Source organism: Marinococcus halophilus (assembly GCF_002265875.1).
Taxonomy (GTDB): Bacteria; Bacillota; Bacilli; order Bacillales; family Marinococcaceae; genus Marinococcus; species Marinococcus halophilus.
The window spans coordinates 1-56,462 of the sequence record NZ_NPFA01000013.1 but is presented as its reverse complement, the minus strand read 5'-3'; the positions used below and the strand labels follow the sequence as shown (position 1 = coordinate 56,462).

61 protein-coding genes, 1 tRNA gene, 2 pseudogenes and 1 riboswitch (1 of these 65 running past the window's edge) are annotated in these 56,462 nt (G+C 46.9%); of the genes and pseudogenes, 13 read left to right on the top strand and 51 right to left on the bottom strand.

Going from position 1 to position 56,462, the window contains the following annotated elements; translation table 11 throughout:
* On the bottom strand, window positions 1–763 hold the 5' portion of the coding sequence (locus CHL76_RS12935; protein WP_158219183.1) for a C40 family peptidase. Its footprint begins 2 nt before the window's first position; 763 of the gene's 765 nt are visible here — the first part of the coding sequence; its start codon is at window positions 761–763; the stop codon is cut by the window's left edge — 1 of its three bases falls inside, at window position 1.
* 83 nt (window positions 764–846) lie between these two features.
* Between CHL76_RS12935 and CHL76_RS12930 the strand changes: the two genes are divergently transcribed.
* Window positions 847–1,386, top strand: a complete 540-nt coding sequence (locus tag CHL76_RS12930; protein ID WP_233133422.1) for a dihydrofolate reductase family protein — start codon at window positions 847–849, stop codon at window positions 1,384–1,386.
* A gap of 167 nt (window positions 1,387–1,553) precedes the next feature.
* Here the strand turns inward: CHL76_RS12930 and CHL76_RS12925 are convergent, their stop codons facing one another.
* From CHL76_RS12925 to yugI, 9 genes are all read right to left on the bottom strand, one after another.
* The gene (locus tag CHL76_RS12925) at window positions 1,554–2,408 is read right to left on the bottom strand and encodes an aminoglycoside 6-adenylyltransferase (RefSeq protein WP_094908785.1); all 855 of its coding nucleotides are present in this window, start codon (window positions 2,406–2,408) and stop codon (window positions 1,554–1,556) included.
* Window positions 2,409–2,423: 15 nt separating this feature from the next.
* On the bottom strand, window positions 2,424–2,771 hold the full coding sequence (locus CHL76_RS12920) for an aspartate 1-decarboxylase (protein WP_371862276.1): 348 nt from the start codon (window positions 2,769–2,771) through the stop codon (window positions 2,424–2,426).
* Window positions 2,772–2,893: 122 nt separating this feature from the next.
* Complete coding sequence (locus CHL76_RS12915; protein ID WP_094908784.1) at window positions 2,894–3,307, bottom strand: DUF3942 family protein; 414 nt, start codon at window positions 3,305–3,307, stop codon at window positions 2,894–2,896.
* A gap of 45 nt (window positions 3,308–3,352) precedes the next feature.
* Window positions 3,353–3,970: a hypothetical protein gene (locus CHL76_RS12910; RefSeq protein ID WP_094908783.1), complete on the bottom strand. Its 618-nt coding sequence runs from the start codon at window positions 3,968–3,970 to the stop codon at window positions 3,353–3,355.
* Window positions 3,971–4,067: 97 nt separating this feature from the next.
* Window positions 4,068–4,304 (bottom strand): hypothetical protein, encoded by a 237-nt coding sequence (locus CHL76_RS12905; RefSeq protein ID WP_079475634.1) that lies wholly within the window; start codon window positions 4,302–4,304, stop codon window positions 4,068–4,070.
* Window positions 4,305–4,665: 361 nt separating this feature from the next.
* Window positions 4,666–5,460 carry an SGNH/GDSL hydrolase family protein gene (locus CHL76_RS12900; protein WP_158219182.1) on the bottom strand — a complete coding sequence of 265 codons (795 nt, stop codon included), beginning with the start codon at window positions 5,458–5,460 and terminating at the stop codon, window positions 4,666–4,668.
* 671 nt (window positions 5,461–6,131) lie between these two features.
* Window positions 6,132–6,207: transfer RNA gene (locus tag CHL76_RS12895), tRNA-Ala, on the bottom strand.
* 132 nt (window positions 6,208–6,339) lie between these two features.
* Window positions 6,340–7,698: a glucose-6-phosphate isomerase gene (locus CHL76_RS12890; protein ID WP_094908781.1), complete on the bottom strand. Its 1,359-nt coding sequence runs from the start codon at window positions 7,696–7,698 to the stop codon at window positions 6,340–6,342.
* Window positions 7,699–7,870: 172 nt separating this feature from the next.
* Entirely contained in the window at window positions 7,871–8,302 is a 432-nt protein-coding gene (gene yugI, locus CHL76_RS12885; protein WP_079475578.1) for a S1 domain-containing post-transcriptional regulator GSP13, read from the bottom strand.
* Window positions 8,303–8,452: 150 nt separating this feature from the next.
* Here yugI and CHL76_RS12880 point away from each other — a divergent pair, with 150 nt between their 5' ends.
* Complete coding sequence (locus CHL76_RS12880; protein ID WP_094908780.1) at window positions 8,453–9,805, top strand: sodium-dependent transporter; 1,353 nt, start codon at window positions 8,453–8,455, stop codon at window positions 9,803–9,805.
* Between the two features lie 24 nt (window positions 9,806–9,829).
* Here CHL76_RS12880 and CHL76_RS12875 read toward each other — a convergent pair whose 3' ends face one another.
* From CHL76_RS12875 to CHL76_RS12865, 3 genes are all read right to left on the bottom strand, one after another.
* Window positions 9,830–11,263 carry a DUF2254 domain-containing protein gene (locus CHL76_RS12875; protein ID WP_158219181.1) on the bottom strand — a complete coding sequence of 478 codons (1,434 nt, stop codon included), beginning with the start codon at window positions 11,261–11,263 and terminating at the stop codon, window positions 9,830–9,832.
* A 143-nt stretch (window positions 11,264–11,406) separates the two neighbouring features.
* Entirely contained in the window at window positions 11,407–12,585 is a 1,179-nt protein-coding gene (locus tag CHL76_RS12870) for an aminotransferase (protein WP_094908778.1), read from the bottom strand.
* Window positions 12,582–13,076, bottom strand: a complete 495-nt coding sequence (locus CHL76_RS12865; protein WP_143745416.1) for an Lrp/AsnC family transcriptional regulator — start codon at window positions 13,074–13,076, stop codon at window positions 12,582–12,584. The genes CHL76_RS12870 and CHL76_RS12865 overlap by 4 nt, the downstream gene beginning before the upstream one ends.
* A 227-nt stretch (window positions 13,077–13,303) precedes the next feature.
* On the opposite strand from CHL76_RS12865, the gene CHL76_RS12860 reads away from it, so the two are divergent.
* The gene (locus tag CHL76_RS12860) at window positions 13,304–13,927 is read left to right on the top strand and encodes a cysteine hydrolase family protein (protein WP_079475574.1); all 624 of its coding nucleotides are present in this window, start codon (window positions 13,304–13,306) and stop codon (window positions 13,925–13,927) included.
* 109 nt (window positions 13,928–14,036) lie between these two features.
* Here CHL76_RS12860 and CHL76_RS12855 read toward each other — a convergent pair whose 3' ends face one another.
* The 4 genes from CHL76_RS12855 to CHL76_RS12840 all read right to left on the bottom strand — a co-directional run bounded on the left by CHL76_RS12855 (window position 14,037) and on the right by CHL76_RS12840 (window position 17,645).
* Window positions 14,037–14,513 carry an S-ribosylhomocysteine lyase gene (locus CHL76_RS12855; protein ID WP_094908777.1) on the bottom strand — a complete coding sequence of 159 codons (477 nt, stop codon included), beginning with the start codon at window positions 14,511–14,513 and terminating at the stop codon, window positions 14,037–14,039.
* A 122-nt stretch (window positions 14,514–14,635) separates the two neighbouring features.
* Window positions 14,636–15,706, bottom strand: a complete 1,071-nt coding sequence (dctP, locus tag CHL76_RS12850; protein ID WP_079475572.1) for a TRAP transporter substrate-binding protein DctP — start codon at window positions 15,704–15,706, stop codon at window positions 14,636–14,638.
* A gap of 92 nt (window positions 15,707–15,798) precedes the next feature.
* Window positions 15,799–17,073, bottom strand: a complete 1,275-nt coding sequence (locus CHL76_RS12845; RefSeq protein WP_094908776.1) for a TRAP transporter large permease — start codon at window positions 17,071–17,073, stop codon at window positions 15,799–15,801.
* A 29-nt stretch (window positions 17,074–17,102) separates the two neighbouring features.
* A complete protein-coding gene (locus CHL76_RS12840; RefSeq protein WP_079475570.1) occupies window positions 17,103–17,645 on the bottom strand; it encodes a TRAP transporter small permease in 543 nt (180 codons plus the stop codon).
* Window positions 17,646–18,090: 445 nt separating this feature from the next.
* Here CHL76_RS12840 and CHL76_RS12835 point away from each other — a divergent pair, with 445 nt between their 5' ends.
* Window positions 18,091–18,570: a divergent PAP2 family protein gene (locus CHL76_RS12835; RefSeq protein ID WP_079475569.1), complete on the top strand. Its 480-nt coding sequence runs from the start codon at window positions 18,091–18,093 to the stop codon at window positions 18,568–18,570.
* Between the two features lie 86 nt (window positions 18,571–18,656).
* Here CHL76_RS12835 and CHL76_RS12830 read toward each other — a convergent pair whose 3' ends face one another.
* Window positions 18,657–19,874 carry an NAD(P)/FAD-dependent oxidoreductase gene (locus tag CHL76_RS12830; RefSeq protein ID WP_079475568.1) on the bottom strand — a complete coding sequence of 406 codons (1,218 nt, stop codon included), beginning with the start codon at window positions 19,872–19,874 and terminating at the stop codon, window positions 18,657–18,659.
* A 369-nt stretch (window positions 19,875–20,243) separates the two neighbouring features.
* Between CHL76_RS12830 and CHL76_RS12825 the strand changes: the two genes are divergently transcribed.
* Window positions 20,244–21,233 carry an NAD(P)/FAD-dependent oxidoreductase gene (locus tag CHL76_RS12825; RefSeq protein ID WP_079475567.1) on the top strand — a complete coding sequence of 330 codons (990 nt, stop codon included), beginning with the start codon at window positions 20,244–20,246 and terminating at the stop codon, window positions 21,231–21,233.
* Window positions 21,234–21,268: 35 nt separating this feature from the next.
* Here the strand turns inward: CHL76_RS12825 and CHL76_RS12820 are convergent, their stop codons facing one another.
* Together CHL76_RS12820 and CHL76_RS12815 are read right to left on the bottom strand one after the other, a co-directional pair.
* Window positions 21,269–21,739 carry a hypothetical protein gene (locus CHL76_RS12820; protein ID WP_079475566.1) on the bottom strand — a complete coding sequence of 157 codons (471 nt, stop codon included), beginning with the start codon at window positions 21,737–21,739 and terminating at the stop codon, window positions 21,269–21,271.
* A gap of 107 nt (window positions 21,740–21,846) precedes the next feature.
* Window positions 21,847–22,200 carry a HesB/IscA family protein gene (locus CHL76_RS12815; protein WP_094908775.1) on the bottom strand — a complete coding sequence of 118 codons (354 nt, stop codon included), beginning with the start codon at window positions 22,198–22,200 and terminating at the stop codon, window positions 21,847–21,849.
* 174 nt (window positions 22,201–22,374) lie between these two features.
* Between CHL76_RS12815 and CHL76_RS12810 the strand changes: the two genes are divergently transcribed.
* Window positions 22,375–24,000 carry an aryl-sulfate sulfotransferase gene (locus CHL76_RS12810; RefSeq protein ID WP_233133426.1) on the top strand — a complete coding sequence of 542 codons (1,626 nt, stop codon included), beginning with the start codon at window positions 22,375–22,377 and terminating at the stop codon, window positions 23,998–24,000.
* A 223-nt stretch (window positions 24,001–24,223) separates the two neighbouring features.
* Entirely contained in the window at window positions 24,224–25,321 is a 1,098-nt protein-coding gene (gene mqnE / locus CHL76_RS12805; RefSeq protein ID WP_094908773.1) for an aminofutalosine synthase MqnE, read from the top strand.
* 36 nt (window positions 25,322–25,357) lie between these two features.
* On the opposite strand, the gene dapF is transcribed toward mqnE, so the two are convergent.
* From dapF to CHL76_RS12790, 3 genes are all read right to left on the bottom strand, one after another.
* Entirely contained in the window at window positions 25,358–26,215 is an 858-nt protein-coding gene (gene dapF / locus CHL76_RS12800; RefSeq protein WP_094908772.1) for a diaminopimelate epimerase, read from the bottom strand.
* Entirely contained in the window at window positions 26,212–26,466 is a 255-nt protein-coding gene (locus CHL76_RS12795) for a hypothetical protein (RefSeq protein WP_079475561.1), read from the bottom strand. The genes dapF and CHL76_RS12795 overlap by 4 nt, the downstream gene beginning before the upstream one ends.
* A 66-nt stretch (window positions 26,467–26,532) precedes the next feature.
* Entirely contained in the window at window positions 26,533–26,769 is a 237-nt protein-coding gene (locus CHL76_RS12790) for a YuzB family protein (RefSeq protein ID WP_022794141.1), read from the bottom strand.
* A 253-nt stretch (window positions 26,770–27,022) separates the two neighbouring features.
* Here CHL76_RS12790 and CHL76_RS17475 point away from each other — a divergent pair.
* From CHL76_RS17475 to CHL76_RS12780, 3 genes and pseudogenes are all read left to right on the top strand, one after another.
* Window positions 27,023–27,190 (top strand): annotated as a pseudogene (locus CHL76_RS17475) (TetR/AcrR family transcriptional regulator); the annotation flags it as partial.
* Window positions 27,191–27,592: 402 nt separating this feature from the next.
* Window positions 27,593–28,672 (top strand): NAD(P)/FAD-dependent oxidoreductase, encoded by a 1,080-nt coding sequence (locus CHL76_RS12785; RefSeq protein WP_371862275.1) that lies wholly within the window; start codon window positions 27,593–27,595, stop codon window positions 28,670–28,672.
* 241 nt (window positions 28,673–28,913) lie between these two features.
* Window positions 28,914–30,371 (top strand): alkaline phosphatase, encoded by a 1,458-nt coding sequence (locus CHL76_RS12780; RefSeq protein WP_233133421.1) that lies wholly within the window; start codon window positions 28,914–28,916, stop codon window positions 30,369–30,371.
* Window positions 30,372–30,439: 68 nt separating this feature from the next.
* On the opposite strand, the gene CHL76_RS12775 is transcribed toward CHL76_RS12780, so the two are convergent.
* Window positions 30,440–30,763 (bottom strand): DUF1462 family protein, encoded by a 324-nt coding sequence (locus CHL76_RS12775; protein WP_094908771.1) that lies wholly within the window; start codon window positions 30,761–30,763, stop codon window positions 30,440–30,442.
* A 177-nt stretch (window positions 30,764–30,940) separates the two neighbouring features.
* On the opposite strand from CHL76_RS12775, the gene CHL76_RS12770 reads away from it, so the two are divergent.
* Window positions 30,941–31,183, top strand: a complete 243-nt coding sequence (locus CHL76_RS12770; RefSeq protein ID WP_022793950.1) for a NifU family protein — start codon at window positions 30,941–30,943, stop codon at window positions 31,181–31,183.
* 69 nt (window positions 31,184–31,252) lie between these two features.
* Here the strand turns inward: CHL76_RS12770 and thrB are convergent, their stop codons facing one another.
* From thrB to CHL76_RS12745, 5 genes are all read right to left on the bottom strand, one after another.
* Entirely contained in the window at window positions 31,253–32,182 is a 930-nt protein-coding gene (gene thrB, locus CHL76_RS12765; protein WP_233133419.1) for a homoserine kinase, read from the bottom strand.
* The gene (gene thrC / locus CHL76_RS12760) at window positions 32,175–33,242 is read right to left on the bottom strand and encodes a threonine synthase (protein WP_079475556.1); all 1,068 of its coding nucleotides are present in this window, start codon (window positions 33,240–33,242) and stop codon (window positions 32,175–32,177) included. The genes thrB and thrC overlap by 8 nt, the downstream gene beginning before the upstream one ends.
* Window positions 33,243–34,544 (bottom strand): homoserine dehydrogenase, encoded by a 1,302-nt coding sequence (locus tag CHL76_RS12755; protein ID WP_079475555.1) that lies wholly within the window; start codon window positions 34,542–34,544, stop codon window positions 33,243–33,245.
* Window positions 34,545–34,686: 142 nt separating this feature from the next.
* On the bottom strand, window positions 34,687–35,457 hold the full coding sequence (locus CHL76_RS12750; RefSeq protein WP_079475554.1) for a TIGR01457 family HAD-type hydrolase: 771 nt from the start codon (window positions 35,455–35,457) through the stop codon (window positions 34,687–34,689).
* A 15-nt stretch (window positions 35,458–35,472) separates the two neighbouring features.
* Entirely contained in the window at window positions 35,473–35,931 is a 459-nt protein-coding gene (locus CHL76_RS12745; RefSeq protein WP_079475553.1) for a DUF86 domain-containing protein, read from the bottom strand.
* A 151-nt stretch (window positions 35,932–36,082) separates the two neighbouring features.
* Between CHL76_RS12745 and glpX the strand changes: the two genes are divergently transcribed.
* Window positions 36,083–37,054 carry a class II fructose-bisphosphatase gene (gene glpX / locus CHL76_RS12740; RefSeq protein WP_094908770.1) on the top strand — a complete coding sequence of 324 codons (972 nt, stop codon included), beginning with the start codon at window positions 36,083–36,085 and terminating at the stop codon, window positions 37,052–37,054.
* Window positions 37,055–37,082: 28 nt separating this feature from the next.
* On the opposite strand, the gene CHL76_RS12735 is transcribed toward glpX, so the two are convergent.
* The 22 genes from CHL76_RS12735 to CHL76_RS12630 all read right to left on the bottom strand — a co-directional run bounded on the left by CHL76_RS12735 (window position 37,083) and on the right by CHL76_RS12630 (window position 55,884).
* Entirely contained in the window at window positions 37,083–37,403 is a 321-nt protein-coding gene (locus tag CHL76_RS12735; RefSeq protein WP_079475551.1) for a YutD family protein, read from the bottom strand.
* A gap of 89 nt (window positions 37,404–37,492) precedes the next feature.
* Window positions 37,493–38,416, bottom strand: coding sequence for a lipoyl synthase (gene lipA, locus CHL76_RS12730; protein WP_261763981.1), 924 nt, complete (start codon window positions 38,414–38,416; stop codon window positions 37,493–37,495).
* A 220-nt stretch (window positions 38,417–38,636) separates the two neighbouring features.
* Complete coding sequence (locus tag CHL76_RS12725; RefSeq protein ID WP_079475549.1) at window positions 38,637–38,741, bottom strand: methionine/alanine import family NSS transporter small subunit; 105 nt, start codon at window positions 38,739–38,741, stop codon at window positions 38,637–38,639.
* Between the two features lies 1 nt (window position 38,742).
* Window positions 38,743–40,254, bottom strand: coding sequence for a sodium-dependent transporter (locus CHL76_RS12720; protein ID WP_079475548.1), 1,512 nt, complete (start codon window positions 40,252–40,254; stop codon window positions 38,743–38,745).
* A 228-nt stretch (window positions 40,255–40,482) separates the two neighbouring features.
* Complete coding sequence (locus tag CHL76_RS12715) at window positions 40,483–40,974, bottom strand: dihydrofolate reductase (RefSeq protein ID WP_079475547.1); 492 nt, start codon at window positions 40,972–40,974, stop codon at window positions 40,483–40,485.
* On the bottom strand, window positions 40,971–41,765 hold the full coding sequence (locus CHL76_RS12710; RefSeq protein WP_079475546.1) for a thymidylate synthase: 795 nt from the start codon (window positions 41,763–41,765) through the stop codon (window positions 40,971–40,973). Before CHL76_RS12710 ends, CHL76_RS12715 begins: the two co-directional genes overlap by 4 nt.
* 96 nt (window positions 41,766–41,861) lie before the next feature.
* Window positions 41,862–43,265 carry a bifunctional metallophosphatase/5'-nucleotidase gene (locus CHL76_RS12705; protein ID WP_079475545.1) on the bottom strand — a complete coding sequence of 468 codons (1,404 nt, stop codon included), beginning with the start codon at window positions 43,263–43,265 and terminating at the stop codon, window positions 41,862–41,864.
* Between the two features lie 75 nt (window positions 43,266–43,340).
* Window positions 43,341–44,210: a DUF72 domain-containing protein gene (locus CHL76_RS12700; RefSeq protein WP_079476996.1), complete on the bottom strand. Its 870-nt coding sequence runs from the start codon at window positions 44,208–44,210 to the stop codon at window positions 43,341–43,343.
* A gap of 123 nt (window positions 44,211–44,333) precedes the next feature.
* Window positions 44,334–45,734: a Fe-S cluster assembly protein SufB gene (gene sufB / locus CHL76_RS12695; RefSeq protein WP_079475544.1), complete on the bottom strand. Its 1,401-nt coding sequence runs from the start codon at window positions 45,732–45,734 to the stop codon at window positions 44,334–44,336.
* Window positions 45,735–45,803: 69 nt separating this feature from the next.
* Window positions 45,804–46,250 (bottom strand): Fe-S cluster assembly sulfur transfer protein SufU, encoded by a 447-nt coding sequence (sufU, locus tag CHL76_RS12690; RefSeq protein WP_079475543.1) that lies wholly within the window; start codon window positions 46,248–46,250, stop codon window positions 45,804–45,806.
* Entirely contained in the window at window positions 46,237–47,460 is a 1,224-nt protein-coding gene (locus tag CHL76_RS12685) for a cysteine desulfurase (protein ID WP_079475542.1), read from the bottom strand. Before CHL76_RS12685 ends, sufU begins: the two co-directional genes overlap by 14 nt.
* Complete coding sequence (gene sufD / locus CHL76_RS12680) at window positions 47,460–48,770, bottom strand: Fe-S cluster assembly protein SufD (protein ID WP_079475541.1); 1,311 nt, start codon at window positions 48,768–48,770, stop codon at window positions 47,460–47,462. The genes CHL76_RS12685 and sufD overlap by 1 nt, the downstream gene beginning before the upstream one ends.
* A gap of 25 nt (window positions 48,771–48,795) precedes the next feature.
* The gene (sufC, locus tag CHL76_RS12675) at window positions 48,796–49,584 is read right to left on the bottom strand and encodes a Fe-S cluster assembly ATPase SufC (RefSeq protein ID WP_022793930.1); all 789 of its coding nucleotides are present in this window, start codon (window positions 49,582–49,584) and stop codon (window positions 48,796–48,798) included.
* A gap of 402 nt (window positions 49,585–49,986) precedes the next feature.
* A complete protein-coding gene (locus CHL76_RS12670; RefSeq protein WP_079475540.1) occupies window positions 49,987–50,820 on the bottom strand; it encodes a MetQ/NlpA family ABC transporter substrate-binding protein in 834 nt (277 codons plus the stop codon).
* 26 nt (window positions 50,821–50,846) lie between these two features.
* The gene (locus CHL76_RS12665) at window positions 50,847–51,515 is read right to left on the bottom strand and encodes a methionine ABC transporter permease (RefSeq protein WP_079475539.1); all 669 of its coding nucleotides are present in this window, start codon (window positions 51,513–51,515) and stop codon (window positions 50,847–50,849) included.
* Complete coding sequence (locus tag CHL76_RS12660) at window positions 51,508–52,527, bottom strand: methionine ABC transporter ATP-binding protein (protein ID WP_079475538.1); 1,020 nt, start codon at window positions 52,525–52,527, stop codon at window positions 51,508–51,510. The genes CHL76_RS12665 and CHL76_RS12660 overlap by 8 nt, the downstream gene beginning before the upstream one ends.
* 158 nt (window positions 52,528–52,685) lie before the next feature.
* Window positions 52,686–52,791: riboswitch (SAM riboswitch) on the bottom strand.
* 165 nt (window positions 52,792–52,956) lie between these two features.
* Window positions 52,957–53,340 (bottom strand): glycine cleavage system protein GcvH, encoded by a 384-nt coding sequence (gcvH, locus tag CHL76_RS12655; protein ID WP_079475537.1) that lies wholly within the window; start codon window positions 53,338–53,340, stop codon window positions 52,957–52,959.
* Between the two features lie 27 nt (window positions 53,341–53,367).
* On the bottom strand, window positions 53,368–53,730 hold the full coding sequence (locus tag CHL76_RS12650; RefSeq protein ID WP_094908769.1) for an arsenate reductase family protein: 363 nt from the start codon (window positions 53,728–53,730) through the stop codon (window positions 53,368–53,370).
* 76 nt (window positions 53,731–53,806) lie between these two features.
* Window positions 53,807–54,568, bottom strand: a complete 762-nt coding sequence (locus CHL76_RS12645) for an STAS domain-containing protein (protein ID WP_094908768.1) — start codon at window positions 54,566–54,568, stop codon at window positions 53,807–53,809.
* Window positions 54,549–55,208, bottom strand: coding sequence for a cobalamin B12-binding domain-containing protein (locus tag CHL76_RS12640; protein ID WP_094908767.1), 660 nt, complete (start codon window positions 55,206–55,208; stop codon window positions 54,549–54,551). Before CHL76_RS12640 ends, CHL76_RS12645 begins: the two co-directional genes overlap by 20 nt.
* 11 nt (window positions 55,209–55,219) lie before the next feature.
* On the bottom strand, window positions 55,220–55,582 hold the full coding sequence (locus CHL76_RS12635) for a hypothetical protein (RefSeq protein WP_079475533.1): 363 nt from the start codon (window positions 55,580–55,582) through the stop codon (window positions 55,220–55,222).
* Window positions 55,579–55,884: an antibiotic biosynthesis monooxygenase family protein gene (locus CHL76_RS12630; protein ID WP_094908766.1), complete on the bottom strand. Its 306-nt coding sequence runs from the start codon at window positions 55,882–55,884 to the stop codon at window positions 55,579–55,581. The genes CHL76_RS12635 and CHL76_RS12630 overlap by 4 nt, the downstream gene beginning before the upstream one ends.
* A 321-nt stretch (window positions 55,885–56,205) precedes the next feature.
* On the opposite strand from CHL76_RS12630, the pseudogene CHL76_RS12625 reads away from it, so the two are divergent.
* A pseudogene (locus tag CHL76_RS12625) lies at window positions 56,206–56,462 on the top strand (ectoine hydroxylase); the annotation flags it as partial.

The following is a 56,462-nucleotide window of genomic DNA, read 5'->3' as shown; positions in this document are numbered from 1 at the left end:
AACCGATAAATCGTTTTGTATTAACCACTGATTCCCTCCAGTAATCCGAAAAATCAGTATAACCTACACCATCAGATTCTGTGGCGTGAAACAGTGTGTCATTAGAAATATACATGCTTACATGGTTGATACTGCCGTCTCCAGTCGTGTCGAAGAAAATGAGGTCTCCCCGTTTCCAGTTTTCTTCAGCAACATTTCGGCCTTCCTGCGCCTGATCCTCCGACACCCTCGGAAGATCAATATTTTCTTCAGCATATATCCGCTGGGTAAAGGATGAGCAGTCGAAATACTCGGTCGTGCTTTCGGAGGCTCCCCATTTGTATGGTCTTCCTGTATACTCTTCTCCTTTTTCAATTACCCTGGCGATTCTTTCCTGTGCCGGGCTCCACAACTGGGCTGTATAGCGGCTTCCGGTGTCTTCCTCTTCGAACGAGAGTTCTTTAGCAGCTTCCTTTACCGGAATATAAGCCTCACCATTCCAGTCAAACCAGGCCGGGCTCTGCTCAAGCTCCCCTTCCCACGAAGCGTCATCTACCGATAAACGGACAGAAGAGCCTTTTTGTTGCAGCTGCGCTCCGTATAAAGCAGCCGCCGTTTCCGGACGAAGGTACAATTCTTCTTCCGATTTTCCTCCTTCGATGTACCAGCTTTTGTCATTGCCATCAACGTTCATTATTAAAACGTGCCTGTCAGCCCAGTAACCAGCACCCCCAGCCATAACAGCCGCGACAGCAATACTTCCCCACTTCCATGATTTTTTCATACTTTGCCTCCTTTCTATGCAATTGTTCCGATTATTCTTTCTTTTCATGCTAAAATGAACATATCAACGGAGGGAGGGGCATAATGAAGCCGGTAATCCTGTTTATAGCTGCAAGTCTTGACGGTTATATCGCTGATGAGAAAGGAAATATCGACTGGCTGACCAAGGCTGAAGGCAAAGGCGATAATGGCTACGATGAAATGTACCGCCGGGTGGATACCGTGATTATGGGAAGAAAAACCTATGAGCATGTGCTTCTTTTAATGGAATTCTTCCCTTACAGCGGCAAGGACTGCTACGTTTTTTCCACCAGCCGCACGGGAAGCGACAGGCATGTCTCCTTTGTTCAGGGCGACGTGGCAGAATGGATTCAGAACAAACAGCAGGAGTCTGGTAGTGGTATATGGATAGTCGGAGGCACTGACATTATCGCTCCTCTTCTTGAAGCAGAAATGATCGATGAATACATTATTACCTTCACCCCTGACCTTTTAGGGCATGGGACCCCTTTGTTTAAACCAAGGGCCGGGCAGCCAAAGCGGCTGTATCTTCACGAAGTGAAAGCCCTGGGGGAACTGGCCCAGCTCCATTACAAACGATCCGACGGCCTGGAAAGACACTAGTTTAGGTCTAAGTGCTTCTGTAGGTAAAAGCACTATTTTTTCTGAAAAGTGTGTACTTTTTTTACTCTTTAGGCAATAATAATCATATAGAGTAGCATTCGTCCAATTTGTTGCTCTTATCCCATATTTCATTTTGCTCCTGCTGATGGCAGGAGTCTTTTTTTATTTCACTGCACTCGTCCGGCCTCTTTAATGTATCGCTGCACTCCTGCTGCTTCCTGTTCATTCAGCGTAAACCCGCATTGGCCCGCCACAGAAGCAGATTCCCGTGCAAACATTGCCATCGCTGCCTGTAACGAAGCCCAGATGCTTTCGTAAGAACCAGCGGCATAAGTAGCTGCTAGTTCTCTGATGTTCTTCTCTTCGAGGTATATTTCCAGGTGTTTTGCCTCCTGCCCGAAGTTTACCGGGATCTTTTTTTCGAGTACGACCTTCCACTGCAGCATCTGTATCAGCATAAGGCGAACGATATGCAGATGAGCCTGGGCGTAGAGCATCTCTTTTCTCTGCCAGCCTTTGACTACATATACCGCCACCCACCAGAACTCATTACAGCACTGATGAAAGAAATTCTCTTCCGGCATACTTGTTTTGTAGCCCACGTCTGTAGGAGAAGGGAAATCAGAGGCAGGGTTATCTTTATCCAGCAGGCAGCGGGTCAAGCCATCCTGCTTCCAGTGCAAATACCTGCTGTCCGCAGGCTTTAAGGTTAGATCAATACGATTGCCGTCCCGAAAAAGCATTAAAAAAGCAAACGACTCTTCTCCCGACGGTTCTCCGTATAAATTCATTTCATCCGGCGTCTGTACAATCAACGGCTCACCAAATACCTTCAGCCAGGCCCGGTTCTGAATCATTTGGTCTATATTATCCACAAAATAAATAATATCAAAATCACTGAAAAGATCTGGACTGCTGGTGCCGGCAGCCGCCCGGGAGCCACTTAGGGCCACAGCCCGCACCCGTTCATCAGCCTCGGCAGTCTCCATTATTAATGCCATAACAGCTTCAGCTGTTCGCACTGGCAACTCCTCCTTTTATTCCAGTGTCGTCGAAGCAGGCTCAGAAGACAGCATCTGTTGAATACAGTTTTGCCTGTCATGCACAGCAACCGCCGGTGTGAATTCCTGGGCCATGTCATTTTCCACCGAAGCGTACGCAATAATTATTACTACATCACCTGGCTGAGCCCTCCTTGCCGCTGCACCGGTTAAACAAATCACTCCGCTTCCGCCTGCAATCGCATACGTTTCCAGAACTGCCCCGTCCGTATTATTGAATACCTGCACTTTCTCGTTCTCCCCTAGCTCCACTGCCTCCATCAGATTCTCGTCAAGTCTGCTTTTTTCACAAGTATACAAGTCTCGCTCTTCTCTATTTTGAATACGCCGCTATGTATTTACACATGTTTATTATCTGACGACATAGAGATTTATTCAACCACAGTGACTCCATTTCCATTAAAACTTTCCTAAACAACATAAAAAAATGCCCTTTTAACAGGGCATTAATAGATATTGCTTAGGTCTAGGGCATCTCCAAATGTCTGAATTAGATATCTCCGGATCAAATCGCGGCTGAAGGGGGTTTCGTCTGCCTCGCTCCGGGCTTCATCGTTTTTGGCAATAATATGGTCAATATGAGCTTTACTGCCATTCACTTTTTGAATAATAGTAATACGGTGAGAAGGGATATGCTTCAGTTCAAAAGTAAGCTTTCGTTTATTAATTTTAATATAATTTTCATGAAAACCCACTTCGATATGAAATTTACGATCATTTATATTTTTAAATTCCTCTTCAAGGTCCATAAAGTAATACATGATCTCCCTGGCCGTAGATTCAATCAACTGCTGCTCGGGCTGGGCGTCAATATTTAAATATTTACGGGTTTTGGTGGCAAATGTATTTTCAAAACTCATCGATTTCTCCCCTTTCCGTCACGTGCTGATATACGATGATTTCGCTCACATTCCAGGCCTGAAGACCTTTATTTTTGTCTGGACTCTTCCATTAACCGCTTCCGGAAACGCCTCGGATGCCCTCCGGATAAACCATCCAGCTGATTCCCGGACTTGATCTGGAGTAATTGCTTTTTTATCGAGTTTTTCGTCCAGCTTTTTTCGAAATTCGATTACTCCTTCTTTGTCTTCCCCAAAATACGCATGATTGACCTCCGGCACCCGGCGGTCGAACGTGTGGGGGTCGAACTGGCGGTCTCCTTCGTCTGTGCCAACATGGCAGAACGCTACCTGGGGATTTCCGCTTTCGTCAAACTGCATAACAGCAGCCGTCATATTTAAGCCCAGTTCTTTCTTTCTGTCCAGACTTTTGTCAAATATCAGCTGCATCTTTTCATTAATTGGCAGTTTTTTATGCGAGGCCAGAATATCTACGAGCCGGGAGCGGTGGTCGTCTGTTGCCACCCCGCTTACAGCAAGCAGCGCATTTCCAGCATTAAAAACCTTTTGTGCCTTTTCGTCTGCAGGCCCGCCCTCAAGGCTTGCCCCCTTCGAATCCGTGGCGATCATTACAAACGGGGCCCCTTTAGGGGGAACCGCGCTTAACAACAGTCCGGCGGTCATACTTTCACCTCTTCTATCAATCCTTTTACCTATTGGTAATTACCCTCTGAGCACACCCGCAAACGTCTCGACGGTGCTTTGTCAGTTTGTTCGCATTTCACAAGCCATTATCTGTGTTTTTGTTTTCTGAAAAATCGGCTTTAAATTTTTCATAGCAGAGCCTCCAAAATTCCTCCACACTCAGCATATCAGCGTTAAAATGAATATTCCTTTTTCCGGCCGAGGGAAATATCGATACGGCCACTAGTTTTGGTTCACACTGGTACAAATACGAAACCCGGCTCCAGCAGTTAAATGTTTGGCTGAAAACGAGGTCGCTGGCATTGTAGTCCATAAAAAAACTCCTTCCCGCCTCTTCTGCCTCTGCTTTCGTTTATTGAATACACCTTACCTTACCCAATAATCAACGGCGGCGATCTGCTTTCTCGTTTTCTTCCCAAAACAGTACTTTTTGCACACATCCTTCGGCCGCAAAATCCCAGGAATTTCTCTGAATCTGGACCTACATATTCCTAAATTCTCTCCAGAGCCCACGGCTGTTACTTTGTTTTTCATTTCTTTTTTTATGCAAGAATGCGGACGCCCCCCCTTTTAATCTACTAATTGCATTTGTAAACAATTTTAGGGGGAGGCACATAAAAAAACACGCTGCGACTGCAGCGCGCTATATATTTAGATAAGCTTACGGGAAAGCCCTACTGTGCTTGCTGTATATGTGTTTTTTCAAAATACGCGTTCACGTGCTCATACCAAAGCTGGTATCCCTCGCTGTTTGGATGAATGCCGTCACCAATATACTTTTCCATCTCCCGGCCGTTATCTGCTTTTTCATAAAAAGGCATAGAGGCATTTATAAATAAGATACCTTCTTCACGCTCCAATTCTTCTGCAATTTGGCCCGCGAAATTCTGGTACTCTGCATCCAGCTCCGGCTCTCCATTTTCATAAGCAATCGCCGGGTTGGGATTCATAACTATTACTACGGCGTCCGAAGCCTCTGCCCTTGCCTGCTGAATCAATTGGTGAATGTTGTCAATGCTGCTGTTCGGAGAAATGTTCCGGTAAAAATCATTTAATATTCCCGTCTCAATAATTACAAGGTCCACTTCTTGAGAAAGCTCGGCTTCGACCACTCCCCGCTCCAGCATATCCTCGGAGGAATAACCATCTACTCCATGATTGTTTAACTCTACATGCTGCTCATCAGTAATGTGCTGCAGTCTTTCCTCCAGACGCCCGGCCCAGGATTCGCTGTAGCGATCCGCACCGGTACCGGCAGCTACACTTGAGCCAAAAACTGCTACAGTAGAAGCATGGTATGTATGCAGGCGGTGTTCTAGAAACGAATACACATCCATTTCATCCAGTTCAGAAAGATCCTCATCCGGTGCTTTTGTTTTTTCTGGGGCAGACTCTTCGTTTGAAGAAACAAGCATCCAGACGCCTCCAGCTGCAGCTGCTGCAATCAGCAGTATAAATCTTTTTCTCATCTGTCGCACTCCTTTATGCCAGTTTCGATAAAGAATTGAATACAGCATAATACATCCAGAGCCCTCCTACAAGGTCCAAAGAATCAGTTATTCTCATTTATCACATTTTTCTTATAACAGAAGTTATAACCACCCGGGCGCCGGGAAAACCATTTAAAAAGCGAGGTGAATAATCAATGTTAATGGTAAAATGCCCCGAATGCGGACATGAAAACACAGCCTCCATTCAAATGCCGCCTGAAACGTTAAGCACTGACTCCAGCGTTCCCGGAAATGAACAGCCATGCGAGAATTGTCATGCGTCGATTCCGCTGTCCAATGAAAACTTATACTATAAATAAGCTGAGTATGCCAGCCTGAGCGCATACTGCTAAAATAAAGAACGACGCCGGGCCGAGGATTATCCCTCAAACCGGCGTCGTTGGCGTGTTATGTATCTTGGAATGAATATATAATACCTTACCCGGTTTCAAACAGCAAGTTTTGTAACTAAAAAAAGTACTTAAATAATAATTAGCGGTTACATTGTAATAATTTTTCCTTTTCTTCCCTTTTTTTAAATGGTCCCAACCTATAAGAACATGTATATCTTTCCGTTTCATCTAATAACAAAAAGCGACGCCCGGCATGAGAATAAAATCTCAAATCGGGCGCCGCTGATGTAGTATGTATGGTGGAGCCTAGCGGGATCGAACCGCTGACCTCTTGGCTGCCAGCCAAGCGCTCTCCCGGCTGAGCTAAGGCCCCATTTTTTGTCGTTGAAATATCAGCCGACAAAAATTATTGTACCCTGTCTGCTTCTGCCTGACAAGCCCTTTTTCATGTTTTATGCAAATTTATAAAAAAGCCAGCCTGCCCGCCGGCAGGCTGATTTTCTGCTTACTCTTCATTCAGACGCGTTTCAAGCGCCGTCTGGCGTTCTTCAAACCCAGGCTTTCCGAGAAGCGCAAACATATTCTTCTTATATGCTTCCACGCCCGGCTGGTCAAATGGATTGACGCCGAGCATATAACCGCTCACAGCACACGCCTTTTCAAAGAAGTATACGAGGTAGCCGAAATAGTATTCATTCCATTCCGGAATATCAATAACAATATTCGGCACGCCCCCGTCAGTATGGGCAAGAAGTGTTCCTTCAAAGGCCTTCTCATTGACAAAGCCCATCGTTTCCCCGGAAAGATAATTTAAACCATCCAGGTCATCCTCAGTATTTTTTAATTCCAAATCGTTTCCTGCATCCTGAATATGAAGTACTGTTTCAAGCAGATGCCGTCTTCCCTCCTGGATATACTGCCCCATCGAGTGCAGATCTGTTGAGAAGTCAACCGCTGCTGGGAATAACCCTTTGCCGTCTTTGCCTTCGCTTTCCCCGTACAGCTGCTTCCACCATTCCGATACAAAGTGCATGTGCGGCTCATAGTTTACCAGCAGTTCAATAGCCTTACCTTTCTGGTAAGCAGCGTAGCGAATGGCAGCATAGCGATAGGCTGAATTTTCTTTTACGCTCTGAAGCTTGCCTGCCTCCATGGCAGCGGCCGCCCCGTCCATCATTTTTTCCACATCAAGGCCTGCCGCTGCGATTGGGAGAAGACCTACGGCTGTAAGCACGGAATAACGCCCGCCGACATCGTCCGGCACGACGAATGTTTCATAGCCCTTTTCATCAGCCAGCGTCTTTAAAGCTCCCTTGCTTTTATCCGTTGTAGCGTAAATTCTTGAAGCCGCTTCTTCTTCCCCGTATTTATTTTCAAGCCAGTCCCGGAACACCCGGAATGCAAGAGCCGGCTCTGTAGTAGTGCCTGATTTAGAAATGACGTTGACCGACACGTCTTTACCTTCCACCATTTCAAGAAGATCATGCATATAACGTTGGCTGATCTGATGGCCGGCGAAATAAATTTCAGGCCCCTTGCGTTTAGAGGCGTCGATCTGGTTCCGAAATGAATGGCTTAAACTGTCAATGGCCGCCTTCGCACCAAGGTAGGATCCGCCAATACCAATCACAATAAGCACATCCGAATCCTTTTTAATTTTTTCTGCTGCCTGCTGAATTCGTGCAAACTCCTCTTTGTTATATGTATCAGGAAGATCCACCCATCCCAGGTATTCCGAACCGGCACCAGTTTTCTCATGGATCATGCGGTGTGCTGTTTCCACCATTGGCTGCAGCTGCTCGATTTCATGCTCTGATATTTCCTGAGAAATATTTTTACTGTTTACTTCAATTTGCTTTGCCATACTATTATTGCCTCCTTGAAATAGTTTGATCATGTTCGCCCGCATCCATATTTCTTCTTCATTATAAAGAAAAACCAGTACGCCCGCAAAACGTTCTTTCAAGTACCTGTACCCGTTATACGTCCATAAAAAAACCGCCGCTCAAAAGCGACGGTTTTAAAAACAGGTACGATTATTTCCGCACTCGTTTGTTTAAATCAGCCTGGATTTCATTGGACTGCTTCAACCAGTCTTTTAATTTATCTTCAAGAGTGTTGAATCCCTGAGTGTCGTTATTGCTCTGCTGGGCTGGACGGCCGCTGCTTTTGCTTTGGCGAGGAGCCTGGCTCTGTGGGCGGCTTTCACTTTTTTCCGGTGCCGGAAGCGTGTCCCGGATAGAAAGAGAAATCTTTCCTGATTCCTGGTCGACGGATTTGATTTTCACCTTAACTTCATCGCCTACCGACAGCGCTTCGTTAATATCTTTCACATAGCCGTGGGCAATTTCAGAAATGTGAACCAGTCCCTGTTTATTTCCGTCGAGCGCAACGAACGCGCCGAATGGTTTAATCCCCGTTACTTTCCCCTCGACGATTGCGCCTACTTCATATTGCTGTACTGACATTCAAACAACTCCTATAACTTTTTATTAACTTTCAAATTATAGCATTATTTTCGGGTTTCGGCAATCGATAAACTCGTGGCCTCTTCTTGACAAAAGTCCCGCAAGTTCGGTACTTTAAAGGAATAAATTAATTTTAAGGAGGATCCTAACATGAGCCAACCACGTGAACAGTGGGGGACGAGGCTTGGGTTCGTATTAGCAGCAGCCGGCTCTGCTATTGGCCTCGGCGCTGTATGGCGTCTGCCGTATGTCGCAGGAACCAGTGGCGGCGGGGCTTTTTTTCTGATTTTCATTGCTTTTACACTCATTCTCGGGACCGCTTTATTAATAGCTGAATTTGTTGTTGGGCGCCGTACCCAGAAGCCGCCGGTTCCCGCCTATAAAACCATTGCACCGAATACTCCATGGTTTTTCAACGGTATTATGGGCATGATCTGCGCTATTTTAATTTTATCTTTTTATTCCGTTGTCGGGGGATGGATTATTATTTACTTTGTCCGGAGCCTTGGCGGCCTTGCAAGTGGAGGCACAGACTACGAAGCCCTTTTCGGTTCAATTATTTCCAACCCATGGGAAGTAGGTATCGCCCATCTTGCTTTTATGCTGATTACAATTCTTGTCGTGCAGGGCGGGGTGCGTAAAGGCATCGAACGGACCACCAACTGGATGATGCCTGCACTGTTTATTTTGTTTATCGTGATTGTCATTCGATCGCTCACCCTTGAAGGAGCCGGGGAAGGAATTGCTTTCTTTTTGCAGCCCGACTTCAGCGCAGTGACAGGCACTACAATTCTGTTCGCCCTCGGCCAGGCGTTCTTCTCGCTTAGTCTTGGTAACTCTGTGATGGCTACATACAGCTCTTATCTTCCAAAAGAAAAGAGTCTCATCAACTCAGCGTTTTCCATTGTCGTATTAACAATTATTATTTCACTGCTTTCCGGTCTTGCTATTTTTCCGGGAGTGTTTGCTTTTGATATTCCTCCGGATGCCGGTCCAAACTTGATTTTCATTGTACTGCCGGCTGTATTTGAGCAGCTCGCGCTCGGTTCACTATTCTTTACGCTCTTCATGCTCCTGCTTGTATTCGCCACGTTGACTTCGGCATTTTCACTGCTCGAAATCATCGTATCCTCTGTGTCTTATAAACGACCGGATAGCCGCGGCCGGACAGCCTGGATCGTCGGTATATTAATTTTCATCCTCGGCATACCATCGAACCTGTCATACGGCCTGCTGTCTGACTGGCTTATTTTTGGCAACACATTTTTCGATTCAATCGACATTTTGACAAGCAATTTTCTGCTCCCTCTCGGTGCATTGATCGTGTCTCTCTTTCTTCCGTTAAAAATGAAGAAGGCAGATCTTCGTGATGAAGTAATGCGCGGATCCGCAATGGGAAATGGCCTATTCCTTGTTTGGTTTACTGTCATTCGCTATATTGCTCCCGTTGCGATCATTATCGTTTTCATCAACTCCCTTATCGGCCTATTCACAGGAGCCTAAAAAAGCAGCCCGCGGGCTGCTTTTTTAATCTTTATACTGACGTTCGGGAATATGCTTCTCCTGAATAACGCCGCGGTCAATGAAATCGCGGACAAAGCTCCGAAATGATTCCTTGTCATCCGAGTTTTCCGAAAGAGCTTCAATATTGTTCACGAATTTCAACTGGTCATAATCATATTTAAACTGGCCGGTAAACCCGCGTGCAATTACTTTTCCGTAATGCCAGCAGCAGTTTTTATCTTTCGTGTTCAACGCTTTTGATAAAATCACTAACGCCTCAAGCAGGCTGTTTGTCACAACCGGATCATTTTCAGAGTACGAAGCGATATGGCTGAAGGCTGAGTATACATAAAAGGAAAATTCTTCATTCTGCATAATCAGGCGTAGCGTTTCATCATCATCCGTTAAATACGGGGTGAATTTTGTAACTTTGGAAATTGAAAACAACAGGTCTGTTAATTGGTAAATGGCATCCTGGGCAGTCATGGGCTCATCGTTCCCAATCGACTTGATCGCAATTTCGGTCAATTTCCGGATACCGAATTCCAGGTCCTGCACTTCCGTTTTGCTGTGGCCCAGGTATAAGAACTGACGGAATTTCTGTTCATTGATAGCCATGTCCGCGCTGCTGTCCGTTTTCCAGTATTTAAATAACGTAATTCCTTCCATTACGAAATCACCAACGCGCCGCTCCATTTGAATAACGATCCCATCTTTTCTGGCTTCTCGTATCAGCTTACCGAAATCCACCACCTGGAGGAAACCGGTCCGTTCACTGGCCACTACATGAGCTTCACCGTGCGTTTTTTCGCGAAAAACCCGCTCTGGATCCTGCGGACGGTACGGTTCAAGGTCATACACGAGCGTATTTAAAATACGCAGCTGCGATTCTTCCTTCATAGAATTTGTAATACTTGATACCTGCATCCATTTCGTCGCATGGTTGATAAACAAAATAAAGTTAATAACGGAAATAGAAGTCATTATGACACCGGAGATAGGGAAAATCACGTATTCACTCATGCTTGAATCAAGGAAAAAGAATACAAACAGGAGAAAAAAGAAACATAGGTTAAAAATCCCGATCGAGTGCTGGGTCCTTCGGTCAGCAATAAAGTTAAAAAGCACTCTTGGCGTGAACTGACCCGAAAAGCTCGTCAGCACGACGAGTATCGAGTTAAATGTAAAAGCGTTCAAGGTGAGTACACCCGAGAGTATCGTGCTGTACATCGTCTGAGCCAGACTATATTCAGTCGAAAACACCGGCAGCGAATTGAACGCCGGCTGCAGGCCGAATTCTGCCCAGTAGGCCGCTACGGAAAGTATGGCCGCGAGCATGATGTAAATAGCCGGCAGCACCCACAAGCTCGAGCGTATTTCATACCACTGCTGGCGGTAAGACATGCTCATCATCTGCCGAATTTTTTTCGGCAGCATGCGTCTAATAGCGTTTTTCAATAAATTCATCCTCTCTATACGAACAAAACATACGTATGTAAACCCCAGTGTTAGTTTCCCTTCTGTTCATGATTTAAACTGAATAGATATACTTCCACCTTACATGAAAAAACCGGCAGAGAAAACCTGCCGGTTTGTACTTCTTATCCGTGCCGTTCTATAAAGCGTTTAAACCGATCCATCGCTTCTACAAGCGACTCCAGCGAAGTAGCATACGAGCAGCGGACATGCCCTTCTCCCCCTGAACCGAAAACTGTTCCTGGAACCACCGCTACCTGTTCCTCCGTCAGAAACGCCTCGGCGAATGTTTCGGCATCCATACCCAGCTTTTCAATCGAAGGAAACGCATAGAAAGCACCAAGCGGCGTGTGGCACTCGAGCCCCATTTCCGCAAAAGTCTTAACTAAATAATTGCGGCGCTGCCGGTAGCTTGCCACCATTCTTTCCACGTCTGCACGTCCATTTTTCAATGCCTCCAGGGCACCGAACTGGGCAGACGTAGAAGCACACATCATCGTATACTGGTGAATTTTAAGTACTGCAGCCATGATATCCTTCGGACCGCATACATACCCTACTCTCCATCCAGTCATCGCAAACGCTTTGGAGAATCCCGAAATTAAAATTGTACGCTCGAGCATTCCAGGAAACGCGGGCAGGCTGGCATGCTCATGATCATAGCTGAGCTCGGCGTAAATTTCGTCCGATACAGCGAGCAGGTCGTAGTCTTTAATTACATTCACAATCGGCTCCAGCTCTTCCTTCGACATATGGGCCCCTGTTGGGTTGTTCGGATATGAAAGAAGCACCGCTTTCGTCTTTGAAGTAATAAGGTCTTCGAGATCTCCAGCCTTAATTTTAAAATCGTGTTCTTTTGTTGTTTCAAGCGGCACCGGTACTCCCCCGGCCATAGTGATAATCGGCGCGTAGGAAACGAAGCAGGGCTCTGCGACAATTACTTCATCCCCAGGGTTAATGATCGCCCGAAACACTGCATCAATACCTTCACTTGCCCCTACAGTAATCACTATATCTGATTCGGGATGATACGAGACATCAAAAGAACTTTCGAGATAATATGATACCGCCCTCCGGAGTTCAATCAGGCCGGCATTTGCTGTATAGGATGTGAACCCCCTTTCCATCGAAACGATGCTTGCTTCCCTTACATTCCAGGGAGTGACAAAATCCGGCTCCCCTACACCTAAGGAAATGACGTTATCCATCGTTGAAGCTAAATCAAAAAAACGCCGGATGCCTGAAGGCTTTAACTGCTGTACAGTCTCAGACAGTCTATGCTGTTGGGTCGAGGAAGTATTCATGGCGAAACCATCATTCTGTGGTCTTCATCGTCGTCACCAAACACTACTCCGTCATGCTTGTACGTTTTCAGCCGGAAATGGGTCGTCGTGGAAATAACCGAATCCAGGGCCGATAGTTTTCCCGAAACAAACGAAGCGATTTCTGACATCGTTTTTCCTTCAATGACCACCTGCAGGTCATACGTGCCTGACACTAAATACAGAGCTTTGACTTCCGGGAAACGATGAATTCTTTCCGCTACTTCATCGAACCCAACGCCCCGCTGCGGAGTCACTTTTACATCAATCATTGCCGTCACGCCATCATGGTTGTTGACTTTACTCCAGTCCACGACAGTCGCATACGTAACGATTACTCTATTTTCCTCTAATTTTTTCAGCATTGCTTCTACTTCTTCTTCGGTCTGGTCTATTAATTTGGCAATTGTTTTAATATCCATTCTGGCGTTCTGTTCCAGTAAATGCAGAATCTCCAATTCTTTTTCGTTCAAGAACGGCAGCCCCTTTCTCTCTCCTTGAATTACATCTCCTGTGCACTATTGTACACTAAGAGAGGACACTAAACGACATGTCCTTCTCTTTTACACTACTTTTTTTATTGGTATATAAAACATTATCAAGCTTTCCGCAAAAATTTTCAAACAAGGCTTCAGTTTATCTAAAAAAAGCCTTTTAATTTTGAAGCAAAAAAGGAATCAGTAACAATGGAGGCGATAAGATGGCAAAAGAAAAATCCCATGTAAACCAACAGTCCAGCGTGGCTTTCGTAGTATTAGATATGATCAATGATCTGGATTTTCCGGACAGTGACGATTTACTCCCGCATGCCCTCGATGCCGCTGAGAGTGTTAAAAATTTAAAAAAACAGGCAAAAGAAAAAGACATCCCTGTTATTTATGTAAACGACAATTACGGGCGCTGGCAGAGTAACTTTCCTGATCTGGTGGAATACTGCAGACGCGACGACGCCCCAGGAAAACCGGTAGTAGAAAAAATCCTTCCCGACGATGATGACTATTATATACTCAAACCGCAGTTTTCGGGATTCTTTGCTACTCCATTGGAATTACTATTAAATAATCTGGAAGTCACGACGATTATATTTGCGGGCGTAGCCGGCAATATGTGCGTGCATTTCACAGTAAACGACGCTTATATGCGTGGATATAAATTAATGGTGCCGCAGGACTGCACCGCATCCAACAGCATGCAGGCCAATGAAGAAGCAATCAATTTGATGAGTAAGGTTCTTGGAGCTGATACAAGGGACAGCACCGAATACGATCTGGAAAAAATCATCCAGGAAGCCCAGGAGCTTCCTCAGCCTTCTCATTCTTCCTAAACAAAAAAGCTTCCGGGGGTCCGGAAGCTTTTTTACCTACTTATATTCAAGCAGTACAGGAAATCACAAAAAAATCCTTCCGGAGCAAAGGCCGGAAGGATTTTTATCGTTATGCTTCAAATACACGTTCGAGTGAAGATTTATCCTGGTTGAGCCAGCTGCGGAATACCTGCTTGGCATCTTCAAGGTCATGAAGCTTCGCCTGACCGCACTGCAGTTCAGTAGCTGCAGGAACCTCAGTAACTTCCACGCCGTCTTTCATCGTTTTCTCAAGAATATCAATGATCTCACTTACCGCCGGCTCCCCGTTCATGATCAGATAAAATCCTGTCTGGCAGCCCATCGGTGAAAGATCTATAACTTCAAAGTGGTCATAGTCTTCAGCATATTCGCGAATATTCAAGGCAAGCAGATGCTCCATCGTATGAATCGTTGGCGGTTCGAGGCTATCTTCATTCGGCTGGCAGAAACGAATATCAAATTTTGTGACGATGCCGTCGCTTCCCACCTTCTGAACCCCTGCCTGACGGACGTATGGAGCAACTACTTTCGTATGATCGAGCTCAAAGCTTTCTACTTTTGCCATATCGTTACGTTCACTCCTTTATTATTTTCTTGTGCCCATTGTATCGTTTCCCGCACACAATTCCAAATTAAACAATTCCGCTCAAAAAAGCCCCGACCTTTTGGCCGGGCCTTAAAAGCCTGTTATTCAGCTGATTCACCAGTAATTTCTTCGATTTCGCCTTCAAGTGTTGTCAAAATTTCTTCAGCGTCACCGCCGACTTCCTCTACATAGTAATCACGCATTGGCATAGTTACTTCCCGGAATTCAGCGCGCTGTTCCTCGCTCAATTCCACTTGTTCAATATCAGATTCACTGGTCATCGTCTCTCGGGCCTGTTCATTCTGCTCAACCTGTTCGTCATACACCCAATCCTGCATTTCTGTTACCGTCTCATCGAAGGTTTCTTTCAAGTCGTCCGGAAGTTCATTATAGAACTGCGGGTTCACTGTTGTCATGGCTACGTACGAATTCTGGTTTGAAATCATCAAATGGCTCTGTACCTCGTCGTAAGAAGAAGCTTCGATAAAGAACAATGGATTCTCCTGGCCGTCCACTGTCCCGTTATCAAGAGAAGTGTAAAGCTCTCCGGCGCTCATTACCTGCGGATCTGCCCCGTATTCACGATAAGTCTGCTGAAGCAGCGGAGAGTTCTGCGTTCTCATTTGAAAGCCATTGAAGTCGTCTGGAGACTCAATTGCCTTATTTCCTGTCCACTGCATTGCTCCCTCACTCCAGAAGGAGAGCGGCATAATGTCTTCTTCCTCATATCTCGCAGCTAACGTATCGTTTAATGCTTCGCTTTCATTCAATACCTGCTGCACGTCTTCCTGATCATTTGGAAGTAAAAACTGCAGGGAGAACACCTGCCCTTCCTCTACCATTGTTCCAGTAAATCCCGGAGAGACCACAGCCATTTCAACCGCCCCCTGCTGGAGTTGCTCCACCTGGTCGACTTCACTGCCGAGGCCGCCGAATTCCACCGGCTCAATCGTTACCTGGCCGTCTGTCTTTTCATCCATCCGGTCAGCGAATTCCTGTGCATATTCGTACTGTACCTGGCCTTCGTTTTCCTCAGTCACAAAGGTCCATTCATATGTTTCTTCACCATTGCCGCCACCACCACTTTCGTCACTGCCGCCACCGCAGGCTGCGAGTACTGCTGCTGCAGAAAGAGTTGTCCCCGTCAACAAACCAAGCTTTTTCTTTTTCATGTACAAATTCCCCCTTATCAGTAGTAAAACGAATGATCCGGCTGTCGGAGAGGCGGCCATCCGCCACCACCTTCCTCATCCAGCCCCCCCTGTTAATTGTCAGGGAGTAAAAACGTTGAAATAGGTTCAAAAGCTATAAGCAGTACTGCAATAACGAGCATCATCACAATAAACGGGGGCGTCCCCCGAATGGTATCGAGGTACGATCGGTTAAACACCGCACTCGCGGTAAATATATCTACACCAAATGGCGGTGTAGCGGATCCAAGCGCTGCCTGGAAGGTAATAACGACTCCTAAATGCACCGGGTCTACTCCCGCCTGAATTGCGGCTGGGTAGAAAATCGGGGTCAAAATGAGAATAACTACAATCGGATCCACAAACATACAGCCGATAAAGAAGAAAATGGATACGATAATTAAAACGTAAATTGGTCCCGGGTCTCCGCCAAGGAAGGTGTCTGTAATCATTTGCGGAATACGGGCAAACTGAATAACCCATGCAAACACCTGGCCGCCGGCTACCAGCATAAAAACAGCCGACGTTACAAGCCCCGAGGATAAAGCGATGCTGAACATTTGTTTTAGCTTCACTGTACGGTAGACGATAACTTCTAGTATAAATGCGTACACCACTGCCATTGCCGCTGCTTCCGTCGGAGTAAAAAGGCCCGAATAAATTCCTCCGATAATAATAACTGGAAATAGAAGAGGGAAGACCGCATCAAACGTCATTTTTCCGCGTTCTTTCCATGGAATTTTAGCTGCAAGCAGGATACTGTAAATTTTGGCATGTATGTATGCATAGAGAGTAAAGAAAATAAATACGAGAAGGCCCGGGCCAATGCCCGCAATAAACATATCGCCAAGGGACGTGCCAGAGATTAAAGAATACATAATCATCCCTATGCTCGGTGGTATCAAGAGCGCCACATCACTTGCGTTAATAATAAAAGCAATAGCCGTTGAGTCTTTGTATCCTACTTTTAACAGCCGCTGTCTCATCGGCCCGCCAATCGCTACTACTGTCGCCTGGGTCGAGCCGGAAATCGATCCGAAAATTGTGCAGGCGGCCGCGGTCGTAATCGCGTAACCACCCCGGAGATGGCCGACAAAAGCGCCAATAAAATCAAGCAGCCGCTTTGATGTGTGTCCCTGCGACATAATGTCCGCTGCAAAAATAAACATCGGAACTGCAAGAAGCACGTAGCTTGATATTCCTTCAAGCATCTGCTGAAGCATAATAAATGGATCGACTGCATCAAAGAAAAACAGCACAATCACAAGTGGAGCCAAAATCAATGGAACCATCATAGGGAAACCGAGAGCTAAAAAGATGACCATTATCGCAAGTAATGTAAAAAGCATAATTGTTTCCTCTCATTCTCCGGTATATTTTATAGTTGATTGGATTCTTTCGCTTCTTGCTCTGTGTCATAATCTTTTCGTTCTGCTGCAATGTATACGTCTTTGTTTCTCACGTTTACCCAGAAGTTCCGTAAAAACTGAATACCTCCCAACAAAAAGCCAATAGGCGCCCATACCACCATCCATACATAGGAAATCCTAAGGTAATTGGTGACCCTGTTTTGTGAAGCCAATACGTAATCATACGAGTAATATGCCAGAGCAAACAGCACAAAAGCTGTAACTAAAGGAATAATAAGAGCTAACGCTTTACGGTATTTGTACGACACATTATCAAACAGCGCTGTCATACTAATGTGTCTGCCCTGTCTGGCCACGTAGCCCAGCCCAAGGAACGTCGCCATATAAATCGCAATCTGGCTTATTTCTTCTGCAAATGCCCATCCGCCGAGGCCAAGGTTCCTGCTGATGGTATTGCCTGACACCATTACCGTTATCGTTATGATAGCAAGCGACAGGACTGCTTCTTCAGTACGCTTAAGACCTAGATCAAGCCATTTGAATATTTTCAATTTTCAAACACCCATTTCTGCATTTTTTCCAATTTTTAAAAAATAATGGCCGCAATTTAATTTAGATGCAGACCTGCCATTCACAGTATATGTATAAATAGAACTTTTTTATAATAAGTTAGTGTAAGTATACTTAACATATACATTTCTTGCAAATGGTTTAGGTACATTTTATCCCTTTCTTCCTTTATATACTAGCACCTAATCCTTACTAATTCGTGCTGACACCTGCTTTAGCCCTAAAATCCTCTGAGATGGCAATTTTCCTGGGCTGAATCTTTCTTTTCGACTCTCTTTTTCTCTATTTCTTTCCTGCTTTCTTTGAGCCTCGGCACCACGAACCTAATGCCATATGATAAAATATTGTTGCCTGTACTTATATTTATCATAATGTGGGCGGTTCCTTATCCTTACTAACTGCAAAATTCAGAAAGGACGTTCGTGAATGGAATTACTGCAGAACTTCCCACTCCTAGTGGCATTATCTTCTATCTTATTAGCACAGGCGATTAAAATACCTCTTGGTTTTATTGCTGCCAAAACCTGGGACGCTTCACTTATTACAAGCACCGGCGGTATGCCAAGCTCCCACTCAGCAGCCGTCACTTCGCTATCTACTGCCATCGGTATTGAGCAGGGCTTTGACTCGAATCTTTTTGCCATCTGCATCGTTTTCGGCGTTATTGTAATGTTTGATGCTACCGGCGTCCGGCGGCATGCGGGCTATCATGCTACCGTATTGAATCAGCTCGTTAATGATTTTAACCGCCTCGTAACAGAAGCCCGGTCGTGGCAGCAAAAACGCGAACCTGAAAAACGCCAGGAACTGAAAGAGCTGCTTGGCCACCAGCCGATTGAAGTTATTTTCGGAGCTATTTTCGGAGTAGCTGTCACGTTCGCTGCTCATGCGATTTTTATCGTGTGATCAGCTTTTGGTTCGCATGACATATAGAGAAAGTCCCCGGCACGAATGCCGGGGACTTTCTCTATATATTGTAACTTATATTCAGTTTAAAACGGGTTCTGGCCTTTGCGAAGAAGGAAGCCAAAACCGCCAAGAATCCACAAAGCACGATTTTCGATCACTTTTTTCATGAAGAACGCCGGACGGCCATAAAGCTTCTTCGAGCCTACAACACCGATGGCTTCTTTTCCACCAAGAGAAGCTACAGTACCTTTAATATCGGCAGCAAAAGCTTCTGTTGGGCGCCCTTCTATCAATGCTTTAATGTTATTAGCAGCCGTTTCGCCTTGCTGGAGAGCTATTTGCGCTGTTGGCGGGAACGGGCGATCAATTTCTGTATTGATAATAAGAGAACAGTCGCCGATAATAAATTCGCGTTCGTAGCCTGGAGCACGAAGATCGTCATCCACTTTTACCCGGGCACGGTTGTTTTCAAATCCGGACTCCTCGATAAGCGGATTGCCACGAACACCAGTTGCCCAGATCACTGTCGACGTTTTTACGGATTCCCCAGTGTTCAGCTCCACGCTGTTTTCCGTTACTGCTTTAATCGGGGAATCGAGCTTGAATTCTACTCCACGGTTTTCAAGTAAATTCATCGCATACTCTACAAGCTCCGGATCAAAGCCTGGAAGAGCTGTCGGCATCGCTTCGATGACGTACATTTTGACTTTGTTGCGAGGCACGTCATACTCTTTACAAAGCTTAGGTACGCGTTCGCTCAGCTCGCCTATAAATTCCATACCGGTAAAGCCGGCGCCTGCTACAACAAATGTCAGATCTTCTTCTTTTGCTTCATCACTGTGATAGCGGGCAAACATGTATTCAATGCGGTCTTTCATCTGGCGCGCCCCGTCTACTGTCCACCGGTGGTAGGAGTTTTCGTAGACGCCTTCGATACCGAACGTTTCAGAAATAGCACCAACGCCTACAATAATGTAGTCATACTGCAGTTCGCCGCCGGAAGCAAGCGTCACTTTCTTTTCTTCTGTAACAACCTTAGTTGCTTCATCCTGAACGAAGTTTATTTTATTTAAATCAAGAATTTTGCTGATTTTAATGCGGGTGCGGTCATGGTGAAGTGTTCCCGCAGCCGGCTCATGCAGCCAGGTCGTCTGGTAATGATAATCGTGCCTGCTGACCAGCGTAATGTTTGCATTGTCTGTTCCTACTTCTTTTGCCAGCTTCGAAGCGGAAACGAGACCAGCATAGCCAGCGCCTAAAACAACAATATTTGTTTTCCCTGCCATGTCAATCACTTCCATTTTTAGATTTTGTTAAAAGCAGCTCATGTATGTGATTTATTTCACGTACATAACTATATCAAACCAGTTTTTCTTTAAGATAAAGGAAAACTTGCTTCATTACCTGCTTTTAATGCGTTGCATTTTGTAAAAAAATAGACACAAACCCCGTACTTAATATTATGGGTTTTGCCGTAATATTTCAACCTTTTTCCCGATTTTCACCTTTTTTCATCTCTTACCCTCAAGCGCGGCAGGGAAATACCCTTGGCATTGATTTTGCTTATGTTACAATGTAACTCTTGAAACAATTTCTCAATTGGTTTCTATTTTTCTCAATCAGTATTATAATGGAATGAAATTTGAAAAGATTTTTGGAGGTGTACCTTAGTGGTATTAGAGTCAGATATATACGATGTGACCATTATAGGCGGCGGTCCTACCGGTTTATTTACCGCATTTTACGGAGGGATGCGCCAGGCTAAAGTTAAAATCATTGAAAGCATGCCACAGCTCGGGGGCCAGCTTGCTGCTCTCTACCCGGAAAAGTTTATATATGACGTGGCAGGCTTCCCGAAAGTCCGGGCCCAGGAGCTTGTAGATAATTTAATTGAACAGATGAATCCCTTCAACCCGGAGGTAGTCCTTGAACAAAGCGTAGAAAATGTCATCCGCAATGAAGATGACCTGATTGAGCTTCATACGGATAAAGGGGTGCATTATACCCGCACTATTATTATCACTGCTGGAGTAGGCGCTTTCCAGCCACGGAAACTTCAAATTGACGGCATGGAACCATATGAAGAATCCAATCTTCACTACTTTGTTAACGATCTCCAGGCATTTGCCGGAGAAAAAGTGACTATTCTTGGCGGCGGCGACTCAGCTGTTGACTGGGCAAATATGCTTGATCCAATCGCAGACGTCACTCTCGCCCACCGCCGGGACAAATTCCGTGCCCATGAGCACAGTGTCGAACAGCTTAACCAGTCGAACGTGGATATTCTCACCCCATTTCAGGTTAAAGACGTACTCGGAGACGGCGAACGTATTCAGCAGGTCGTTTTTGAAGAAGTGAAAGGTACTGTTGAGCAGGTCGTCGACGTTGATTCCCTGATCGTCAACTACGGCTTCGTTTCTTCTCTCGGCCCGATTAAAGAATGGGGACTCGATATTCATAAAAATTCCATTGTTGTAAATACAAAAATGGAAACAAACATCCCCGGCGTCTACGCAGCAGGGGACGTTACTTCCTACGAGGGCAAAGTAAAACTAATTGCTACCGGCTTCGGGGAAGCTCCTACGGCAGTGAACAACGCAATGAATTATATTAATCCAAAGGCAAAAGTTCAGCCGGGACACAGTTCCCATATGTTTTAATAAAAAAACGATCCGCATCCGGGATCGTTTTTTTGCTATTTAAAGCTGATTTCTTCTCCGGTCTTTTTCTGCACAGTTTCAGCGAAATTGTTCTTTTCCTTTTCCGCCTGTTCAAGCACCGGGTTAATATTTTCTTCAACCGACTGGGCCAGGTTCTCTGTGCTCATTAACTCTTCTGCAACGTATACGTATTGATTCGCATAGGAAACGTGAGCGTTATACACTGCCTGCATATCTTCGCCCTCCGGTACGCTGATCGTTTCAACGTTATCTAATGCCGTGACGAAGATATCTTCCTGCATGCTTTGAAGCTCTCCGCCTGCCCCTTCTTTTTCATCTTCTACGGCGTTTACAGCTTCTGTAAGATGTGTGTCCAGCTGCTCAAGCTCTGTGGCGCTTTCGTCCACTTCTTCTATGTATTGCTGTTCTTCGTCTGATAAGCTGCTTCCACAACCTGTCAGCATTATTGCGCTTAATACTCCTACAAAGATCGCTTGCCTTTTCATAACTCCACCCCCTTATCACTACATTTTACAAATTGTGCCTATACGTGACCAGAGAAACATAAAAAAAGCAGCTGTCAATACACAGCTGCTTTTTCAAAACTACTCTCTTAACACTTCTCCGGCGTGCCTTCCTTGGTTGCGGTCTTGAACGATGCGCCGCAGCCGCAGGAGGCGATGGCGTTCGGGTTGTCGATCGTAAAGCCGCCGCCCATCATGTTTTCTTTGAAATCAATGTTTACGCCCTGGAGAACTGGAGCACTCTCATTATCAACAACGATAGGAACGCCTTTAATCTCAAGTACCTGATCCGTTTCTTCTACTGTAGAATCGAAACCCATGCCATAGGATAGGCCCGTGCACCCGCCACCTTTTACGCCTACACGCATATATAATGAACTGTCGCCTTCTTCTTCAATCATAGCCAGCACGCGCTGTGCTGCTGCATCCGATAATACTAACATTAGTGTTTCCTCCTTTGTGTATCTGAGGCTCATTTATATTATAGACTCTATTCCTCCGTTCTTCAAATATTACCCTTCTGATTTTTTATCCAGTTATTTTTGTGGGCAAATACATGCGCTTTACTTATACTTGTAATAGAAATATTAAAATAAGGAGGCGATTTTTTGAAAGTCATGACTCTACTTATCCTTGCCCTTGGCGTTGGATGGATTATTGTTGCGGAAAACACAAATCAGACTGTTTCTTTTTCAGTTTTCCAAAGTGCTTCCACGACAAATAGCGAAACTGATTTAATCGAAGAACAGAAAAAAATGGAAAAATCGTGGCAGCAGGAGTACATGGCCGGAAACTATACTTTTGATAACCCAATGATCATACAGGACCCTTACGGCGAGGCGCCGCTGACTGCCCTGGCTAAATTCCGCACTGAACAGCCAAGCCGTATTACTGTCACCGTAGCCAGCCGCAGTGAAGCGCAGAATATCACTCATACATACTCTGCCTTTAATCAGGAGCATGAGGTACCCGTTCTTGGCCTGTATCCAAGTACCGAAAACGAAGTTACTATTGAAGCTGAAGACCGGCAGGGAAACGTCCAGGTGAATACTGTTTCTATAGAAACCAGCGATACTCTCGCCTCCGCTCATGACCGGGAGATAGTGACAAGCTCCCCGGAGGAAATGGAGCCTGGGCTCACCTTTTTAATCCCTGGTAAATCCAACGTTTATGGCGTGGACGAAGAAGGAGACATCCGCTGGTATTCTTCCCGTACCGGAGGCTTTGTTTTTAAGCGTCTCTCCAATGGAAACCTGCTGCTCGGGGCATCCGAGTCAGCGGACAAGCGCAATGATTATCTGTTTGAGACAGATATGCTTGGAAAAGTCCAGCACCAGTATAAAATTAATTTGCCCAATTACGAGGACACTAACGTAATTCACCATGATGCCATCGAACTGCCAAATAACAATCTTTTAGTTACCGTCCACGATAACAGCAATGCCTACGAAGAGGATACTATGGTCGAAATTGACCGTAACACCGGTGAAACGGTAGAAACGCTTGATTTAAAAGACATCTTCCCTTCTGAAGCATATGAAGAATATTCCGGGCCGAACGAAAGTGACGGTGACTGGATGCATCAAAACGCTATTTGGTATGACGAAGAAAACAAAAGCATTCTTGTATCCGGACGCCATCAGAGTGCCGTGCTCAGCCTAACCTATCCCGATATGAATATTAACTGGATTCTTGCTGCCCCGGAGGGATGGTCAGAAAGCATGGCAGATAAAGTACTCGAACCCAAAAGCGAAAATTTAAAATATCCCGGTGCCCAGCACGCCCCGATGATACTCCCGGACCAGGATAATAACCCCGCCACGAAAGATGTTCTGCTGTTTGATAATAACAGGGCAGTTACCCGCGGCGATGATTCCCTCAGCAGAGATTTCAGCCAGGGAATTCAATATCGGATCAACGAAGAAGAAGGCACCGTGCAAACCGTTTGGAATTATGGTGAAGAGCGGGGGAAGAAATTCTTTTCCAATGTCGTCGGGGACGCTGACTTTTTGTACGAAACCAACAACCGCCTGTTGACCTCCGGCTATCAAAAAGTAGAAGACGGCTACCAGGCTACTGTCGTTGAAACTGCCGGCGATACGCAAAACGTTGTATACGAGCTCGAACTTTCCGGCATTAAAAAAGGCGACGGCCGGGTTGTTTACCGGGCAGAGCGGATGCCGCTCTATCCAGAAGCATGGAACTTCTCTTCCGCTTCCCCGGGCCCCGCTTCTTCTGACTGAGGAAGAAAAGCTGGTTTGGGCGTTGTTACTTTCCTTCCGGAATACCACGATGTATAATAAGAAATTGAGCCCCGGAAATTCTTGTTAGCTTGATGTCTTTCCCTGGCAGCATACCTTTTATATACCTATACCACAGATAAGGCTCTGCACGGCGGTACGGAAGCCGCCTGCAGGACCGCTGGACTTTACAGTATTTCTTGTACATCGGAAAGGAAGGATTATTATGGCGATCACCTTGAATCGCGACGCCGACATGCAGCGCATTGCCGACAAAGTCCGAGAAGGAGAACGGTTATCCATCGAAGACGGCCTCTACCTCTATGAAACAGCGGACCTATTGACCGTGGCCCAGTTGGCAAATGAGGTGAACGAAAGAAAAAACGGGGATAACGTTTATTTTATCGAAAATATGTACATCAACCCGACCAACGTATGCGAAGCCAGCTGTTCATTTTGCGGATTTAAACGCAAGCCCGGCCAAGAAGGCGCGTATACAATGCATGAGGAAGAACTGCTTGAATACGTTGAAAAACGCTGGAATGATAACATTCGCGAATTCCATATCGTTGGCGGCCACAACACGGATGTGCCTTTTGAGTATTATTTAAATACTGTGCGCGTATTGAAAAAGCATTACCCTCAGGCGAAGGTTAAAGCTTATACTGGGGCCGAAATCGAATTTTTCGCCCGCCATGCAGGAATCAGCATGCGCGAAGTCCTCGTAGAGCTGCAAAAGGCAGGCCTCGACACGCTTCCGGGCGGGGGCGCTGAAATTCTTACTGAAAATTACCGTGCAAAAATGAGCCCGGACAAGGCGACGACGTTCGAATGGCTCGAAGCTCACGAACTCGCTCACGATCTTGGCATGCGTACGCACGCCACCATGCTGTACGGGTCAATTGAATCGAAGGAGGAACGGCTTATTCATATGGACCGTGTCCGCGCCCTTCAGGATAAAACCAACGGATTCATGGTCTTTATCCCGCTGGCCATGCAGCCTCGCAAGCTCAATGCCGGCCTGCACCAGCGTACCTCGGCATTCGATGACCTGAGGACCGTGGCAATTTCAAGACTGATGCTTGATAACTTCGATCACATTAAAGCGTACTGGATTAACATCGGCGCCCAGTTGACCCAAATGGCCCTCACCTTTGGCTCTGATGACATTCACGGTACCCTGATCGAAGAACGAATTTCCCACTCCGTTGGCGCGTTGACGTCCCAGGGCATCACCCGCAAAGAATTAATCCATTTGATTAAAACAGCTGGAAAAACACCGGTGGAACGGGATACGTTCTATAATATTGTTAAATCTTATTAAACACAAAAAGAGAGCGGGCATCCGCTCTCTTTTTCTTTATACCGAGGCCCGTCTCGTTTCATAATCTCCAGTGCAGATGACCTCAGCATTCCCTGTCATGAGAATATTACCCGAGGACTGCCAGGTAATGTACAGATCGCCGCCGGGAAGGTGTACAGTCACTTCTTTATCTTTTTCGCTTTTCCCAGCTGCGACTGCAGCTGCCACTGCCGCACAAGCGCCGGTTCCGCAGGCCTGTGTAATACCGGATCCGCGCTCCCATACCCTGAAATCCATCACATCGCTGCGGCGCATATGCACAAATTCAACGTTAACTCCTTCCGGAAAGGCTTCATGCGTTTCCAGCTCCGCTCCTGCCTTTTCCACCGGGGCCTGCTCCACGTCATCCACGAAAATCACTGCATGCGGATTACCCATGGATACAGGCGCCAGCTGCCAGGAGCTTCCTGCTGCTTCAAGCACCAGCTCATTTTTTCCTGTGCCCTTTACAGGGATGTCCCTCCAGTTAAACTTCGGCGCTCCCATATCAATCGTCACCAGACTGACCGTCTGTCCTGTATTATCGGGGTGAACAGTGGCCTTCATTGTGCCGCCGAGTGTTTCGATCGTGAAACGTTCTTTACTTACATACCCGTGTTCGTAAGCATATTTTGCCGTGCAGCGCAGACCATTTCCACAGTTTTTCGCTTCCGAACCGTCCGCGTTAAACACCTGCATTTTTACATCTTCATGTGTCGACGGCCCAACCAGGATCAGCCCGTCCGAGCCGATTCCTTTGTTTTTATCGGCTACCTGGCGAGCAAGCCTCGGCAGTTCATGCTCTTCAAGCGTTTCTTCAAATACGTCAACATAAATGTAGCTGTTGCCCAGTCCGTGCATTTTTGTAAATCTCATGACTTTCTCTCCCTTCGTCTCAGCGGCTCTGTTGTCCATAAGTAGTCTTCATCTGCAAACACAATATGCATGCGCTTATGACAGCACGGCATATTGATATATGTTTTTATTTCCTCTTTAGCCCATTCTAAATCTTTTAATTTCATTGGCGTTAGTACGCTTCTCGTGCCGCAGTATGGACATTCATTAATGTAAATATCTTCGCCTGTTCTATCGTATGGCCATGTATTTTCAAACGGAATAATATCCATTTCTCTCCTCCTCTTTAAACGTTGAGAAAAAAAGCGCCTTCCCTTCTGCAGAAAGACGCTTTTGCATTAAAACATTGGGTTTTCTTCAAGGTGAGTATAAATATTGGCAAGAAGGTCTTTTTCATCTTCCCCTTCTACCGGCTCCCCGTTCACAAGTGCATACATGTTCATAGAGCAACGGCCGCAATAGCCTAAGCATATATCTTCAATAACATCCAGATTCGGATCTTTTTCAAGTTCTTCCATTGCCCCGTGAGAGCCGTTCGCCAAATTACTCATGCAAAACTCAATAATCGGCCTCATCTTTCATCACCTCTTCCCGGGTTATACGAGTTTATATTAGTCGTCTGCGGCCGCTTCGTCAACCAATTCGTTTGAATGAGCCGTTCACAAAATTGTTTGATATTTTTAAAATTGGTTGCCAAAGCAGCTGTACCTCTCTATAATCAAAATTGACCGCAGTCATTTTTACTGGCTGCATAACGAATCGTTCTCTCTCTATTATATTTTTTCTATTTTTGCAGACGCTTTTAGCTGCGCAGAGGGGGCACATTTTATGAAAAGAACAGAAAAACGCGAGCAGACACGCTCCCGCATTCTGCAGGCAGCCGTACGTTTATTTCAGGAAAACGGCTTTGAGCAGACAACGGTACAGGAAATCACAGCTTCTGCTGAAGTAGCCAAGGGGACTTTTTTTAATTATTTCCCCACGAAAGAGTCGATCATGCGTGCACTCGCAGAGGACCGGCTGCTCAGGGTACAGGAATATATGCAAACATATAAGGTTCGGCGCATGACTCTTACTTCACGTATTCGTGCCTACGCCGGCTATTTTTTAGGGGACTTTCACCTGAACCCTTCCCTGACCAGGCACATCTGGCGGCATGTAGTGGAGCATGACAGTGCTTTATTGAGCACATGGGAACAGCTTCTAGAGAGCGGGGTCCGCCAGCAGGAAATAAATCCTTCTATTTCTCCGCACCGATGGGCACACATTATTAACAGCTATTTTTATTACCAGCTTTCCATCGGTACTGAAACCGAACGCGAAGAACTACTTCACCATTTTATGCAGCTGGTCCACGCGGGTATAGACAGCATGCTACTCAAAGGGGGACAAGAAACAATGGAAAAAATTATCGTATTAGGAGGGGGCTACGGCGGGATGCGTTTTCTCCAGCGCGTACTCGGGAGCGACCTCCCCCAGGATGTTGATATTACATTAGTAGACAAACTTCCGTATCACTGTATGAAGACGGAATACTACGCGCTTGCCGCCGGCACTGAGTCGGACCACGACGTACGTGTTCCGTTTCCGGATCATTCCCGTTTAAAAATTCATTTTGGCACAATCGACCATATCGACATGGAAAATCAGATGGTCGTTATGTCTGATTCTTCCTCGCTTCCCTATGACAAGCTTGTTGCCGGTCTCGGGTCGGTGGACAACTTTCACGGTGTGCCTGGAGCAGAGGAGCATTCCTACAGCATCCAGAGCATGGAAGCAACGCGTCGCACGTACGAAGCCATCAGCAATCTTCCGCCAAAAGCAGCAGTTAGTATTGTAGGTGCAGGCCTCAGCGGTGTGGAACTGGCGAGCGAGCTGCGGGAAAGCCGGGCTGATCTTCACGTACGCTTGTTCGACCGCGGAGAAACTATTCTGCCCATGTTTCCAAAACGCCTGAGTAACTATGTACAGAACTGGTTTGAAAAGCACGACGTGGAAGTAATCAGTAATTCCGACATTACTACGGTAACAGAAGAAGGCCTGTACAATCATGAAGACTGGATTCAGTCTGAAGCGATCATTTGGACAGCAGGAATCCAGCCAAACAAAATTATCCGTGATCTTGATACTGAAAAAGACCGGAAGGGACGCATCATTTTAACCCCTCACCATCATTTAACAAACGATGAAAATATTTTCATCGTTGGAGACTGTGCCAGCCTGCCGCATGCACCAAGCGCCCAGCTTGCTGAAGGCCAGGCGGAACAAATTGCTACGATTATGAAAAAACGATGGAAGAACGAATCTCTTCCGGAAACAATGCCTGAGATCAAGCTTAAAGGAACCCTCGGTTCTTTAGGCAAAAAGCATGGATTTGGAGTTATGGGCGGCACTGCCAAAGCAGCAGTTACCGGCCGTGTAGCCCGGCTGTTAAAAAGCGGCGTGCTCTGGATGTACAAAAATCACTCTGGCGTATAAACAATTTAACGGCTTATATTACCTTTAAAGAAGACCTGCCCGTGTGGCAGGCTTTTTTTGTGTTACCGTAACTTAGTTTTCACTAAGTAAATAATCATGAATAACATGAAAAATTTAGAAATTTTTAGGCACATCGGATTAAAAAAACGTAATGCTATTGACTAGGTATCGTTCTCCATTTACTATTAACTAAAATTTCAAAAAATATAAAATTTTGTGTAATATTATGGGGAGGGTCAGTATGCATTTTACTGGAAAATTAACTGTCGGTGTTCTTGCCGGAATGGTCATCAGCTCAGGGGGGCTTCTTTACGCAAGTGGTTCTGCAAATGATAACGCCAATGAGAATGGTATTGAAAACAGCAGTAAAAATTCTGGGGACCAAGCCCCCGAAAATGTGATAGTGATGATCGGGGACGGCATGGGTATGGGACAGATGGAAATCGCTTCAACGCTTGAGTACGGCAAAGAAGGCGAATTGTTCATGGAATCGCTCGAACATACGGGTATGACCAGCACACATTCTGCTGACAATAATGTAACCGACTCAGCTGCCGCCGGTACTGCCCTTGCTACCGGCACGAAAACCAATAATGGAAGTGTCGGTGTCGATGAAGATGGCAATGAAGTGGACAGCATTCTAGATCACTATCAAGAGGACGGGAAAAAAGTTGGCGTAATTTCTAACAATACCGTCACAGACGCGACGCCAGCCTCATTTACTGCAAGCGTAGCTGACCGTGGAAGTGAAGAGGACATTGCCGAACAGCAGTACGAAGAGAAATACGATGTACTGCTTGGGGGCGGCGGCGAATTTTTCGGAGCTGATGAGGAAGAGAACGAAGACAGGCTCGTGGATGATTTTCAGGAAAGCGGCTATGAGTATGCAACTAATGAAGAAGAGCTTGAGGAGGTTGGCACTCCGGACAAATTGCTTGGTCTGTTTAATGATTCGTATATGAATTATAAAACTGACAAAGACGACGTCGACAGCAAAGAGCCCTCCCTGCAGGCTATGACGGAAGCAGGGCTCAATGTACTCTCTCAGGAGGAGGATGGCTTCTTTATGATGGTCGAGGGGGCCCGTATTGACCACGCTGCCCACGCGGCTGATGCCACAGGCGTTTGGCAGGAAATGATCGAATTTGACCAAACAGTGGAACAGGTCGTTACCTGGGCGGAAGACCGCGATGATACACTTGTTGTTGTGCTCTCCGATCACGAGACGCTTGGCATGTCCGCCACAGAATCGATGGATGTGGACGGCCTGAAAGACATTGAAGTATCGCCCGAATATATGGCCCAGCAGCTCGAAGCCCGGGAAGACTCTGACGAATACACTGATGAAAGCATTAAGCAGGTGTTCTCGGAGTACGCTGATATCGATATTACAGATGATGAATTAGAAGCATTCCGTGCAAATATTGAGGACGATGAAGGGGAAGTGTACCCAGAATACCAGGTAGGCTGGGAAATCGGCTCCATCATTGCCGATCACTACAGCGTAGGTTCTCTTGACACCGAAATACGTGCAGAGAGTGATACCGGCGGCCATACAGGAGAAATGGTGCCATTCTTTGCCGCTGGCGCCGGCAGTGACCATTTTACCGGTTATAAGGATAACACGGATATTGTCGGACTTATCGAAGAAGCTTCTGCTGAACAAACTGGTCATGGCAAAAAGAATGACCATGATTAATCAGGGCTGAATCTGTTAACAGCTGAAAAGGCCGGCCTGAAGTTCTCCCTCTTCGGCCAGCCTTTTTTCTATTTCGCAGTGGTGTCTGAGCGGTACTCTTTTGTTTTGTCGATTTCTTTATAAATGACCTTGAGTCTCGGATTACCCTCAGCTACCACGGTTCCATTCACCGTAACAAGCGGATAAAAGTATTCTTCCTGCCGGACTTTTTCCGCTACGGGGTCCTTCCCTGAACTCCTGTCTTCAATATCAATATGCTCTACTTCAGGAGTGTCTTCCGGGTATTTTCTCTGAATTGCAGCCTCCAGCCATTCTGCTGTTTCACGGCTGGAGGGAAGGTTAACGCAGCTCGGGCATTTCTTTTCCGCTCCATAAACTTTTATCACAATCACACGCCTGCCTCCTTTTCTTTATCATACTATATCTGCGCTTTCTTCACTATCTCTTATGCCCGGTTGATAATGATTGTCAAACAGCACTTGTTCGTAGTAGAATGCATATATACGTGATGACATTTGAACATAACAGCCCAACGGTTTATAATAAAAGTATTGAAAGGAGAGATCAACATGCCACAAACGACAGAAGATATGCATGCACAGGTTCAGGAGGTTCTTGAAAAGCTCCGTCCCTTCCTGCTTCGCGACGGAGGCGACGTAGAACTTGTAGATATTGAAGACGGCATCGTTATGGTCCGCCTTATGGGAGCATGCGGCTCCTGCCCTTCCTCTACAATTACACTGAAAGCTGGTATCGAACGCGCGCTTTTAGAAGAAGTGCCGGGTGTTAAAGAACTCGAACAGGTATTCTAATAGACTGTAACCGCAAAAAGCTCAGGGCATTTAATGCCCTGAGCTTTTTTATATGCTTTGGTTTTCGCTTTAAACCGAACTTGATACCCAGGCCGGCTGATTAACATAGTGTACGCTCGAGCCAAACGGCGCCGGTTTGGCTGTTTCTATACGGAAGCTTGGATAGTCTTCCTGGATCGCCCGTTTCACCTCTTCACCCTTGCCGTTTGGAACAAAGCAGAGAATAGTTGGGCCCGCGCCGCTTAAGGCTGCTCCATAGGCCCCATACTGGCGTATGCCGCTAAGCATTTCCTCGAGGCCGGGTACCATATCGGCACGGTACGGATGATGAAAAACGTCCCGTACCATCATTTCCCCGGCCATTTTCCAGTCTTCTTTTAAGATAGCTGCAACCAGCACATTGCTTACGGCGCTTCCATGAATAGCAGTTGCGTAAGGAAGCTCGGATGGCAGCGCACCTCTTGCTTCTTTTGTTAAAAGCTCATTGTCAGGAATCGCAAGCACAAGATCCACATCCGGTACACCGCAGTGCATTACATGCGTTTTTTCTTCCCCGTATGCACCGACGATCAGGCCTCCATACAGTGAAGGCCCGACGTTGTCCGGATGTCCTTCCCAGCCGCTGGCGAACTGCATCTTTTCTTCCTTAGACCGATGCATGCCACCCATTTCGTCTGCCAGTTCGATACCAGCAATAATTGCCGAAGCACTGCTCCCTAATCCTCTTGCGAGTGGAATATCACTTACCATTTCTACACGGCAGGGGGACAGTTCCACCTCGTATTCAGCCGCATAGGCTACAGCCGCCTGATAAACAAGGTTCTCCTCTTTGTTTGGCAGACCGCTGAGCTCAGACGAATTCGAGAAAAATTCCCACTCGTCCGCCCGGTCGATATAAAGCGTAAGATAGCGGTTGACTGCTAGCCCCACAGAATCAAACCCAGGTCCTAAATTCGCTGAACTGGCCGGCACAGTGATCGACAATCTTTTATCAGCCACGAACGACTCCTCCCTTGATATGCTCCATAAATGCTTCCTCATTATTTGGAATAACCGTTGGTTTCACAGTCACTTTATCAATTGCTGTACTCGGGTCTTTCAGTCCGTTCCCGGTAAGAACACAGACGACCGAAGAACCTTTTTTAATTTTCCCGCTTTCGATCTGTTTTTTCAGTCCCGCCAGTGACGCACAGGAAGCTGGTTCTGCAAAAACGCCTTCTGTTTTGGCAAGCAGCTGATACGCTTCAACGATTTCATCGTCTGTCACCATGTCAATACGGCCGTCTGACTCTTCTGTTACCCGGATCGCTTTATCCCAGCTTGCCGGATTACCAATACGTATAGCTGTAGCAATCGTTTCCGGATCTTTAACGACTTCGCCGCGTACGATGGCGGCTGCCCCTTCTGCTTCAAAGCCAAGCATGTTCGGAAGGCCCGTCTGATGCTGCTCATGGTACTCTTTAAAACCTTTCCAGTATGCTGTAATGTTTCCAGCATTACCAACCGGGATACAAAGGGCATCCGGGGCTTTCCCAAGCGCTTCACAGACTTCATAAGCAGCGGTTTTCTGCCCTTCAATCCGGTAAGGATTCACTGAATTGACGAGCGTAATTGGTTCTTTTTCACTGATGTTCCGGACGATTTCGAGCGCGTTATCAAAGTTGCCCTGGATTTCAAATACTTCAGCTCCGTACATAACAGCCTGAGCCAGCTTCCCGAGCGCAATCTTTCCTTCCGGAATGACAACAATCGTGCGGAGACCAGCTCTTGTTCCATAGGCAGCAGCCGCTGCAGAGGTGTTTCCTGTGGAAGCGCAGATGATGGCTTCGCTTCCCTCTTCTTTCGCTTTTGCTACCGCCATCACCATGCCCCGGTCTTTAAACGAGCCCGTCGGGTTGGTGCCTTCTGTTTTCACATGAATGTTTACGCCCCATTCTTCCGACAGGCGTTCTAGTGGTATTAACGGCGTGTTGCCTTCATTCAAGGAAAGCGCCGGCGTGTTTTCTGTTACCGGTAAAAAATCTTTGTACTGCTTTAAAAGTCCCTGCCAAGCACTCATTTAGCTTCCTCCCTCTACACGGTAGCTGCTTTTAATATCTATTACGACATCAAGGCTGTGTAATGCCTGTTGCAGCCGCTTGTATACATCAAGTGATGTGGTATGTGTAATAATAACGATTTCTGCGGTGTTTACCATTCCTTCTACCGGCCACTGGACCAGACGTTCAAAGCTCACATCCTCTTCTGCAAAGATTGAAGTAAGGGCTGCAAAGGTGCCGGTGGCGTCCTTGACGTGTAGGCGGAGGAAGTATTTTGAAAACACTTCGCTGTCCGGCTTGATATGCTTTTCATTCAGCGGCTCTCCCACGTGCTGGCCGCTGACACCAAGGCGCATATTGCGTACAGACGTGACAAGATCCGAGACAACCGCCGTGGCTGTTGGAAGCGCTCCGGCTCCCGGGCCGTAGAACATTGTCTCTCCTACCGCTTCCCCGTAAATATATACAGCGTTGTATTCATTTTGTACCGAAGAAAGCGGATGATCGTTTGGCAGCATCATTGGCTGTACTGCAAGCTCCACCTTTCCATGTTTCCGTTCGGCCAGGCCAATGAGCTTTAACGTATAACCCATCTGCCGGCAGTAAGCCAGGTCATCTGTTGTAATGGAGGTGATCCCTTCTACCGTAACGTCTGAAAGCTCCACATTCATAGAAAAGCCAAGATTGGCCAGGATAGCTACTTTTCTGGCAGCATCAAGGCCCTCGACATCCGCAGTAGGATCGCTTTCTGCAAACCCAAGTTCCTGCGCTTCGAGCAGAACTTCCTGATACGGCCGGTCATCCTGGCTCATCTTCGTCAGTACATAGTTGGTCGTTCCGTTTACGATACCCATCATTTTCGTAATCCGGTCAGAGGCCAGTCCTTCCGTAAGGCCGCGCAGCACCGGAATGCCGCCGGCTACACTTGCTTCATAAAACAAATCACAGTGGTTATCTGCTGCGATTTTCAGCAGCTCCGCTCCGTGCAGAGCCATCAAGTCTTTATTTGCGGTAACGACGCTTTTTCCCTCCTGCAGGGCCTGGGTAATATACTTTCTTGCCTGGTCCACACTTCCCATTACTTCAATAACCGTGTGTATCTCCGGGTCGCCAAGCACCTCATCCGCCTCCAGCGTCAGCTGGTCTTCCCGCAAATTCACCTGGCCGGTCCGCGGCTTTTCCAAATCACGCACCAGGGCTTTTTTTAAAAACACATCAGCACCAACCTGGTGCTGAAGCTCTTGTTTGTGCTCTTCAAGCAGCTGTGCCACGCCGGCTCCCACCGTTCCAAATCCAAGCATTCCTACGGCAATTTTCTCCATACCTGCTACACTCCTAACTCCCTCTAAAACCTTTATTGCGTTCTTTATTTATATAATGTTTATTTTAGGTAAACAAATGTCTTTCTATAAAGGACATTATAACGATATTATTTTCAACTCGCAACCATTATAGCAAAAAAAGCTATAGATATTCAGCCCACTCTGCCAGTGTTTCCACCTGGCAGACAGGCGGAGTTTCTTTAGCCGCTGCAGCCTCCCTGCTGGTAACTCCAGTATTCACATGAATGGTATCTATTCCCGCCCGCACTCCGGCTAGAATATCGGTATCGTAATTGTCCCCGATTAAAGCTACTTCGTCTTTGGAGAGGCCGAGCGCCTGCATCGCCATGTCCACCATAATTGGCTGTGGTTTACCGATAAATTTTGGATTTTTCTGCGAAGCTGTTGTGACCACAGCAGTAAGGGCCCCGTTACCTGGATGAAATCCCTGCTCAGTCGGTACAGCGGCATCTTCATTGGTGGAAATAAACATAGCCCCATTTCGAACTGCCTCCGTCGCCTTACTCAGTTTATCGTATGTAATACCGCGGTCCAGTCCCATAACTACAGCGTCCGGTTCATTTTCCGTAAGCCGGAACCCGTAACCCTCCAGCGCTTCCTCCAGACCCTGCTCCCCTACAACATACACAGAAGCAGCAGGAGTCTGCTCATGCAGATATCTAGCCGTTGCAAGCGACGTTGTCATCACCTGGTCTGCTTCGCACTTCACTCCCATTCCTGCTAGCCGTTCGGCTACTGTTTCGGGGGAGGAGGTAGAGTTGTTAGTCATATATAAATGCGGAATCCCTCTCTCACGAAGCTGATTTACAAACTGTACAGCTTCCGGGATCGGCTCACTCCCCCGGTACATGGTCCCGTCCAGATCAATCAAATAAGCTTTGTACTTTTTCATAGCTGTTCATCTCCTCTACTCCTTCTTATCCTTCTCTTCCGGCAGAAAGGCAGATACCGGGCCAAGCTCCTCTTCCAGGTAATTTCTTACCGCCGGGCTTACTTTTCGTACAGCAGGCTCTGCTTCGTCAAGTACCTGCTGGACCTCGGCAAATGGAATAGCAGTAAATTCCTGCACGAGTTTTTTCCGGAAGGCGACCAGTGGCTTAAGTTTACGGATCACTTCAGTGTCGAGCACCTCTTCATCTTCAAGGATATCGAGAATATCTTCATAGCTGCCAGGATCCCTCATAATAAAACCATCAATCATCTGGTTCCCAACGTCTATCAGTGCTTCAATCCACCCGTGAGCAAGTCTTTCAAGCGCAAGCTGTGTACCGGCTGCGCCTTCCTCCCGGATCTGTCCATACACACGCCCGAGTCTTTCCATATACTGCAGGCGGTCTTCAATTTGCTTTCGGTCTACAAAATACATGCTTCTTCCTCCTTTTCTCAACTTCTATGGTAGCATATCGTGCCGGACCTGCAGTTAAAACTCCACTGAAGGAGGCTTATAAATGTGATAAGATAGATAAGCATTTTGCAGGTTTTACATATACCTCTTCATACAGGAAAGGATGATACTTATGGATAGAGAATTGGCGCTTGAAATAGTACGTGTTACCGAGGCTGCCGCTGTTTCTTCCGCCCAGTGGCTTGGGCGTGGAAAAAAAATAGAAGCGGATGATGCCGCTACGACTTCAATGAGAACTATGTTTGATTCCGTCCACTGCCGCGGGACGGTCGTGATCGGGGAAGGAGAACTCGACGAAGCTCCTATGCTTTATATTGGAGAGGAAGTTGGGGACGGGGAAGGCCCTGAGGTCGATATCGCCGTTGACCCGCTCGAAGGCACAAATATCGTTGCGAGCGGCCGGGCCAACGCTGTCGCTGTTATTGCAATCGGGGACCGCGGCACGCTTCTTCATGCACCGGACATGTACATGGAAAAAATCGCCGTTGGGCCGGAAGCGGCAGGGAGTGTCCGTCTGGATGACCCAATCGAGACTACTATCGATACAATTGCGAAAACAAATAATAAGCGCGTCAGGGATGTAACGGTCATCATTCAGGACCGGGAGCGCCACCTAAAGCTCATTGATCGTGTGCGTGCTAAAGGCGCACGGGTAAAGCTATTCGGGGACGGAGACGTCGGAGCTTCCATTGCAGCTGCGCTTCCGCGCACTGGCATTGATTTGTTTCTTGGCACCGGAGGGGCACCGGAAGGCGTCATTTCTGCTGCCGCTATTAAGGCCCTGGGCGGAGACATGCAGGCTCGTCTTGTGCCTTCAGACGCTGAAGAGGAAGAGCGCTGCATAGCTATGGGAATTACAGACACGAGCAAAGTACTTCAGCTGTCTGACCTCGTTAAAGGCGATGATGCTATCTTTGCAGCGACCGGGGTATCAAGCGGCGAGCTGCTTGACGGAGTTCGTTTTCTCGGTGGAGATCTTGCCGAAACTGATTCAATTGTCATGCGCGCGAAAACCCGCACGGTCCGCTACATTAGAGCCCATCACCATCTTGACTATAAACCCCATCTTCTTGCGGAAGAATAAACGTAAAAACCCCCGGGCCCGGGGGTTTTTACGTTAATGATTCTTTTGTTTCTTCCTGCGCTTCTTCCTTTTGTTCCTGGCGCACCTTTTTCAGCACAAAATAGGCGCAGCCAAAATTGCAGTATTCCAATAAATAATCTTCAAGTGTACCAATTTTAAAATCGTGGGGGACTTTTTTGCGGTCGTTTTCAAAAAAACCACGCATGCGGAGCTGCTCGTGCCCCCAGTCCCCGACAACGTAATCATATTTATTCAGCACTTCGCTGTAGCGTTCTTTAAATGCTTCTTCACTCCAGCCGTTTCGAAAGTCTTCAAGCAATTCATACCGCTGCCCCTGAACTCGAATCAATGAGCTCCCTCCTTTGCTGAGCCGGTCCTTCCAAAAGAAAAACCAGCATCCGAAAATAGGAACTGGTTTTTCCAAGGACGGTCTCTCACTTATTGATACTTGCTTGCTTCCATCTGCACCTGTGCTTCGTTCACCTGCTCGTCAGCATGGTAGGAAGAGCGGACAAGCGGACCAGATTCACAGTGGCTGAAACCTTTTGTCATTGCAATTTCTTTCAGCTCCGCAAATTCCTCCGGCGTATAATATCTTTGTACTTTTAAATGCTTTTTCGTTGGCTGCAGGTACTGACCGATCGTCATGATATCCACGTCATGTGCCCGCAGATCGTCCATCGCCTGAATGATTTCCTCTTTTGTCTCCCCAAGGCCGACCATCAGGCTCGACTTGGTTGGAATATCTGGATGAAGTTCTTTGGAATACTGAAGAAAATCGAGGGAACGACGATATTTCGCCCTGGCACGAACCCGCGGTGTTAACCGCTCTACCGTTTCAATATTATGATTCAGAATGTTCGGGCGTGCTTCCATTAAAATGTCCAAATTTTCCGGGGTGCCGGACATGTCGGATGGCAGCACTTCAATTGTTGTGCCCGGGTTTTTTCTGCGCACAGCCCGAATGGTTTCAGCAAACACTTCTGAGCCGCCGTCTTTAAGGTCATCTCTCGCTACGGCTGTAATAACAACGTGCTTCAGTCCCATTTGTTCGACGGACTCTGCGACACGTTCCGGCTCGCCCCAGTCCAGCTCGTTTGGAAGGCCGGTTTTAACAGCGCAGAAGCGACAGCCACGCGTACAGGTATCACCGAGGATCATAAACGTAGCTGTTTTCCTGACTGCCCAGCATTCGTGAATATTCGGGCATCTGGCTTCTTCACATACCGTGTGAAGATTTTTCTCCCGCATCATTTTTTTCAGCCCTTTGTAGGACTCGTTGGTGTTAAGCTTTATTTTCAGCCATTCCGGCTTGCGGATGTATTCTTCCGTTTTTGCCATGATGCTCTCACTCCCAGTTATGAATAATAAAAAGCCTGATTGTGCTCTATCTGTAGTATATGTTTGATTAGACTGGCCAGCTTTTACTGTTTTCCTTTATACTTTAACACGTTCCACAGGTTCAGACAATTCATAGCCGTCCTTCTCTATCACCCGCAAATTCGTTAGCAAAGCGGAAAAGAACACAGTTCAGTATGCAAAAAAGCAGCCCGGCTGCTGTATACTCCCGGGCTGCTTCGTTTTATTTCTGCTTGGAGGCTTTTCTGGCATTTAACAGGCTTGCCACAAGTCCGCCCCATATAATAACCATTCCTACGACCATTGTTATGATTGCTCCGGCTGTCAATTTACTCTGCCTCCTCTTTGGATAAGCCTTTCCAGCGTATGAAGGACATAATGATACCTGCCACTAGCGCAGCAAGGGCAACCGCCCAACCGCTGGCAAAAATAAATCCGTCAGTATACCCGGCATAGTTGCCGTTTTCGGTATCAAACTGTTTCAGAATATTTTGCAGGAACAAATCAATCATCATATAGCCAAGCACAATCGGCGTAATAACGCCAAGACATACTTTCCACCAGCCGCCAAGGCGGATATCGGAAATTGCGTTGGCGTGCTGCTGGAATTCCGGAAGCTTGCGTAGTACCCAGGCGATCAGCACTACTTCCACCAGGCCGAGCAGAGCAACACCGAACTGATTGATAAAGTAATCTGCTGCGTCAAGGAAGTTCAGGCCGCCTCGTGTCGCAAATATAAGTGAACAGAGCGCTGCTGCACCGCCGCCGATACCGACTGCTTTCCCGCGCGTCCAGCCGAATTTTTCCTGCAGTCCTTTAATATACGTCTCGGCGATAGATATAAGTGACGATAATCCGGCCAGGGCGAGTGACAGGAAGAAAAGAACACCAAACAGGCCGCTGAGCGCCGGAAATTCACTGATAATCTGCGGAAAGACAACAAAGGCAAGTCCGACGCCGCCAGCTACGACTTCTTCCACCCCGACATTCAACTGCTGGGCCATAAACCCAAGAGCTGAGAAAACGCCGATCCCGGCAAGCAGTTCAAAGCTTGAGTTACTAAAGCCGGTAATAAAGGCATTGTTCGTAATGTCTGATTTCTTCGGCAGATAACTGGAATAGGTGATCATAATCGCAAAAGCGATGGATAAACTGAAGAAAATCTGTCCGTAAGCAGCGACCCAGACCCCGCCCTGTGTAAGCGCGCCAAAATCTGGTTCAAAGAAAGCCTGGAGCCCCTGGGCTGCACCTGGAAGAGTGACTGCACGAATACAAATGATTAAGAAAATAACGACGAGCGTCGGAATGAAAATCCGGTTCGCCAGCTCAATTCCGCGCTGGACTCCTTTAAATAATATGCCAAGCGCGACCGCCCAGACGATGATTAACGGGATAAGCACCCCAATCGTCATGCCGCCGAACTGGCCGGGAGCTGCCAGTTGAAGGTAGTCGTTGAATAAAAACGCTTCGGTGTCTGCCCCCCAGCTTAAATTAAACGAAAACACCGTGTAGGACAGCGCCCAGGCGATGATAACAGGATAATATGTAGAAATAACAAACGCTACCGCCACGGCCCACCAGCCGATCCATTCCACATTTTTGTTCAATTTTGAATACGTTCTTGGTGCTGCGCTCCGGTATTTATGACCCATGGTAAATTCCATGATCAGAAGCGGAATACCCGCTGTCAGCAACGCAAATAAGTATGGGATAAAAAACGCACCGCCGCCGTTCTCAAACGCAGTTGCCGGAAAGCGCCAAATGTTTCCGAGCCCTATCGCAGAGCCAACTGCTGCCATAATAAATCCAGCACGTGTGCCCCATTGTTCTCTTGCAGCCATGAAGCTTCCTCCTTTTTGTCTGTTACATGACTATGTGAACATCTGCTGATGCACAACTTTTGTCTGATAATTCATTATATTTATCTTTCTTTGCCTTGTCAAAGTGAAGAACAGAAAAGTTTTTCTGCAAGCGCTATCTTCTGTGATCTTTTCTTTTTCCCTTCTAGAGATGAAGAGAAAAAAGCCCTGCTGCACTTAAAACCCGGTGCGGCAGGACTTTTACTAAATTTATGAATTGTTTTTTCGTCTGTACGTAACATACCGGTGCGGATGCTTGTTTTTTTCATCCACAGGCCCCTCTTCCTTTTCAGCGATTTCCCATTCCGATTCGTTCCATTCGGGAAAGTACGTATCTCCCGGAACGTCTGCGTCGATATGGGTCAAATACATATAAGAGGCATCCGGCAACAGCTCTGTAAAAACACCACTGCCTCCGATAACGTAATACAGCTTCTCTTCTCCAGCAAGCCGGCGAATTTCTTCGATATCATGTACCACCTGCGCCCCCTCATGCGACCAGTCTGTATTGCCGGTAATAACGACATTAGTCCGGTACGGGAGCGGTCCATTCATCGATTCAAACGTTCTCCTGCCCATGATAACAGTACCGTGCTTGGTCACTTTCTGAAAATGCTTCAAATCAGCGGGCAGGTGCCAGGGAAGATCATTTCTATACCCAATTACCCGGTCGTTTGCCACTGCAGCTACAAATGCGATCATACAGACACCTCGCCTTTAATATGTGGATGCGGATCGTATCCTTCGAGAGAAAAGTCATCAATGGTGAAATCAAAGATAGAATCCACGTTCCGGGTAATTTTCATTTCCGGAAGGCTTCGCGGCTCCCGCTCCAACTGAGTCCTGATTTGTTCCACGTGGTTATTGTAAATGTGGGCATCTCCAAAGGTGTGAATGAACTCTCCCGGTTCAAGGTCACACACGTGCGCGATCATTTGCGTTAAGAGAGCATACGAAGCAATGTTAAACGGCACGCCCAGGAAAATATCTGCGCTCCGCTGATACAGCTGGCACGACAATTTTCCGTCCTGCACGTAAAATTGAAAGAGGCAGTGGCAGGGCGCAAGTGCCATCTCTTCAATTTCTGCGGCATTCCAAGCGCTGACGATCAGTCTTCTGGAGTCCGGATTTGTTTTGATCGCCTCCACGACGTCTGAAATCTGGTCCACCGTTTTGCCTCCTGCTCCTTCCCATGAACGCCACTGTTTGCCGTAGATCGGACCTAAATTGCCCTCTTCATCTGCCCAGGCGTCCCAGATTTTCACTTTGTTTTCTTTTAAGTAAGCAATGTTTGTTTCCCCCTGCAAAAACCAGAGCAGTTCATGAATAATGGAGCGCAGGTGCAGCTTTTTCGTGGTAATCACCGGGAAGCCCTGCTGCAGGTCAAAACGCATCTGCCAGCCAAAGGTGCTGATTGTTCCGGTGCCGGTTCTATCGTCTTTCTGCCCGCCATTTTCAAGCACGTGCCGGCAAAGATCTAAGTATTGTTTCACGTTTGTTCCTCCCTATGTTTGTACTTCTTTTGCAAAAGCACGGAAGCGCCTTCGAGCTTAATATCAAGCTGAAGGCTTTCCATTTTTCCATCTTGCTCAGGCGCCCGCAGTATACTGCTTTACGAGAACATCAGCTAAAATGTCGCGCATCATTTCCGGCATGTAATACCGCTTCGAGGCCGCATTCGATAGACCAGTGTATAACGGCCCAAGCGTAAACATATCAAGTGTAGCCAGCTCATAGGTCTCTGACGGGTCAAGCAGCTCCTGTCCAATCCAGACACTCCGTACGGTCCATTCTCCATACTCGTAGTCTGCTTTTACCTCCATCCCGCTGAATACCATATGGCCAAGCATTTCGCCGCGAAAACCAAAGCCCTTCAGCGGCAAACGGATCATTTCCTCCGTAAAGGCTTTTTTCACTACTTCTTCAAGCACATGCCCCTGCACTTCCACTACGCATGGATTAATTGGATGAGGACAGAGACGATGGATATCTTTTTTCGTCACCGGCCCAGCCGGCAGCGAATGAAGCAGCAGTCCCGAATTCAGCATGGATATCTCCGTTTTGCACCACTCCCGCAAACCGTGGGCAAGAAGAGAAGCAAACGGCGATTCCTGGGTCCACGATACAGATAACGGTTCTGCAATCTCTGTCACTACTTCATTCATATTCTTATCTGCTTCATCCTCGAGCGCCTCCAGAAGCCTTTCAGTAACCGGCGAAGGCTTCAGCCGGCGTACATCCACGGTTCTGCCAATAATGCCGGAGAGGCGCTTCGTTGGCCCGTCAAACTGTAGCTCAAGCTCTCCGGCATGCGTGCCGAACTTGCCACACTGCGTAATCAATGTATTGTGCATCCATTCCGGATCTTCAAGCAGATGGTGGGTATGCGCCCCCAAAATAACATCAAAATCATACGAAGAAGCGAGCTCCAGGTCCTTAGGATAACCCAGATGCGACATTAAAATCATAACGTCTGCCTGTTCCCGGAGCTCGGGTAAATACTCCTCTATCACCTGCTCTGGCTCTGTAATTTTCCAGTCCAGGCCGTCATAAAACGGATAAAAAGGGACGGTAACGCCAAGCAGGCCAATCCGCACTCCCTCTGCTGTTGTATGAATGGTATACGGCTCCGCCCAGCTGGGACGCCGGCCATCTGTATCGAACAAATTGGCCAGGAGCACTTGAAACTCTGCTTCATCGTACATATGATGCAGCTCTTCCTTTGCGAACGTAATGCCTTCATTGTTTCCAATCGTAGCATATCGAATCCCGGCTTCGTTCATCAGCTCCACATTCCCTTTTCCATGTGTGGCCTCCGTGACTGCATGCACCCGGTCGGTGTGATCCCCGAGGTCAAGGAGAAGCACTGACTCTCCCCGTTCCTGGCGGAATTTTTCCCGTTCTTTCAAAAAAGCTGCTGTGCGTGTCCATTGGTCAAGATCGCTGTGAATATCATTTGTATGGTACAGGTAAACAGAAAAACTGGAGGACAATAGGTCTCACCGCCTTTGGACTCGTTCCCTCCTGCTGAGATGCTGAACGAGTGCATTTCATCTTCTTTTATCTTACTACGAATCACGGGTCTCGTCATTAAAGAGAGAGGTTTGTTTTGGAGTCAGCCCCTCATATTCTATGCCGGAGAGCTCTAGCAGCCGGCGTGCATTCGGAGCCGCGTGACGCTCGGAATTGTTATTAAAGATCATGTACACGTCGCTGCTTTCTTTCTGCAGTCGTTCTGCCCGTGCCTGCCATTCCTGAAGCTCTGTATCAGAATAGTTATAGCGATAACGCACCTTCCGCCATTCCTGACCGCGTGCCGGCTTCAGCCAGGCGTTCTTATCACGTCCGTGCAGACGGATCAGCGTTTTGGAAGACGTAGTCGCTTCCTCCACGATTGGTACCGACCCGCCTTCAATCTGCGGTTCATCTACCACCGAATGAATCCAGTCTTCATTTTTCATGAATTCGAGCGTTTTTTCCCGAAACTCCGGATGGAACCATGATTCATGCCGGAATTCAAGGGCGCAGGGAAATTCGTGCAGCTGGTCTCTTAAATAGCGAAGATAGTCCACGTTTTCCCGATTGCACTCAAACCAGGGTGGAAACTGGCAAAGCACCATCGCTAATTTGCCTGCTTCTTTCATCGGGCGCACTGACAGAGCGTACTGTTCGAACATTTCCTGCTTTGATTCATATTTACTCGGACCCCGCTGGTGCCCGGTCATCTCCTGATAGGCTTTCATAATAAACCGGAACGAATCCGGCGTCTCCCGCAGCCATTTATCGATATTTTTCTTGGGCTGGATCGCGTAGAAGGAGGAATCCACTTCTACTGTCGGGAAATATTTGCTGTATTCTTTCAGCTTGTCTGTTTGCTTTAATCCTTTCGGATAGAGAGAGTCATGATCCCCCCAGCCGGTTAATCCAACGTATATCATCATTTATTCACCTCTCTGTTCTTTTCACGTTCTTCTTTAAAATAAAACAAAAAAACTGCCCTTTTCAGAGCAGTAATAGCTCTTCCAAGGACAGTTTCCCCTGTTTCGTACTGGACTCGGAAATTAACCGATCGAGCCTTCCATTTCAAAGCTGATCAAGCGGTTCATTTCTACGGCATATTCCATTGGCAGTTCTTTTGTAAACGGCTCAATGAAGCCCATAACGATCATTTCAGTTGCTTCCTGTTCACCAACGCCGCGGCTCATCAGATAGAAGAGCTGCTCTTCTGATACTTTGGAAACCGTTGCTTCGTGCTCAAGAGCAATATTGTTGTTATAAATTTCGTTGTACGGAATGGTATCCGAAGTGGATTCATTATCCATAATCAACGTATCACATTCGATTTTCGATTTGGAACCGTCAGACTTACGTCCGAAGTTCGCAATGCCGCGGTACGTTACTTTTCCGCCCTGTTTCGAAATAGATTTCGAAACGATAGTGGAGGAACAGTTAGGAGCCAGGTGCATTACCTTCGCGCCTGCGTCCTGATGCTGGCCGCGGCCGGCGATAGCGATGGAAAGAACAGTACCTTTCGCACCTTCACCGCGCATAATAATCGATGGATATTTCATCGTCAGTTTAGAACCGATGTTACCGTCAACCCATTCCATCGTAGCGCCTGCGTCTGCAACCGCCCGTTTAGTTACGAGGTTGTAAACGTTTGGAGCCCAGTTCTGGATAGTCGTATAACGGCAGTACGCGTCTTTCTTCACGATGATTTCAACAACGGCGCTGTGCAGGGAATCAGTGGAGTAGACCGGCGCGGTACAACCTTCCACATAGTGCACGGAGCTGCCTTCGTCTGCAATGATCAGCGTACGCTCAAACTGTCCCATGTTTTCCGAATTAATCCGGAAATAAGCCTGAAGCGGTGTTTCTACCTTTGCACCTTTTGGTACATAGATAAAGGAACCACCGGACCACACTGCAGAGTTTAGTGCCGAGAATTTGTTATCCGACGGCGGAATTACTTTGCCGAAGTGCTCGCGGAACAGCTCTTCGTTTTCTTTTACTGCAGTGTCAGTATCTTTAAACACGATTCCTTGCTCTTCAAGCTCTTTTTCCATGTTGTGGTATACAACTTCGGATTCGTACTGTGCTGATACCCCTGCCAGATACTTTTGCTCTGCTTCCGGAATACCGAGCTTGTCGAATGTGTTTTTGATTTCTTCCGGAACTTCATCCCAGGATTTTTCGGAACGCTCCGACGGTTTTACGTAGTACGTAATAGCGTCAAAGTCCAATCCGGAGAGATCGCCGCCCCATTGCGGCATTGGTTTTTTATAAAAAATTTCCAGAGATTTCAGACGGAAGTCAAGCATCCACTGAGGTTCTTCTTTAATTCTGGAGATTTCTTCTACAATTTCTTCTGTGAGGCCTTTACCAGAACGGAAAATGGAAACGTCTTTGTCATGAAAACCATACTGATAGTCTTCACCAATTTCCGGCATTTGTTTTGCCATATGAAAATACCTCCTTAGAGTCAGGAATGAACATAGCCATCCCCGCTGTGTTTCAAGTACGTTGCTGTATTATGAACGGTCTTCTTCTTCCACTAACCCTTTTTCCATGGCCTTCCACGCAAGTGTTGCGCATTTAATGCGGGCGGGAAACTTCGTAACGCCCTGCAGGGCTTCGATATCGCCAAGGTCGTATTTCGTATCGTCGATCTCTTCGCCCTGCATTAACTGCGAAAACATCTGCGCCATATCCAGTGCTTCTTCGACAGTGTGACCTTTTACGGCCTCCGTCATCATCGAAGCAGAGGATAAACTGATCGAGCAGCCTTCTCCAACAAATCTTGCATCGGAGATTTTTTCTTCTTCCACCTTCAGCTGAAGCTGGATGCGATCGCCGCATGTTGGGTTGTTCATGTTGACATGAAGTGTCTCTTCCTCCAGGTCACCTTTGTTTCTTGGATTTTTGTAGTGATCCATGATGACCTGGCGGTAAAGTGTATCTAAATTATGCGAAGACATCACCGAAATACTCCTTTACTCTTATTAACCCCTCTGCCAAAGCATCAATATCTTCTGTGGAGTTGTAAAGATAAAAACTGGCACGGGCGGTAGAGGCTACATCGAGCCACTTCATTAACGGCTGCGCACAATGATGGCCGGCGCGTACCGCAATGCCTTCTGCATCAAGAACGGTGGCGACATCATGTGGATGCACATCCTGTACATTAAACGTCATAATGCCTGTACGTTCTTTTGGTCCGTATACTTCCAGACCATCCACCGCCGATAATTGCTTGAGCGCGTATTGGCCGAGCTCTTTTTCGTGAGCAGCAATGTCATCCAGGCCTATCTCTTTCAGGAAATCAATTGCTGCTCCTAGACCAATAGCACCAGCAATGATCGGTGTGCCCCCTTCAAACTTCCACGGGGTTTCTTTCCATGTTGAATCATAAAGCCCGACAAAGTCAATCATTTCGCCGCCAAATTCCACCGGTTCCATATTTTCCAGAAGAGATTTTCTGCCATAAAGAACACCGATCCCTGTCGGGCCGCCCATTTTGTGTCCGGAGAAGGCGTAAAAGTCCACGTCCAGGTCCTGCACGTCCACCGTCATGTGCGGGACGCTCTGGGCACCGTCTACGACGATGATCGCTCCGTGTTCATGGGCGATAGCGGCAATATCTTTAATGGGGTCCACCGTGCCAAGTACGTTTGAGACGTGACTGACGGCAACAATTTTTGTTTTTTCGGAAACAGCTTTGCGTACATTTTCTGCCGTCACCGTTCCGTCTGCTTCAAGCTCCACATACCGGAGATGGGCTCCGTTACGTTTTGCTGCCTGCTGCCACGGAATAAGATTGGAATGATGTTCTTTTTCTGTCAGGACGATTTCATCGCCTTCCTGCAGATGAGCATCTCCGTAGCTTGAAGCCACCGTGTTAATGCCGACTGTCGTGCCGCGGTTGAAAATGATCTGCTGGGAGGAGGGGGCATTGATGAAGGCACGGACTTTTTCCCGGGCTCCTTCGTATTCATCCGTCGCCATGCTTCCAAGTGTATGCACCCCGCGGTGGACATTGGAATTATAGCGGCGGTAGTAATCATTAACCGCTTCAATGACCTGCAGCGGTTTTTGGGAAGTAGCCGCCGAGTCAAGATAGACCAGCGGGCTTCCGTTTACTTCCTGCTGCAGTATAGGAAACTGTTCACGAATGGCTTTTACATCCATTAGTATACTTTCCTTTCAATTACCTCCGTCAGACGATCTTTCACAGCTTGAATTGGCAGTGCGTCCACTACTGGAGCGAGGAAGCCATGAATAATCAGCCGTTCTGCTTCTGTTTGCGGAATCCCGCGGCTCATCATGTAATAAAGCTGAACCGGGTCAACGCGGCCGACAGAAGCTGCGTGGCCGGCTGTAACATCGTCTTCATCGATAAGGAGAATTGGGTTCGCGTCGCCACGTGCACGTTCACTGAGCATAAGCACACGCTCGGTTTGCTCTCCGTTAGCTTTTGTTGCCCCGTGCTCAATCTTATTAACGCCGTTAAAGATAGCAGAAGCTTTGTCTTTCATAACACCGTGAGTCAAAATCTGGCCATCCGTATTTTTACCAAACTGGATAATATGGGCCCAGAAGTTCTGGCTCTGCTCTCCACGGCCAATAGCCACGGATTTTTTATCAGAAGTCGAACCATCGCCTACAAGTGCAGTCGTGTTGTCCGATACTGTATTTCCTTCATTCATCTGGCCAAGTGCCCAGTCGATGCTTGCGTCCTTAAGTGCGTAGCCGCGGCGGTTAGTGTAAACCGTGGTCGCCTTCTCTAAGTGATCCACGCCGCCAAAGGAAACGTTCGCGCCTTCTTCGGCATAAACTTCTGCAATTGCATTAACTACAGAAGGCGTTTCGGTATCATAAGAAACGTAGTTCTCAAGATACGTCACTTCACTGTTTGCTTCTGCTACAATAACTACGTGGTTGAACAGCCCCATATCGGCCTGCTCCAGCCAATAGATTGCTTGAAGCGGCGCTTCCACTTTTACATTTTTCGGCACATAGATGAATGTCCCCCCGTTCATCAGAGCTACGTTGAGCGCTGTGAAGCGATGCTCATCCACCTGTACGGCATTGCCCATGAAATAACGTTCGAGCAGATCGCCGTGCTCGATGGCCGCCGTTGCGATATCTGTGAAAATAACGCCCTGCTCTTCAAGCGTGCTGCTTGCTTCATACAAAACCGTCTGGCCGTCTCTTTGCACGAGAAGATTTTGCTCTGTGGCGTTTTTATCAATAAGTCCCTGCACTTGTTCATGCAGTTCGTCCGACGAGGAAAAGGTTTCTTTCGAAGTGCCCTGGTGCTCAAATTCGGTAAAGTTCCACGTTTTAATGTTCGTTTTTTCCGGTTTTGGCAGCTCCAGCTTTTCTGACAGGCGGCTTGCGCTCAGGCGCTGCTCCTTCAGCCATTGTGGTTCATTTTGGTTGTTCGAAAAATCTTCGACATATTTTTCGTCGTATTTCCAAGTAGTATCTATAGACATCATTTCGCCTCCCCTGCTGTTAAAATTATTCCTGTGGTTCTCCAACGCGTTCGTTTTCAATGCCGAGTTCTTCTTTAATCCACTCATAGCCTTCGTTTTCAAGACGCTGGGCCAATTCGGCGCCGCCGGATTTAACAATACGTCCCTGCATCATAACGTGCACTTTATCCGGAGTGATGTAGTTCAAGAGGCGTTGATAGTGAGTGATGATTAAGCAGCCAAAGTCCGGGCTTTTCATGTCGTTTACGCCTTTGGAAACGACTTTGAGCGCGTCGATATCAAGACCGGAATCGATTTCGTCCAGGATAGCGATTTTTGGTTCCATCATAAGAAGCTGAAGAATTTCATTACGCTTTTTCTCACCGCCGGAGAAACCTTCGTTTAAATAACGCTGGGAGAACGATTCGTCAATTTCAAGCATGTTCATTTTTTCATCCATCTGGCGGATAAATTTCATCAGCTGGATTTCATTGCCTTCGCCGCGCTTAGCGTTAATGGCCGAACGCATAAAGTCAGAGTTCGTTACACCGCTCACTTCACTTGGATACTGCATTGCGAGAAAAAGACCTGCTCTTGCGCGCTCGTCGACTTCCATGTCGAGAACGTCTTCTCCGTCAAGAGTGATAGTTCCTTTAGTAATTTCATACTTCGGATGGCCCATCACTGCAGAAGCAAGCGTGGATTTCCCTGTTCCGTTTGGTCCCATGATTGCGTGAATTTCTCCGCCGTTCATTTCCAGATCGAAACCTTTAATGATTTCAGTACCTTCAATTTCTACGTGCAAATTCTCAATTTTCAAATTCGGCGTTGCCATTTTGCATACCTCCATATTTTGGAATCAAGCGGAAACCGCTGTTTTTTCTCTATTTATTATAATTATTATTTTATAACAAATATAAACTGACTTCAAGCAAACTCGCTTCATCTCCCGATACATTTCATTTTTAAGCTGCTGTATGATAATAAAACGCATAGGAAATAAATGAGAATTCCTTGGCTTTATTCTCAATAAAAGCATTCATACAAAAAGGAGGGCGCCTATACAAACATTTGCAGGAACGACCCTCCTTGTTCAATGCTTTCCTTCATTCACCCTTACAGTATACCAAACCTCAGTGAGAAGTAAAAAAAGAAAAACTCTTTCAATGGAGATTCTCTTTTAGTTCTACTTAATACAAAAGACCGGACTTAGTCAACAAGTCCGGCCTGTCCGCTATTATTGCTCGGCAGGAATAACAGCTCCATCGTATTCTTCTTCAATAAATTGCTGTGTTTCTTCCGATTGCAATACCTCCACGAGCGTCTGAATCGTTTCATTATCTTCATCCTCTGCCCTCGCCGCTACCACATTGACATACGGATTGTCTTCCGGGCTTTCAAGCGCAATGGCATCTTCCTGTGGATTCAGGTCGGCATCAATCGCGTAGTTGGAGTTAATAAACACTGCATCCCCCTCGCCATTATTGTACACTTGCGGAAGTGTAGCCGCATCAATGTCCGCCTGGAACTGCAGATTTTTCGGATTTTCAGCAATATCCTCCACAGTTGCTTCCACACCGGCCCCTTCTTCAAGCGTAAGCATGCCTTCCTGTTCAAGCATCTGAAGGATCCGGCCGTGGTCTGCGACCGAGTTGCTCATAATTATTTCAGCCCCATCAGGAAGGGCATCAAGGCTGTCGTATTCCTGGGAATAAACACCGATAGGTTCTATGTGAATACCGCCCATGTTAACAAAATCATAGTTTTCGTTTTCTTCCATTTGATCTTCAAGATACGGAATATGCTGAAAATAGTTTGCATCAATTTCTTCCGAAGCCAACGCTTCGTTTGGAACAATATAGTCGTTGAAGGTTTCAATTTCAAGCTCGATATTTTCTTCTTCAAGCTGATCTTCGGCAAATTCCAGAATTTCGGCATGCGGTACACTCGTAGCCCCTACGGTAAGTGTTTGCGTGTCTTCTCCGGAACCGTCTCCTGATTCTGAATCAGATCCGCATGCTGCAAGTACCGCCGTGGAAAGTAATGAAACTCCAAGTAGTGTTTTCTTCATGAAAAATTCCCCCATTAATATAATATTTATCGTTTATCTATCTGTCTCGTCCAAATATCGCCCACCCACTGTAGAATGAAGACAATAACCAAAATCAGGACTGTAGCAACAAACACCACGTCATTGTTGCTTCGCTGGAACCCTTCCTGATACGCAAGGTTCCCGAGACCGCCCCCGCCTACAACACCGGCCATGGCGGTGTAGCTGACCAGCGTGATGCCTGTCACCGTGATCCCGGAAATTAAGGATGGCAAGGCTTCAGGCAGAAGCACCTTTTGGATGATCTGCCACTGGGTCGCCCCCATTGCCTGCGAAGCTTCAATAACGCCCTTATCTACTTCTCTCAAGCCAATTTCCACCAGACGGGCATAGAAAGGAGCTGCACCGATAATCAGCGCTGGCAGCGCTGCACTCGGCCCGAGCATCGTGCCAATTAAAAAGGTTGTGAATGGAATAAGCAGAATGATTAGAATAATAAACGGAATCGAACGAAAAATATTGACGATCGCCGCTGTCACCGTATGCACCGGCTTGTTTTCCCACATGTTTCCCTTATCCGTTAAATACAGCAGAACGCCTAGTATTGTTCCGAGTAAAAACGTTGCTGCTACCGCGATCAAGCTCATATATACAGTTTCCCACGTAGCAATCCACATATTTTCCCAATTAATTTCTTCCATCCAGGTGCTAAGCATGCTCCATCACCTCCGCTTCTATTTCTTCTTCACGGAGGTAGTCCAGCGCTTTTTCGATTTCCTCATGGCTGCCTTTGATGCGGATGAAAAGAGAGCCATAACTGCCGCGCTGCGTCTGGGAAATTTTTCCCTGAATAATGTTCACATCCACATCAAACTGGCGGATGACTTTGGAAATGAACGGCTGCTCAGCCTTGTTTTCCAAAAACTTCAGCTGTACCACTGCCCCGGTTTCTTCTTCATTAAATACAATTTCCGAGGCATCTTCCTCCGGCTCCGTAATCTGGCGCACGAATTCTTTTGTCATATGCTCCTGGGGCTTTCGGAAGACCTGGAGCACAGGCCCTTCTTCAACGACTCTGCCGTTTTCCATCACTGCCACCCGGTGGCAGATTTTACGGATTACGTGCATTTCGTGCGTGATCAGCACAATGGTTAAACCGAGCTTTTTATTAATATCAGTCAGCAGAGCGAGAATAGAATCCGTTGTTTTTGGATCCAGGGCCGACGTCGCTTCATCGCACAGCAGCACCTTTGGGTTGTTAGCAAGAGCCCTTGCAATGCCAACCCGCTGCTTCTGGCCGCCGCTCAGCTGGGAAGGATAGGAATCTTCCCGGCCTTCAAGGCCGACAAGGTTCACCAGCTCCTGCACCCGTTTGTTTCGTTCCTGCTTTGACTGCTTTGCAATTTCGAGTGGAAACGCAATGTTTTCTGCTACTGTCCGCGACCACAGCAGGTTAAAGTGTTGAAACACCATTCCTATCTCCTGGCGGGCGCTGCGAAGAGACTGCCCTTTTAAGGAGGTAATGCTCTCTCCCTCGATGGTTACTTCACCGCTCGTTGCGGTTTCGAGCTTATTTAACAGCCTTACAAGCGTACTTTTACCTGCGCCGCTGTAGCCGATAATGCCAAAGATCTCTCCTTCATCAATAGAAAGGCTGACGTTATCTACGGCAGTAACGGTTTGGGTTTTTGTTTGAAAGGCCTTGGACAAACCTTTTAATTGAATCATACCGCTCTCTCCTTCATCGTCCTTCTTTATCTTCATTAAAGAGATGTAAATAGTAGGTTTTAAATCTTCACAGTTCCGGCAAATGTTCTCTTTCCACCTCGAACCATAAAGAAAAAACCTTTCTGCACACGAGCAGAAAGGTTTTTAAGAATCCTTTCCACTCATCTTGCAGACATATGCCTGCAGGAATTGGCACCATGTCTGCTTATGCAGACTGGTTGCCGGGTTTCACAGGGCCAGCCCCTCCACCTCTCTTGATAAGTGAACGATGATTATCCGTTCATATTTGACGATGCTATTGATAATAGCACCTTTTCCTATAAGCGTCAACTGTTGGTGTCGTGCTGAAAAGGGTGAAAACGATCAGTATTAAAGCTCTTCAAAAAAAGAAGCTGCCTGTTTACAGGCCAGCTTCTATGTAGATCAGTATTAATCGTCGCTTACCATGTCCGAATACTGAGCCGGAGACATTAGATCATCCAGTTCGCTTTCATTGGAAGGCTCTACAACGATCATCCAAGCTTTTTCATACGGCGATTCATTAACGAATTCCGGAGAATCATCCAGGTCTTCGTTAATTTCTACGACTTTCCCTGTGACCGGGGCATAAAGCTCCGATACCGTTTTTACAGACTCTACACTTCCAAATGGTTCACCTGCTTCAAGCTCATCCCCAACCTCTGGAAGCTCTACGAATACAATATCGCCAAGCTCTGATTGGGCAAAATCCGTGACCCCAACGCGAAGACGTCCGTCTTCTTTTTTCACCCATTCATGTTCTTCTGAATACAAAAGTTCATCTGGCACACTCATGCATAATCATCCTCCTTCAAATGAATACTAATACGCTTTCCACTTTTCCTCAAAAACTGGTTCCTTAAACCCAAGGGTAACACTCTCGCCATCTGTCACGACAGGTCTTTTTATGAGCATTCCATCAGAGGAGAGCCATTCCAGAATTTCTTCTTCGGACGCTTTCGGCAGACGGCTCTTCAAGTCCATCTCCCTGTACTTTTTTCCGCTTGTGTTAAAAAACTGTTTCCATTCGAGCCCTTCCTGCTCTTTCCACTTCTTTAGTTCTTCCTTAGAAGGCGGATGGTCTACAATATGATACTCGTTAAAAGGGATCTCTTCTGTTTCAAGCCACTTTTTAGCTTTGCGGCATGTATCGCACGGGGGATATCCATAAAAAGTAAGTGCCAATGCCAGGCCTCCTCACACGCTTTCTTTCCTCTAATTGTAGCGGAATCTTTCCAGGTTGGAAAGTTTCATTTTGTTTTTAACTGCCAAGGGAAGCTGTTAAGACTTGTTCGAGTGAACGGCTGAATTCAAAAGCAAGGGAGGTATGCATTTCCTGAAGCTGTTTGGCCTGGCGCGGGAGGATGCCGGCCACGATGACTTTAGTGCCCATCAAGGTGAGCGCTTCAAAGGTGCTGCGCAGTTCCTTCATCCCCTCTTCGTCCACCTCTCCCACCCCGGTAAAATCAAAAATTGTCTTTTCGTACTCCCCCCGGTGCCAGGCATGGACAACTTTTTCTGCGATTAGTGACACTTTCTGCTCGTTAATATCGCCGTGAAGGGGCACAAGGGCCATATCTTTTGTAATTTCAATAAACGGAGCGGACAGGCGGTAATTTTCCTTAATGACGGCTTCCATCGTTTCTTTTTCTTCAAGCAGTTCTGTATTCGTCTCCCGAAGGCGGTCGCGAAGACGTTCGAGCTTGCCTGAGACATTGCTGTAGCTTTGATCCTTTGGCACAAGCAGCACGTGGATGTGCAGATCGTTGCTTTTTTCCGTGTATACATCCATCACAGTGGAGACACGGTCTTCGTCGATAAAAATCAACTCTACGCCATTTTCTTCAGGCGTATCTTGAAACAGCCGTTTTGCCTTTTCCCAGCTTCCTTCATCCAGCCACTCATAAAAATATTCCTTATGGCCAAAACGACTCCGCGCGGAAGAAGACATATAAATGATTTTGTAATGCTTATCTATTTGTACGTAAGGAAGCGGCAGAGCCTCAGGACTGAGATCTGGCATAGGTGCCTCCCTCCTCTTCTCCTTCGATCCAACGCTCGAGCGTACGCAGCCCATCCATCCGGATAACTTCCCCGGAAAATAGTTCACCTACATCGCGTTCTCTTGCCATCTTGCCGCCGAGGAGGACCGCCGGCTTTTCTTTCAGAGCAGTAAAGGTCTCAATGTAGGAAAATAACGAAGGAAGACGATACGAGAGGGCTGCCGACATGGCGACTGCCTGCGGCTGCCATTTTTCTGCAAAAGCGAGCGCCTGCTCAGCTGGCAGATTTGGTCCGAGATACTTCACCGACCAGCCGCGTGCCCGAAAAATGGAGGCCGCCATTCTTAAGCCTAAATAGTGCTGCTCTTCCGCTACACCGAAAAGAAGTGCTTTTGGAGCATCTGGTGAGGGCTGCTTTTCTTCCCTTCGCTCCAGTCGGGAAAGCAGAAAATCACATGTCGCCGTTGCCAGGTGCTCATCTGCGACCGATATTTTATTCTCCTGCCAGAGTTCTCCAACATGATACATAGCAGGTGTCAGCAGATCTTCATAGATCCCGGTTAACGTCATGTGCTTATTTACTTTTTGGATTTCCTGCCAGGCCTCTTCATCGAGTCCATCGAGCATCATGCCTGCCAGATCTTCCGGTCGTATTATCATTAATTGTCACCTTATTTCTGAATGTTTTCTTCAAGCTGCTCAATGCCCTCCGTAAGACATTCCGTAAAAAAGAGCCGCTCCTCTTTAGCCGCATAAAGAGGGAAGATTGCTCTCAAACGCTTATAGTTATCAATAATGATGGCAGTAGATACTCCCCGCTCGTTTAAAACTGACTCCAGCCACGCTGTGTAATCCAGAAAAAAAGAGCGGTCCGAAAGAGCATAGGAGGTTTCAAGATGTTTGAGATGGTGATGATTATCTTCTTCTGTTTTCTCCCTCCCTCTCTCTTTGAACCTGTCCCAAAGCCAGGGATGAGCTTTATATATTTCTTCAGAGACGTGCTGAACAATTTTTTCTTTTTCCTCCGGCGTCATTCTGCCACCACCTGGTACTGGTGAACTTCCGGCACAATGCCTGCAAGCTCCTGATCCGGATAGTTTTTCTCCATTTCATGTATTTCTTTAAATTCTTTACTCCGTACCCAGTTCAAATACATTTCCTTAGATGTCCATACCATGTAGACCGTTAATTCACCGGGCTTTTTTTCATTCTGCAGAAGCTGAAACTTCAGAAACCCTTCTGCCTTGTCCACCCGTCGCGATCTTTTTTCATATATTGCAATAACCTCGGCCGCTTTTTCTTCCGGGACTCTAAATGTGGACGTAACAATGTGCATACCAGTGTCCTCCTATATCGACTTTTCAATGCTTAATATTGTATCAATCCTGAAAGGGGAACGCCAATGCCAAATCTCCCGGCACAACAGCAAGTATAAAAGCATATACTAAGTGGTTTGAATATGATGTTATCGCTTAAAAAAATAAAATTTTTTTAATATGAGTCCATTACGCATCAAATCCGGCTTAGAACTTTTCCTGCTTATTTAATTATTAAAAATTTTCCGTTTCTAATGTTTATTCCTTTTTAAGCCGGGAATGTGTCTGATTGACTGAGGTTTTAATCCCTTGGTTAAAATATAAAGGAGGTATTTTGAACAATGGCAGTCGATAAATATCCATCCAGACAGGGCGACCATAAGGAAATCATGGACCGGAAGGACCCGGTAGTACACGGGAGCGCCGGATATGATGGCCCGCTGCAGCAGAAGGAACTGGACTTTTACGACGAGAACGGCTACCTCATGCTCCAGAAGCTGTTCACCGACGAGGAAGTCGACATGATGAAGCGCGAGCTCCGGGAGACGATGAAGCGCAACGAAGAGCGCGACGCGCCGGACGTGATCAAGGAGCCGAA

Coding starts and splice junctions, on each gene's coding strand:
- CHL76_RS12890 (WP_094908781.1), bottom strand. CDS start 7,698: ATGGCAAAGCAAATTGAAGTAAACAGTAAAAATATTTCTCAGGAAATA.
- CHL76_RS12870 (WP_094908778.1), bottom strand. CDS start 12,585: ATGAATACTTCCTCGACCCAACAGCATAGACTGTCTGAGACTGTACAG.
- sufU (WP_079475543.1), bottom strand. CDS start 46,250: ATGTCTTCGCATAATTTAGATACACTTTACCGCCAGGTCATCATGGAT.
- CHL76_RS12830 (WP_079475568.1), bottom strand. CDS start 19,874: ATGGAAGTGATTGACATGGCAGGGAAAACAAATATTGTTGTTTTAGGC.
- CHL76_RS12715 (WP_079475547.1), bottom strand. CDS start 40,974: ATGATCGCATTTGTAGCTGCAGTGGCAAACGACCGGGTAATTGGGTAT.
- sufD (WP_079475541.1), bottom strand. CDS start 48,770: ATGTCTATAGATACTACTTGGAAATACGACGAAAAATATGTCGAAGAT.
- CHL76_RS12670 (WP_079475540.1), bottom strand. CDS start 50,820: ATGAAGAAAACACTACTTGGAGTTTCATTACTTTCCACGGCGGTACTT.
- CHL76_RS12700 (WP_079476996.1), bottom strand. CDS start 44,210: ATGATATACGTTGGATTAACCGGCTGGGGGGATCATGACTCTCTCTAT.
- yugI (WP_079475578.1), bottom strand. CDS start 8,302: ATGTCAGTACAGCAATATGAAGTAGGCGCAATCGTCGAGGGGAAAGTA.
- gcvH (WP_079475537.1), bottom strand. CDS start 53,340: ATGAGTGTGCCAGATGAACTTTTGTATTCAGAAGAACATGAATGGGTG.
- glpX (WP_094908770.1), top strand. CDS start 36,083: ATGGATAGAGAATTGGCGCTTGAAATAGTACGTGTTACCGAGGCTGCC.
- CHL76_RS12815 (WP_094908775.1), bottom strand. CDS start 22,200: ATGTTAGTATTATCGGATGCAGCAGCACAGCGCGTGCTGGCTATGATT.
- CHL76_RS12905 (WP_079475634.1), bottom strand. CDS start 4,304: ATGGACTACAATGCCAGCGACCTCGTTTTCAGCCAAACATTTAACTGC.
- mqnE (WP_094908773.1), top strand. CDS start 24,224: ATGGCGATCACCTTGAATCGCGACGCCGACATGCAGCGCATTGCCGAC.
- CHL76_RS12645 (WP_094908768.1), bottom strand. CDS start 54,568: ATGCCAGATCTCAGTCCTGAGGCTCTGCCGCTTCCTTACGTACAAATA.
- CHL76_RS12930 (WP_233133422.1), top strand. CDS start 847: ATGAAGCCGGTAATCCTGTTTATAGCTGCAAGTCTTGACGGTTATATC.
- CHL76_RS12665 (WP_079475539.1), bottom strand. CDS start 51,515: ATGCTTAGCACCTGGATGGAAGAAATTAATTGGGAAAATATGTGGATT.
- CHL76_RS12845 (WP_094908776.1), bottom strand. CDS start 17,073: ATGCTTTTTACATTACTTGCGATAATGGTCATCTTTTTAGCTCTCGGT.
- CHL76_RS12790 (WP_022794141.1), bottom strand. CDS start 26,769: ATGAGGCCGATTATTGAGTTTTGCATGAGTAATTTGGCGAACGGCTCT.
- CHL76_RS12910 (WP_094908783.1), bottom strand. CDS start 3,970: ATGACCGCCGGACTGTTGTTAAGCGCGGTTCCCCCTAAAGGGGCCCCG.
- CHL76_RS12915 (WP_094908784.1), bottom strand. CDS start 3,307: ATGAGTTTTGAAAATACATTTGCCACCAAAACCCGTAAATATTTAAAT.
- CHL76_RS12640 (WP_094908767.1), bottom strand. CDS start 55,208: ATGATAATACGACCGGAAGATCTGGCAGGCATGATGCTCGATGGACTC.
- sufB (WP_079475544.1), bottom strand. CDS start 45,734: ATGGCAAAACAAATGCCGGAAATTGGTGAAGACTATCAGTATGGTTTT.
- CHL76_RS12755 (WP_079475555.1), bottom strand. CDS start 34,544: ATGGAGAAAATTGCCGTAGGAATGCTTGGATTTGGAACGGTGGGAGCC.
- CHL76_RS12685 (WP_079475542.1), bottom strand. CDS start 47,460: ATGGATGTAAAAGCCATTCGTGAACAGTTTCCTATACTGCAGCAGGAA.
- CHL76_RS12810 (WP_233133426.1), top strand. CDS start 22,375: ATGACTCTACTTATCCTTGCCCTTGGCGTTGGATGGATTATTGTTGCG.
- CHL76_RS12780 (WP_233133421.1), top strand. CDS start 28,914: ATGCATTTTACTGGAAAATTAACTGTCGGTGTTCTTGCCGGAATGGTC.
- CHL76_RS12795 (WP_079475561.1), bottom strand. CDS start 26,466: ATGGATATTATTCCGTTTGAAAATACATGGCCATACGATAGAACAGGC.
- CHL76_RS12880 (WP_094908780.1), top strand. CDS start 8,453: ATGAGCCAACCACGTGAACAGTGGGGGACGAGGCTTGGGTTCGTATTA.
- CHL76_RS12785 (WP_371862275.1), top strand. CDS start 27,593: ATGGAAAAAATTATCGTATTAGGAGGGGGCTACGGCGGGATGCGTTTT.
- CHL76_RS12855 (WP_094908777.1), bottom strand. CDS start 14,513: ATGGCAAAAGTAGAAAGCTTTGAGCTCGATCATACGAAAGTAGTTGCT.
- sufC (WP_022793930.1), bottom strand. CDS start 49,584: ATGGCAACGCCGAATTTGAAAATTGAGAATTTGCACGTAGAAATTGAA.
- thrC (WP_079475556.1), bottom strand. CDS start 33,242: ATGAGTGCTTGGCAGGGACTTTTAAAGCAGTACAAAGATTTTTTACCG.
- dctP (WP_079475572.1), bottom strand. CDS start 15,706: ATGAAAAAGAAAAAGCTTGGTTTGTTGACGGGGACAACTCTTTCTGCA.
- CHL76_RS12835 (WP_079475569.1), top strand. CDS start 18,091: ATGGAATTACTGCAGAACTTCCCACTCCTAGTGGCATTATCTTCTATC.
- CHL76_RS12750 (WP_079475554.1), bottom strand. CDS start 35,457: ATGAAAAAGTACAAAGCTTATTTGATTGATCTGGACGGGACCATGTAC.
- CHL76_RS12720 (WP_079475548.1), bottom strand. CDS start 40,254: ATGGCTGCAAGAGAACAATGGGGCACACGTGCTGGATTTATTATGGCA.
- CHL76_RS12770 (WP_022793950.1), top strand. CDS start 30,941: ATGCCACAAACGACAGAAGATATGCATGCACAGGTTCAGGAGGTTCTT.
- dapF (WP_094908772.1), bottom strand. CDS start 26,215: ATGAGATTTACAAAAATGCACGGACTGGGCAACAGCTACATTTATGTT.
- CHL76_RS12660 (WP_079475538.1), bottom strand. CDS start 52,527: ATGATTCAATTAAAAGGTTTGTCCAAGGCCTTTCAAACAAAAACCCAA.
- CHL76_RS12630 (WP_094908766.1), bottom strand. CDS start 55,884: ATGCACATTGTTACGTCCACATTTAGAGTCCCGGAAGAAAAAGCGGCC.
- CHL76_RS12860 (WP_079475574.1), top strand. CDS start 13,304: ATGGCAAAAGAAAAATCCCATGTAAACCAACAGTCCAGCGTGGCTTTC.
- CHL76_RS12745 (WP_079475553.1), bottom strand. CDS start 35,931: ATGTATTTTGTAGACCGAAAGCAAATTGAAGACCGCCTGCAGTATATG.
- CHL76_RS12820 (WP_079475566.1), bottom strand. CDS start 21,739: ATGAAAAGGCAAGCGATCTTTGTAGGAGTATTAAGCGCAATAATGCTG.
- CHL76_RS12900 (WP_158219182.1), bottom strand. CDS start 5,460: ATGAGAAAAAGATTTATACTGCTGATTGCAGCAGCTGCAGCTGGAGGC.
- CHL76_RS12635 (WP_079475533.1), bottom strand. CDS start 55,582: ATGACGCCGGAGGAAAAAGAAAAAATTGTTCAGCACGTCTCTGAAGAA.